Annotated in this window: 38 protein-coding genes and 1 pseudogene; 13 read left to right on the plus strand and 26 right to left on the minus strand. The window is 68.8% G+C overall.

What is annotated here, in order from left to right; genetic code table 11:
* Nucleotides 1-115: 115 nt before the first annotated feature.
* Nucleotides 116-3,316 (minus strand): efflux RND transporter permease BpeB, encoded by a 3,201-nt coding sequence (gene bpeB / locus WS91_RS06880; RefSeq protein ID WP_059669979.1) that lies wholly within the window; start codon nt 3,314-3,316, stop codon nt 116-118.
* 15 nt (nt 3,317-3,331) lie between these two features.
* Entirely contained in the window at nt 3,332-4,567 is a 1,236-nt protein-coding gene (locus tag WS91_RS06885; protein WP_059647208.1) for an efflux RND transporter periplasmic adaptor subunit, read from the minus strand.
* A 417-nt stretch (nt 4,568-4,984) separates the two neighbouring features.
* Between WS91_RS06885 and bpeR the strand changes: the two genes are divergently transcribed.
* Nucleotides 4,985-5,620, plus strand: coding sequence for a TetR family transcriptional regulator BpeR (gene bpeR / locus WS91_RS06890; RefSeq protein WP_038751633.1), 636 nt, complete (start codon nt 4,985-4,987; stop codon nt 5,618-5,620).
* Nucleotides 5,621-5,863: 243 nt separating this feature from the next.
* On the opposite strand, the gene WS91_RS06895 is transcribed toward bpeR, so the two are convergent.
* From WS91_RS06895 to WS91_RS06920, 6 genes are all read right to left on the minus strand, one after another.
* Complete coding sequence (locus WS91_RS06895; RefSeq protein ID WP_038751636.1) at nt 5,864-6,592, minus strand: CoxG family protein; 729 nt, start codon at nt 6,590-6,592, stop codon at nt 5,864-5,866.
* Between the two features lie 27 nt (nt 6,593-6,619).
* Nucleotides 6,620-6,979 carry a DUF427 domain-containing protein gene (locus WS91_RS06900; RefSeq protein WP_038751638.1) on the minus strand — a complete coding sequence of 120 codons (360 nt, stop codon included), beginning with the start codon at nt 6,977-6,979 and terminating at the stop codon, nt 6,620-6,622.
* A 128-nt stretch (nt 6,980-7,107) separates the two neighbouring features.
* The gene (locus WS91_RS06905; protein ID WP_038751641.1) at nt 7,108-7,530 is read right to left on the minus strand and encodes a carboxypeptidase-like regulatory domain-containing protein; all 423 of its coding nucleotides are present in this window, start codon (nt 7,528-7,530) and stop codon (nt 7,108-7,110) included.
* A 142-nt stretch (nt 7,531-7,672) separates the two neighbouring features.
* Complete coding sequence (locus tag WS91_RS06910) at nt 7,673-9,160, minus strand: DegQ family serine endoprotease (protein ID WP_038751643.1); 1,488 nt, start codon at nt 9,158-9,160, stop codon at nt 7,673-7,675.
* Between the two features lie 323 nt (nt 9,161-9,483).
* Nucleotides 9,484-10,800, minus strand: a complete 1,317-nt coding sequence (locus tag WS91_RS06915) for an ATP-binding protein (protein ID WP_038751646.1) — start codon at nt 10,798-10,800, stop codon at nt 9,484-9,486.
* Nucleotides 10,801-10,803: 3 nt separating this feature from the next.
* Nucleotides 10,804-11,466, minus strand: a complete 663-nt coding sequence (locus tag WS91_RS06920) for a response regulator (RefSeq protein ID WP_038751711.1) — start codon at nt 11,464-11,466, stop codon at nt 10,804-10,806.
* Between the two features lie 190 nt (nt 11,467-11,656).
* Between WS91_RS06920 and dacB the strand changes: the two genes are divergently transcribed.
* The 3 genes from dacB to WS91_RS06935 all read left to right on the plus strand — a co-directional run bounded on the left by dacB (nt 11,657) and on the right by WS91_RS06935 (nt 15,738).
* A complete protein-coding gene (dacB, locus tag WS91_RS06925; protein WP_059669991.1) occupies nt 11,657-13,189 on the plus strand; it encodes a D-alanyl-D-alanine carboxypeptidase/D-alanyl-D-alanine endopeptidase in 1,533 nt (510 codons plus the stop codon).
* 388 nt (nt 13,190-13,577) lie between these two features.
* Nucleotides 13,578-14,495 carry a sterol desaturase family protein gene (locus WS91_RS06930; protein WP_059575169.1) on the plus strand — a complete coding sequence of 306 codons (918 nt, stop codon included), beginning with the start codon at nt 13,578-13,580 and terminating at the stop codon, nt 14,493-14,495.
* 103 nt (nt 14,496-14,598) lie between these two features.
* Nucleotides 14,599-15,738, plus strand: coding sequence for an SGNH/GDSL hydrolase family protein (locus WS91_RS06935; RefSeq protein WP_038751650.1), 1,140 nt, complete (start codon nt 14,599-14,601; stop codon nt 15,736-15,738).
* Between the two features lie 237 nt (nt 15,739-15,975).
* On the opposite strand, the gene WS91_RS06940 is transcribed toward WS91_RS06935, so the two are convergent.
* From WS91_RS06940 to WS91_RS06980, 9 genes are all read right to left on the minus strand, one after another.
* A complete protein-coding gene (locus WS91_RS06940; RefSeq protein ID WP_059669980.1) occupies nt 15,976-17,001 on the minus strand; it encodes an L-threonylcarbamoyladenylate synthase in 1,026 nt (341 codons plus the stop codon).
* A gap of 11 nt (nt 17,002-17,012) precedes the next feature.
* Nucleotides 17,013-18,209, minus strand: coding sequence for a 5-(carboxyamino)imidazole ribonucleotide synthase (locus WS91_RS06945; RefSeq protein ID WP_059669981.1), 1,197 nt, complete (start codon nt 18,207-18,209; stop codon nt 17,013-17,015).
* Nucleotides 18,210-18,566: 357 nt separating this feature from the next.
* A complete protein-coding gene (gene purE / locus WS91_RS06950) occupies nt 18,567-19,085 on the minus strand; it encodes a 5-(carboxyamino)imidazole ribonucleotide mutase (RefSeq protein ID WP_038751659.1) in 519 nt (172 codons plus the stop codon).
* Nucleotides 19,086-19,120: 35 nt separating this feature from the next.
* The gene (locus WS91_RS06955) at nt 19,121-20,011 is read right to left on the minus strand and encodes a phosphoribosylaminoimidazolesuccinocarboxamide synthase (RefSeq protein ID WP_059669982.1); all 891 of its coding nucleotides are present in this window, start codon (nt 20,009-20,011) and stop codon (nt 19,121-19,123) included.
* Between the two features lie 189 nt (nt 20,012-20,200).
* Nucleotides 20,201-21,265, minus strand: a complete 1,065-nt coding sequence (gene fba, locus WS91_RS06960) for a class II fructose-bisphosphate aldolase (protein WP_038751664.1) — start codon at nt 21,263-21,265, stop codon at nt 20,201-20,203.
* A gap of 279 nt (nt 21,266-21,544) precedes the next feature.
* Nucleotides 21,545-22,981 (minus strand): pyruvate kinase, encoded by a 1,437-nt coding sequence (gene pyk / locus WS91_RS06965; RefSeq protein WP_059669983.1) that lies wholly within the window; start codon nt 22,979-22,981, stop codon nt 21,545-21,547.
* A 342-nt stretch (nt 22,982-23,323) separates the two neighbouring features.
* On the minus strand, nt 23,324-24,517 hold the full coding sequence (locus WS91_RS06970; protein WP_038751670.1) for a phosphoglycerate kinase: 1,194 nt from the start codon (nt 24,515-24,517) through the stop codon (nt 23,324-23,326).
* A gap of 251 nt (nt 24,518-24,768) precedes the next feature.
* Nucleotides 24,769-25,092 carry an AzlD domain-containing protein gene (locus WS91_RS06975; protein WP_038751672.1) on the minus strand — a complete coding sequence of 108 codons (324 nt, stop codon included), beginning with the start codon at nt 25,090-25,092 and terminating at the stop codon, nt 24,769-24,771.
* Complete coding sequence (locus WS91_RS06980) at nt 25,089-25,850, minus strand: AzlC family ABC transporter permease (protein ID WP_038751675.1); 762 nt, start codon at nt 25,848-25,850, stop codon at nt 25,089-25,091. Before WS91_RS06980 ends, WS91_RS06975 begins: the two co-directional genes overlap by 4 nt.
* Before the next feature lie 224 nt (nt 25,851-26,074).
* On the opposite strand from WS91_RS06980, the gene WS91_RS06985 reads away from it, so the two are divergent.
* From WS91_RS06985 to WS91_RS07010, 6 genes are all read left to right on the plus strand, one after another.
* The gene (locus WS91_RS06985) at nt 26,075-26,998 is read left to right on the plus strand and encodes a branched-chain amino acid transaminase (RefSeq protein WP_060821228.1); all 924 of its coding nucleotides are present in this window, start codon (nt 26,075-26,077) and stop codon (nt 26,996-26,998) included.
* Between the two features lie 61 nt (nt 26,999-27,059).
* Nucleotides 27,060-27,257, plus strand: a complete 198-nt coding sequence (locus WS91_RS06990; RefSeq protein WP_004197553.1) for a zinc-finger domain-containing protein — start codon at nt 27,060-27,062, stop codon at nt 27,255-27,257.
* 127 nt (nt 27,258-27,384) lie between these two features.
* Entirely contained in the window at nt 27,385-28,425 is a 1,041-nt protein-coding gene (gene waaF, locus WS91_RS06995) for a lipopolysaccharide heptosyltransferase II (RefSeq protein ID WP_038751679.1), read from the plus strand.
* A 131-nt stretch (nt 28,426-28,556) separates the two neighbouring features.
* Complete coding sequence (locus WS91_RS07000; RefSeq protein ID WP_038751681.1) at nt 28,557-29,003, plus strand: nuclear transport factor 2 family protein; 447 nt, start codon at nt 28,557-28,559, stop codon at nt 29,001-29,003.
* 19 nt (nt 29,004-29,022) lie between these two features.
* Nucleotides 29,023-30,057: a hydrolase gene (locus WS91_RS07005; protein ID WP_038751684.1), complete on the plus strand. Its 1,035-nt coding sequence runs from the start codon at nt 29,023-29,025 to the stop codon at nt 30,055-30,057.
* On the plus strand, nt 30,050-30,646 hold the full coding sequence (locus WS91_RS07010; RefSeq protein ID WP_059669984.1) for a DUF2946 family protein: 597 nt from the start codon (nt 30,050-30,052) through the stop codon (nt 30,644-30,646). The genes WS91_RS07005 and WS91_RS07010 overlap by 8 nt, the downstream gene beginning before the upstream one ends.
* 284 nt (nt 30,647-30,930) lie before the next feature.
* Here the strand turns inward: WS91_RS07010 and WS91_RS07020 are convergent, their stop codons facing one another.
* On the minus strand, nt 30,931-32,649 hold the full coding sequence (locus tag WS91_RS07020) for a M48 family metalloprotease (RefSeq protein ID WP_059669986.1): 1,719 nt from the start codon (nt 32,647-32,649) through the stop codon (nt 30,931-30,933).
* A gap of 230 nt (nt 32,650-32,879) precedes the next feature.
* Here WS91_RS07020 and moaC point away from each other — a divergent pair, with 230 nt between their 5' ends.
* Nucleotides 32,880-33,368, plus strand: a complete 489-nt coding sequence (gene moaC, locus WS91_RS07025) for a cyclic pyranopterin monophosphate synthase MoaC (protein WP_038751717.1) — start codon at nt 32,880-32,882, stop codon at nt 33,366-33,368.
* A gap of 157 nt (nt 33,369-33,525) precedes the next feature.
* Here moaC and WS91_RS07030 read toward each other — a convergent pair whose 3' ends face one another.
* Both WS91_RS07030 and WS91_RS07035 read right to left on the minus strand, forming a co-directional pair.
* On the minus strand, nt 33,526-33,891 hold the full coding sequence (locus tag WS91_RS07030; RefSeq protein ID WP_059669987.1) for a TonB family protein: 366 nt from the start codon (nt 33,889-33,891) through the stop codon (nt 33,526-33,528).
* Between the two features lie 265 nt (nt 33,892-34,156).
* The gene (locus tag WS91_RS07035) at nt 34,157-34,627 is read right to left on the minus strand and encodes a DUF2501 domain-containing protein (protein ID WP_038751692.1); all 471 of its coding nucleotides are present in this window, start codon (nt 34,625-34,627) and stop codon (nt 34,157-34,159) included.
* A gap of 105 nt (nt 34,628-34,732) precedes the next feature.
* Between WS91_RS07035 and WS91_RS07040 the strand changes: the two genes are divergently transcribed.
* On the plus strand, nt 34,733-34,963 hold the full coding sequence (locus WS91_RS07040) for a hypothetical protein (RefSeq protein WP_059669988.1): 231 nt from the start codon (nt 34,733-34,735) through the stop codon (nt 34,961-34,963).
* A gap of 168 nt (nt 34,964-35,131) precedes the next feature.
* Here the strand turns inward: WS91_RS07040 and WS91_RS07045 are convergent, their stop codons facing one another.
* The 6 genes from WS91_RS07045 to WS91_RS07070 form a co-directional block, all read right to left on the minus strand.
* Entirely contained in the window at nt 35,132-36,919 is a 1,788-nt protein-coding gene (locus WS91_RS07045) for a PglL family O-oligosaccharyltransferase (protein ID WP_059669989.1), read from the minus strand.
* A gap of 240 nt (nt 36,920-37,159) precedes the next feature.
* Nucleotides 37,160-37,705, minus strand: coding sequence for a type IV pilus assembly protein PilA (gene pilA, locus WS91_RS07050; RefSeq protein WP_081989928.1), 546 nt, complete (start codon nt 37,703-37,705; stop codon nt 37,160-37,162).
* Nucleotides 37,706-37,891: 186 nt separating this feature from the next.
* Nucleotides 37,892-38,605, minus strand: a complete 714-nt coding sequence (locus WS91_RS07055; RefSeq protein WP_038751703.1) for a TerC family protein — start codon at nt 38,603-38,605, stop codon at nt 37,892-37,894.
* Between the two features lie 140 nt (nt 38,606-38,745).
* The gene (gene sucD / locus WS91_RS07060; RefSeq protein WP_038713009.1) at nt 38,746-39,627 is read right to left on the minus strand and encodes a succinate--CoA ligase subunit alpha; all 882 of its coding nucleotides are present in this window, start codon (nt 39,625-39,627) and stop codon (nt 38,746-38,748) included.
* 144 nt (nt 39,628-39,771) lie between these two features.
* Nucleotides 39,772-40,953 (minus strand): ADP-forming succinate--CoA ligase subunit beta, encoded by a 1,182-nt coding sequence (sucC, locus tag WS91_RS07065; RefSeq protein WP_268811010.1) that lies wholly within the window; start codon nt 40,951-40,953, stop codon nt 39,772-39,774.
* A gap of 64 nt (nt 40,954-41,017) precedes the next feature.
* Nucleotides 41,018-41,629, minus strand: a complete 612-nt coding sequence (locus WS91_RS07070; RefSeq protein ID WP_059647230.1) for a DUF2889 domain-containing protein — start codon at nt 41,627-41,629, stop codon at nt 41,018-41,020.
* Here WS91_RS07070 and WS91_RS35585 point away from each other — a divergent pair.
* Nucleotides 41,628-41,860, plus strand: a pseudogene (locus WS91_RS35585) (hypothetical protein); the annotation flags it as partial. The gene WS91_RS07070 and the pseudogene WS91_RS35585 overlap by 2 nt on opposite strands.

Here is a 41,860-nt window from a genome sequence, read left to right on the forward strand (position 1 = left end):
TCGGGAACGCGCCCGACACGGGCGCGGCCGGACGCTCGTAGCGCGGCGCGAGCGTGCAGCCCGTCGCGAGCAGGGCGACTGCGAGCGCAGTCAAAGCATGTTTTCGCTTCATCACTTAATCCTTCTTGCCAGCGTCGTCGCCGTGCTCCGGCTTTTCGTCACGGTGCATGTGCTCGTGCGCGAGGCGCAGCGCTTCGTCGGCGTCTTCCTTCTCGCCGCTGAACACCGCCCGCACCTTCACGAAGAACATCGGGATCATGAAGATCGCGAGGAACGTCGCCGTGATCATCCCGCCGATCACGCCCGTGCCGATCGCGTGCTGGCTCGCCGAGCCGGCGCCGTTGCTGATCGCGAGCGGCAGCACGCCGAGAATGAACGCGAGCGACGTCATCAGAATCGGACGCAGCCGCAGCCGCGACGCCTCCAGCGCCGCCTCGATCGGCCCCATCTTCTCCATCTGCTGCAGCTCGCGCGCGAACTCGACGATCAGAATCGCGTTCTTCGCGGACAGGCCGACGGTCGTCAAGAGCCCCACCTGGAAGAACACGTCGTTCTCGAGCCCGCGCATCGTCGCGGCGAGCAGCGCCCCGATCACGCCGAGCGGCACCACCATGATCACCGAGAACGGAATCGACCAGCTTTCATACAGCGCGGCGAGACACAGGAACACGACGAGGATCGAGATCGCATACAGGATCGGCGCCTGCGAGCCCGACTGGATTTCCTGGAACGACAGCCCCGTCCACGAATAGCCGATACCCGTCGGCAGCTTCTTCGCGAGCGTTTCCATCGCCGCCATCGCCTGGCCGGTCGATTTGCCCGGCGCGGCCTGGCCCTGGATTTCCATCGCCGAGATGCCGTTGTAGCGCTCGAGCTTCGGCGAGCCGTACGTCCAGTGGCCGGTCGCGAACGCGCTGAACGGCACCATCCCGCCCGATCCGTTGCGCACGTACCAGATGTTCAGGTCTTCCGGCGACATCCGGAACGGCGCGTCGGCCTGCACGTACACCTTCTTGATCCGGCCGTCGGTATCGAGGAAGTTGTTCACGTAGCTCGATGCCCAGGCGATCGAGAACGTCTGGTCGATCGCCGACGCCGTGACGCCGAGCGCGTTCGCCTTCTCGCGGTCGATGTTCACCTTGTACTGCGGCGTGTCGTTCAGGCCGTTCGGGCGCACGCCTTGCAGCGTCGGGTCCTTCGCGGCCATTCCGAGCAGCTGATTGCGCGCGGCCATCAGCGCGTCGTGGCCGAGACCCGCGCTGTCGGTCAGCTCGAAGTCGAAGCCGGCCGCCGTGCCGAGTTCGGGAATCGACGGCGGGTTGAACGGAATCACGAGCGCGTCCTTGTAGCCCGCATAGCGCCCGAACATCCGGCCGATCAGCGCCTGCACCTTCTGGTTCGCGCTCTGCCGCTGCGAGTAGTCCTTCAGCTTGACGAACACGAGGCCCGAGTTCTGGCCGCGGCCCGCGAAGCTGAAGCCGTTCACCGTGAACGCGGATTCGACGATGTCCTTTTCCTGCGTGAGCAGGTAATCGGAAATGTTCGCGAGCGTGCGCGCGGTCGTCTCCTGCGTCGAGCCCGACGGCGTCTGGACGATCACGAACATGAGCCCCTGATCCTCGTCGGGCAGGAACGATTTCGGCAGACGCACGAACAGCAGGCCGACCGCGACGATCACCGCCAGATAGATGATGAGCCAGCGGCCCGAGCGCTTGATCACGTGGTGGACGCCGACGTGATACTTGTCGCGGCTCGCGTTGAAGGTTCGGTTGAACCAGCCGAAGAAGCCCTTCTTCTCCTCGTGGTGCCCCTGCGGGATCGGCTTGAGGATCGTCGCGCACAGCGCCGGCGTCAGAATCAACGCGACGAGCACGGACAGCACCATCGCCGACACGATCGTCAGCGAGAACTGGCGATAGATCGCGCCGACCGACCCGCCGGAGAACGCGACCGGCACGAACACCGCGGACAGCACGAGCGCGACGCCGACGAGCGCGCCCGTGATCTGGCCCATCGCCTTGCGCGTCGCTTCCTTGGGCGACAAGCCCTCTTCCGCCATCACCCGCTCGACGTTCTCGACGACGACGATCGCATCGTCGACGAGCAGGCCGATCGCGAGCACGAGGCCGAACATCGACAGCACGTTGATCGAGAAGCCGACCATCGACATGATCGCGAACGTGCCGAGCAGCACGACGGGCACGGCGATCGTCGGGATGATCGTCGCCCGCAGGTTCTGCAGGAACAGATACATCACGAGGAACACGAGGACGATACCCTCGAGCAGCGTCTTCACCACTTCCTCGATCGACAGGCGCACGAACGGCGTGGTGTCGTACGGATACTTGACGACGAGGCCATGCGGGAAGTACGACGACATCTCGTCGATCTTCGCGCGCACCGCCTTCGCCGTCGCGAGCGCGTTCGCGTTCGTCGCGAGCTGGATGCCGAGCGCCGCGGTCGGCTGGCCGTTGTACTTCGTGTCGAAGTTGTACGTTTCGCCGCCGAGGCCGATCTGCGCGACGTCCTTCAGGCGCACCTGCGAGCCGTCCTGGTTCACCTTCAGCAGGATGTTGCCGAACTGCTCGGGCGTCTGCAAAAGCGTCTGCTCGGTGATCGTCGCCTGCAGTACGGTGCCCGGCACGGCCGGCGTGCCGCCGAGCTGGCCGCCCGCGATCTGCACGTTCTGCGCGGAGATCGCGCTCGTCACGTCGACCGGCGTGAGCCCGTAGTTCGTGAGCTTCGTCGGATCGAGCCAGATCCGCATCGCGTACTGCGAGCCGAACAGCGTGACGGTGCCGACGCCGTTGATCCGGCTGATCGGGTCCTTCACGTGCGACGCGACGTAGTTCGCCAGGTCGTACTTGTTCATGCTGCCGTCTTCGGAGTTGAAGGCGAGCACGAGCAGGAAGCTGCTGCTCGACTTCGTCACCGACAGGCCGAGCTGCTGAACCACCTGCGGCAGGATCGGCGTCGCGAGCGACAGCTTGTTCTGCACCTGGACCTGCGCGATGTCCGGGTTCGTACCCGGCGCGAACGTGATCGTGATCGTCGCATTGCCCGAGTCGTCACTCGTCGACGACATGTACAGGAAGTTGTCGAGACCGCTCATCTGCTGCTCGATCACCTGCGTGACCGTGTCTTCGACAGTCTTCGCCGAAGCGCCCGGATAGTTCGCGGTGATCTGGATCGACGGAGGCGCGATCGTCGGATACTGGGCGATCGGCAGCGTGAAGATCGCCGCGACCCCGGCCAGCATCAGGATGATGGCGATCACCCACGCGAAGATCGGGCGATCGATAAAAAACTTTGCCATGAAACAGGCCCCCTGTTATTGCGCGCTCGACGCGGCGGCTACGCTCGACGGCGCGGCACCCGATGCGGCCGCGCTCGCCGCCGCGGCCTGGGCGGGCGAGGCGCCCGACGCGGCCTGCAACTGCGCGTCGGCGGTCTTCACGGACATGCCCGGACGCACCTTGTCGATGCCCTGCACGATCACGCGGTCGCCCGCCTGCAGGCCGCCCTCGACCACCCAGTTCTGGCCCTGCGTGCCGCTCGTCGTGAGCACGCGCGACGCGACCTTGCCCTTCTCGTCGACGATCATCGCGATCGCCTGGCCCTTCGGATCGTGCGTGACGCCGATCTGCGGAACGAGGAACGCGTTGTCGTTGACCCCCTCTTCGATGCGCGCGCGCACGAACATGCCCGGCAGCAGCACGCGCTGCTTGTTCGGGAAGATCGCGCGGATCGTGACCGACCCCGTCGTCTGGTCGACCGTGACGTCGCTGAACTGCAGCTTGCCCTGCTCCGAGTAAGGCTTGCCGTCCTCGAGGATCAGCGTGACCTTCGCCGCGCCCGGGCCTTCCGTCTTGATGCGCCCGCTCTGGATGTCCTGGCGCAGCTTCAGGCCGTCGAGGCTCGACTGCGTGAGATCCACGTACACCGGATCGAGCTGCTGGACGGTCGACATCAGCGTCGCCTGGCTCGCCTGCACGTAGGCGCCCGGCGTGACCTGCGAGATCCCGACGCGGCCCGTGATCGGCGAGACCACGTCCGTGTAGCCGAGGTTGATCTGCGCGGTGTCGACCGCCGCCTTGCCCGATCCGACGTCGGCGGCCGCCTGCCCTTGCGCGGCGACCGCATCGTCGTACTGCTGCTTGCTCACCGCGTTCGCGGCGACGAGCACCTTGTAGCGCGCGACGAGCGCGTTCTGCGTCGCGAGGTTCGCCTGCGCCTTCGCGAGCGTCGCCTTTGCGCTGTTCAGCTGCGCGACGTACGGCGCGGGATCGATCTTGTAAAGGCGCTGGCCGGCCTTGACGTCGCCGCCCTCGGTGAACTCACGCCGCAGCACGATGCCGTCGACCCGCGCGCGCACTTGCGCGACGAGATACGCGCTCGTGCGGCCCGGCAGCTCCGAGACCACCGGCACGGATTGCGGCTGCACGGTGACGACGCCGACCTCCGGCGTTTGAGGAGGCGGAGCCGATTCTTTTTTTCCGCACGCGGCCAGGAAGACGGCGGCTGTCGCGACAGTGATTAAGCGGTATGGAACCCGTTCGACGCGCATGGAGCGACCTCGTTTGTAACTGGATGAAATAAGTGCCGGCCCTCGGGGACGCAACACGAACGCGCCTTGCGGCGCGGATCGGACAACTGAATTGCTTGACTGCGAATACAACAGCGGCACGTGACTGCCGTGCCGGGATGCCGCCGCGCGGAGCAACCGCGGTACGCGCGGAACAACAATGAGGAGGGAAATCAGCAGAGACGGATATTAACTGATTGCCTCGAAAGCCATTCGGCCGTAAGCTGGCATTGTATATACATTCACGAATGTATGTAAAAGTCCTTCATGCGCCGCACAATTTCTTACAAATTACCAAGGTTTACAACTGCCGGACGGGAACGACCGGCATGCGGCGCCTGCGATGCAACCCTTATTATTAACGCAATGACCTCGACTTTGCACATGACGAGCTTCTGAATGGCCAGACGCACGAAGGAGGAGGCGCTCGCGACGCGCGACCGCATCCTCGACGCCGCCGAACACGTCTTCTTCGAAAAAGGCGTGTCGCACACGTCGCTCGCCGACATCGCCCAGCACGCGGGCGTCACGCGCGGCGCGATCTATTGGCACTTCGCGAGCAAGAGCGAGCTGTTCGACGCGATGTTCGACCGCGTGCTGCTGCCGATCGACGAGCTGAAGGCGGACACGGGCGCGCCGCACGCCGACCCGCTCGGCCGGATTCGCGAGATCCTGATCTGGTGCCTGCTTGGCGTCGCGCGCGATCCGCAGCTGCGGCGCGTGTTCAGCATCCTGTTCATGAAGTGCGAGTACGTCGCGGACATGGGGCCGCTCCTGCAGCGCAACCGCGAAGGAATGCGCGACGCGCTGCGCAACATCGAAGCGGATCTCGCGCAGGGCGTCGCGAACGGCCAGTTGCCGGCCGATCTCGACACGTGGCGCGCGACGCTGATGCTGCACACGCTCGTGAGCGGCTTCGTGCGCGACATGCTGATGCTGCCGGGCGAGATCGATGCGGAGCGGCACGCGGAAAAGCTCGTCGACGGCTGCTTCGACATGCTGCGCACGAGCCCCGCGATGCGCAAGGACGGCTGAGCGGGCGGCGCGGCGCGGCGTGACGAAGCGGCCGTGCGCCGGGCGTTCGCCGCGCTGGGCCGGAAAGGGAATCGGGCGAGAAATCGAGATGCGCGAAATGCGCGAGATGCTCGAAATGCGCGGCGCCGGACGAGCAGCGCGAAACGCCGTGTGCGCCCGATTGGGCGTCGCGGCGAAGCGCCGGCACGGCGCAGCGGCCGAAGCGGGGCCGAGGCGGGGCCGAAGCGTCAGAAACGGCGAGGCTCAGCCGCCGTTGAACCAGCGCGCCACATACAGCAGCAGCGCGACGAAGAAGATCATCGCGGCCCACGCCCACAGCGGCACCGGGTTCGATTCGCGATGGTGGAGCGCGCTCGCCGCGCGCCCCGTCAGCGCGCCGCCCAGATGCTGCGCATGCGCGCGGCGCGCGATGCCCGTGAACCCGGCTGGCCGCAGGAACACGTGCTGCCGCCGCGGCGCGCCGTCGCGCGCGCGGTTCGGCGCGAGCCCGTGCTTCGCCTGCACGACCTCGCAGAACTCGGTGAAGAAATCGTCGGCAAGCTCGTGCAGCGCATTCTGGATCTGGCGGCCCGGCAGCTCGGCGAGCGGGCCCGACGCCGTCGCCCACACCGCGTATTCGATCCGCGTCGCGGGCTCGCCGCGGATCGCGTCCGGCGCATCGTCGGCGGGCGCGAGCACGACGTCGATCTGGCCGCGCAGCGCGCCGATGCCGTCCGCACGCGCCCGGAAGTTCAGCGTGCGTCTCGTGTGCTCCGGCTCGTCGTGGCGCTCGCTGACGACGTGTGCACGCACGTCGTAGCGCGCGCGCAGCGGGCCGAGCGGCACGGTCAGCGCGAGCGCGTACTCGCCGCGCGCCAGCCGCGAAAACGACTCGCAATGATCGAGGCTCGCGCGCACGAGCGCGAGATCCTGCAGCGCGTCCCAGACGACGGACGGTGCGAGCGGAATGCACAACGCATCGTTCAGTTCCATGATCGCCTCCCCCGATGAGCCGCCGCGTCAGGACGTCACGTCGATGCGGTCGACGCACGCGGCATCGAACGCGACATAGTGCCGGATCGCATCCGCGATCTCCGGCGGCTCCTCGTAACTCCATGCGGCGTTCTCTATCACGCCGTCTTCGGTATGCAGATGGAAATAGGTTGCCGGCCCCTTGCGCTCGCAGCGCGTCACGCGATCGGACGGCGCGAGCCGCGACATGTTGACGTCGCCGCGCGGCAGATACTGGACGTCGGGCAGGCCCGATTCCCTCAGCGTGTAGGCGGCAAGCGAATCGGCATAGGTGATCCCCCGATGGATCACGCGAACGCGATGGCGGTTCGGCTCGATTTCGATGCGATGGCCTGCGGCGTCGGACATCGGTTTCCCCTACGGCCGCTGCGCGCACGCGCCGGCCGAAAATTAGCATGGCCGCGGCGAAACGCCGCTTGTAATCGCATTATCGGCCAAACCGCCGCAAATTGCGCGGCGTCATCGTCGCAGCGGGGTCACTGCGCCTTCCACGAGAATGCCGCCTTCACGCCGCCCTTCGCCGGCACCGTGACCGCATGGGTCTGCTCGTTGCCGTTGTAGCTCGCGTGCACGGTGTAGCGCCCCGGCGTCAGCCTGACGAGCATGTAGGGACCGCGCGCGTCGGTCTTCAGCACTTCGGCGCCCTTCGCGTCGACCACGGACACGTGGACGTCGGCGAGATACTCGCCGCCCGCGCCCGTGAAGCGCAGCGCGAGCGGCCAGTTGCTCTCGTTGCGCTGGAACGCGGTGGATTCGTCTTGCCCCACCCCGCCCGACACGAAGCCGACATCGCCCTGATGCTGCACGTCCGGCAAGCCGGGCTGCGCGCGCGCGACGCCCGCGACGCCGAAAGCCAGCGCCGCCGCGATCAGGTAGTGGGAAATGGTTTGCTGTCGCATGATTCGCTCCTTGAATCTGTCAGCCGGACGCCGGAGGCCCCGCAGGGACCACCGGCGGCGGCGACGAACAAAGACGGGCGGCGGGCGGCGGCCGCGTGGCCGTCGCGCCGGCCCGCCATGCCGGCCGGGACATCGGCCCGGCTCAGCCCAGATCGACCGGCACGAAAATCTGGGCGTCGTCGCGCTGGATCAGCAACGCAAGACTGTTGCCCGCGCGCTTGACCGCATCGCGCAATTGTTCCGCGCTCGTGACCGGCCGGCCGTTCACCGCGAGAATCACGTCGCCCGGCTGGATGCCCGCGCTCGCGGCAGGGCCCGCCGACTGCTGGACGACGAGGCCGTGCGTGAGCGACGAGCCGTTGCGCTCGCGCGGCGAAAGCGGCCGCACCGCGACGCCCAGGCGTCCCTGCTCGACGGGCTCGTCGACGCCCGCCTTCGCCTGGTCTTCGGTCAGCGACGCGAGCGTCACCGACACCGTCTTCTTCGACTTGTCGCGCCAGATCTGCAGATCGGCCTTCGTGCCGGGCTTCATGCTCGCGATCTGCGCGGGCAGCATCGTCGAGTCCTGCACCGGCACGCCGTCGACCGACAGGATCACGTCGCCCGGCTGCAGCCCCGCCTTCGCGGCCGGCCCCTTCGGATCGACCGAGCTGACGAGCGCGCCGTCGGGCTTCGTGAGGCCGAACGAGCTCGCGAGCGTCTGGTTGAGCCCCTGGACGGCGACGCCGAGCCGGCCGCGGCTCACGTGGCCCGTCTTCACGAGCTCGTCCTTCACCTTCATCGCCTCGTTGATCGGGATCGCGAACGACAGGCCCTGGAAGCCGCCCGTCTGCGAGTAGATCATCGAGTTGATGCCGATCACCTCGCCGTTCAGGTTGAAGAGCGGGCCGCCCGAGTTGCCGGGGTTCACCGGCACGTCGGTCTGGATGAACGGCGTGTAGTTCTCGTCGGGCAGCGCGCGCGACTTCGCGCTGATGATGCCCGACGTGACCGTGTTGTCGAACCCGTACGGCGAGCCGATCGCGACGACCCACTGGCCGACCTTGCTCTGCGCCGGATCGCCGATCTTCACGGTCGGCAGGCTCGACGCGTCGATCTTCAGCACCGCGACGTCGGACTGCTTGTCGGCGCCGACGACCTTCGCCTTGTACTCGCGCTTGTCGGTGAGCTTCACGGTGACGACGTTCGCACCGTCGATCACGTGCGCGTTGGTCAGGATATACCCATCCGGGCTAATGATGAACCCCGAGCCGAGGCTCGTGCTCGGCTGGTCGTCCGGCTGCGGCTGACCGCCGGGGCCCATCCCCGGAATCCGCCCGTAGAAATGTCGGAAGAATTGGTAGAACGGATCGTCCGGGTCGATCGGCAGTTGCGGCGCCGCGCGACGCTGCGCGGTGCGCTGCACGACGTGCTTCGCGCTGATGTTCACGACGGCAGGCCCGTAGGTCTCGACCAGCCCGGAAAAGTCGGGAATGCCGGTTTTCGCGGCCGCTTCGGCCGGCATCAGCGCGGCGACGGCCGGCGTGATGATCTGCGGCTCCGAGTGACGGGTGCCCGCCACGTACCCCGCCGCCAACGCCGCGGCGACGGCCGCGGCAACTGCGCCACGCGCAAGGATTCGGGTAGTCATCGATCGTTCTCCTCGTCTAATGGTTCGAAGCGTAGCGACCCTGTCTTAAAGCAGGCTTAATCGGTTTCGGGAACCCTTAAACGGACGAAAATTGTCGAGCAAGCTTGGGGCCCGGGCCGCGCCGGGCGCGGCGTATTGGCCGGACGACGGGCGCGGTCGGGGGCAAAACCGATGTGCGGTGGCGCGGCGCAACGAAACATGGTTCGCGATTGGCGATTGGCGGTTCGCGGTTCGCGGTTCGCGGTTCGCGGTTCGCGGTTCGCAACGAGCATCGGGCGTTTCGCCGCGCGCGGCCCGCGTCCGCCGCGTCCCGCGCAGGTCCGTCACGCGTCGGCCGCGCACGGCAGCACGACGCTCACGAGTAGCCCCCCCGCCGCCGCTTCGCCGAGCGTCACGGTCGCGCGCTGCTGCGCGGCCACCCGCTTGACGATCGCGAGGCCGAGGCCGCTGCCCGACACGTCGGTGCGCGCCCGCGCCGACGTGTCGCGGTAAAAGCGATCGAACACGCGCTCGCGCTCGGCGGCCGGAATGCCCGGGCCGCTGTCGCCGATCTGCACGCGCGCCCGCGCGCCGTCGCCGCGCGTGAGCGACACGTCGATGCGGCCGCCCTCCGGGGTGTACTTCACCGCGTTGTCGAGCAAATTGTTGAACATCACGCGCAGCGCGGCGGGATCGGCGTTCACGGCCGCGTCCTCGACTTCCTCGAAGCCGAGATCGATGTCGCGCCGCTGCGCGAGCGGCGCGTGCGCGGCGACGCACTCCTCGACGATCGAGCGCAGATCGACGCGCTCGCGCACCGTCGCGTCGCCTGGCTCCGCGCGCGCGAGCGCGAGCAGTTGCTCGGCGAGGCGCGTCGCGCGCGTGACGCCGCTTTGCAGATCGGCGATCGCCTCGCGGCGCGACGCGTCGTCCTGCGCGCGTGCGACGAGCTGCGCCTGAATCTGCACGGCGGCGAGCGGCGTGCGCAGCTCGTGCGCGGCATCCGCGACGAACGCCTTTTGCGTGTCGAGCGCGGCGGAGAGCCGCGCGAGCAGCCCGTTCAGCGCGTGCACGAGCGGGCGCACTTCGAGCGGCAGCGGCGAATCGGGCAGCGGATCGAGCGCCTCGGGCCGGCGCGCTTCGACCGCGCGGGTCACGCGCTGCAACGGCGCGAGCCCGCGCCCGACGATCATCCAGACGGCCGCGCCGAGGAACGGCAGCAGCACGATGAGCGGCCACAGCGTGCGCAGCGCGACGCTCGCGGCAAGCCGGTTGCGCACCGAAAGCGGCTGCGCGAGCTGCACGACGTTGTCGCCGACGATCGCGCCGTACACGCGCCATGCGCCGCGCTCGGTGCGCTCGGTCGAAAAGCCGAGCTCGGCGCGCGGCGCGATCGGCGCGCGCGGATGCGAGAAGTACATCAGCACCCCGTTGCGGTTCCAGATCTGGATCACGATCCCTTCGTCGCCGTTCGTCTGCGAGCCGAGCACCTGCGAGAACGGCTCGGACGGCAGCGCGGCCGCGATCTGCTGCAACTGGTAGTCGAACAGCTCGTTCGCGGCGGCGAGCGCCTGCCGGTAGATCATCCAGCCGGCGAGCCCCACTCCGGCCACGACGATCGCGAGCAGCCAGATCAGCAATTGATGGCGAATCGACCTCACGCGCTACGCTTCCTTCACGACCATGTAGCCGAGGCCGCGGACGTTGCGGATCAGGTCCGAGCCGAGCTTCTTGCGCAGCGCGTGGATATAGACTTCGACGGTGTTGCTGCCGATCTCCTCGCCCCAGCCGTACATCTTCTCTTCGAGCTGGCTCTTCGACAGCACCGCGCCCGGACGCGCGAGCAGCGCCTCGAGCAGCGCGAATTCGCGCGCCGACAGCGCGACGGGCGCGCCGTCGAGCGTCACCCGGTGCGACGCCGGATCGAGCGTCAGCGCGCCGTGGCGGATCACCGATTCGCTGCGCCCCGACTGGCGTCGGATCAGCGCACGCATGCGCGCCGCGAGCTCGTCGAGGTCGAACGGCTTGACGAGATAGTCGTCGGCGCCGGCGTCGAGGCCCTTCACGCGGTCGGCGACCGCGTCGCGCGCGGTCAGGATCAGCACGGGCAGCGCGAGCCCGCGCGCGCGCAGCGTGCGCAGCACGTCGATGCCGTCGCGCTTCGGCAGCCCGAGATCGAGCAGCAGCAGATCGTACGCCTCGCCGCCGAGCGCGGTGAGCGCCGCGTCGCCGTCCTGCACCCAGTCGACCGCGCAGCCGTCGGCCTTCAGCGCCTTGCGCACCCCTTCGGCGATCATCCGATCGTCTTCAACCAGCAATATCCGCATCCTGAAAAACGTCCGTCGCATGCGTTCGAGATGGCGGACATTGTAGCGCCGCCTCGTGCGCAAACGGACCATCTGCCGATTTCGACGCTGCTTGCGCGCCGTTTTCTCTACAATGGGCGGCTTGCGCCGCAGCGCGCACGCCTTTTGCACACGTCACATTCCGTTCCGCGCTTCCGTTCCGTATTCGTCGATGAATCCCAACGCCGCCCGCATCGCCGCTTCGCCCCGCCCGAGCCGCCCCGCCGCCCGCGCGCCGCGCGCCATTCTGCGCGGCGCGGCGCTCGTCGCCGCGTGCGCCGCGCTCGCGTTCGCCGCGCCCGCCGACGCCCGCAAGAAGCCCCCGCGGTATCCAGCCGCGGTCTCGACCGCGCGCAACGTGCTGCCGGCGTCGGTGCTCGTCGCGCTGCAGCGCGCGCGCGTGCCGGCGTCGAGCCTGAGCGTCGTCATCGAGCGGATCGGCGAGCGAACGCCCGTCGTCGCGTGGAACGCGAACCGGCCGATGCAGCCCGCGTCGACGATGAAGCTCGTCACCACCTACGCCGGGCTGTCGCTGCTCGGCGCCGACTATCGCTGGCGCACGAGCGCGTACGCGGACGGCGCGGTCGACGAGAACGGCACGCTGCACGGCACGCTGTACGTGAAGGGCACGGGCGATCCGAAGCTCGTGCCGGAAGAGCTGATCGACCTCGTCGACAAGATCCGCCGCGCGGGCATCGTCAACGTCGACGGCTCGCTCGTGCTCGACAAGACCTTCTTCGCGCCCGAGACGCGCGACCTGCCGCCGCTCGACGACGACGCGAGCGCGCCGTACAACGTCGGCCCCGATCCGCTCCTCTACGCGTTCAAGGCGCTGTCGTTCACGGTGACGCCGACCGACAACGGCGCGATCGCGATCGACGTCGTGCCGCCGCTCGCGAACCTGAACGTCGACAACCAGCTCGTCGAGGGCGAAGGCTCGTGCGGCGCCGCGCGCCCGACGCTCATGACCGACGCGAACGGCGAGCTCACCGCGTCGTTCGCGGGCGACTATCCGCCGCGCTGCGGCCCGACCACGACCAATCTCGCCGCGCTGAACCATTCCGCGTTCTTCGCGCGCGGCTTTCTCGCGCTGTGGCGGCAGACGGGCGGCGCGTTCTCGGGCACGATCGCCGAGGGCAAGGTGCCGGGCCGCGCGCGGCCCGTTGCGTCGCACCACGGCCCGGTGTTGTCGAGCGTCGTGCACGACATCAACAAGTTCAGCAACAACGTGATGGCGCGCAACCTGTTCCTCACGATCGGCGCGGTCGAGCACCGGCCGCCCGCGACGCCCGCGCAGTCGGCGGACACGATCCGCGCGTTCCTCGCGCACAGCGGGCTGCCGACCGACGGGCTCGCGCTCGAGAACGGCTCGGGGCTCTCGCGCGACGAGCGCGTGAGCGCGCTGTCGCTCGCCGACATGCTGCAGGCGGCGAACGCGAGCCCCATCGCGCAGGCGTTCGTCGATTCGCTGCCGATCGCGGGCGTCGACGGCACGATGAAAAACCGGCTGACGAACGCGCCCGTCGGCGGCAACGCGCACATCAAGACAGGCACGCTGCGCGACGTGCGCGCGATCGCGGGCTATGTCGCGTCGGCGGACGGGTCGAGCTACGTCGTCGTCAGCTTCATCAACGACGAGCGCGCGTCGGCCGCGCGCGCGGCGCACGACGCGCTGCTCGAATGGGTGTACGAAGGGCCGCGCTGAGCGGCGCGCGGCTCTCGGCGGCGCCCCGGCGCGCCGCCGAGAGCCGGCCGGAACCGATTCCGCCCTCGCCGTTTCCCTCGCCGTTTCCCTCGCCGTTTCCCTCGCCGTTTCCCTCGCCGTTTCCCTCGCCGTTTCCCTCGCCCTTGCCGTTTCTCGCCGGACTCCGCGCGGATCACCGGCCTTCGCGCGTCTTGCCCACGGCCGCCGCCGCGGCTCGGTGCGCCGCCCCATGCCGCGCGCCCGTCGAAGACTCCCTCTACGAAACACCCTCGCGCCCGGTACGCCGATTGCGTACCCTTTTGGCTGCAATTGACGTCGACGAGCCGCGCACGCGTTTCGCACGCCGCACGCACCGGGTCGCTCGAACCACAACAAGAGGGAGACACTCATGCAATTCAACGTCGAATTGCTTCTGCTCGCGCTCGCGCCTGTCTTCCTGCTCTGCATCGGCTGGGAAGCGTGGCACCTCGCGCGCACACGCCCCGGCGAGCACGTCTACAACCTGCGCGACACGCTCTGCAACGCGGCGCTCGCGCTGATGCACCAGGGCGCGGACAAGATCGCCTGGATCTTCGTGATCCCGCTCTATGCGTACTGCTACACGCACTACCGGCTCTTCACGTGGGACGCCACGTGGCTGTCGTTCGCCGTGCTGTTCGTCGCGCAGGACCTGCTCTACTACGTGTTCCACCGCTGCAGCCATCGCGTGCGCTGGCTGTGGGCCGCGCACGTCGTCCATCATTCGTCCGAGCGCCTGAACTTCTCGACCGCGATGCGGCAAAGCCTGATGTACCCGATCGCCGGCATGTGGGCGTTCTGGCTGCCGCTCGCGTTCCTCGGCTTCCCGCCGCAGCAGATCGTCGGCATCGTGCTCATCAACCTCGCGTTCCAGTTTTTCGTCCATACGCAGACGATCCCGAAACTCGGCTGGCTCGAGTACGTGCTGAACACGCCGTCGATCCACCGCGCGCACCATGCGCGCAACCCGCGCTACATCGACCGCAACTACGCCGGCGTGCTCGTGATCTGGGATCGCCTGTTCGGCAGCTACGTCGAAGAAGACCCGCAGGACCCGCCCGAATACGGGATCGTCGAGCCGCTTCGCTCGAACAATCCGCTCGTGGCGACGTTCCACGAATGGCGGTCGATGGCGCTCGACGCGCTCGGCGTCGAAGGCTGGCGCAACAAGCTCCGCGCGGTTTTCGGTCCGCCCGAATGGGCGAGCGCTTATCATGCACGGGTTGCGAGCGCGCACGCGCCGTCGCCCGAGCCGTCCGCGCTCGCCGCCGCGCCCCGCGAACGATAACGAAACACGGATTCCAAACCATTGCGCCGAGCCGCGTCGCCGCCGTGCGTCGCGGCACGGCGCAGGCCATGCAACACAAGCATATCTACGAGGAGAGACCCGCATGAATCAGCCGCAACGACAACAGCAACCCGCCCGCACCGCACGCCGCCGCCTCTGGCGCGGCGCGCAAGTCGCGCTCGCGAGCGCCGCGTTCGCCATCCTCGCCGCCTGCGGCGGGGGCGACGACAACGGCTCGTCGCAGCCGAGCGCCGGCGTGAACATGCAGGTCGTGTCCTTCGGCGACAGTCTGTCGGACACCGGCACCTATTCGCCGCAGATCCTGATCGGTTTCGGCGGCGGCCGCTTCACGACGAATCCGGGCCAGGTGTGGACGCAGGACGTCGCCGCCTACTACGGCGGCACGCTCACGCCCGCGTTCGAAGGCGGCTTCGGCGTGCCGCTGCAGGCGGCGGGCGGCCTCGGCTACGCGCAGGGCGGCTCGCGCGTCACGCAGCAGCCGGGCATCGGCCACGCGGACGCGAGCGTGGCGAACGCCGACTACGCGCAGGCGACCACCGTGCCGGTCGCGACGCAGGTGCAGCAATACCTGCAGCAGCACGGCAGCTTCAACCCGAACCAGATCGTGCTGATCAACGGCGGCGCGAACGACATCTTCTATCAGGTGCAGGTCGCGCAGGCGCAGGGCAACACGCCGGCCGCGCAGCTCGCCGCGGCGCAGCAGATCGGCCTCGCCGCTCAGCAGCTCGCGGGGATCGTCCAGCAGATCGTCGCGGCGGGCGCGACGCACGTGTTCGTGTCGAACGTGCCGGACATCGGCGGCACGCCGCTCGCGGTGTCGACGGACCAGCAGGCCGCACTCACGCAACTGTCGACGATCTTCAACAGCACGCTCGCCGCGGCACTGAAAGCGCTCAACGTCGATCCGACGAAGGCCGTGCTGATCGACGCGTTCACGTGGCAGGACGGCATCACCGCGAACTACCAGGCGAACGGCTTCTCCGTGTCGAACACGGGCACCGCGTGCAACCTGCAATCGATGATCGCCGCGGCGACGAAGTCGGGCGTGTCGAACCCGACCGCGTTCGGCTCGTCGCTGTTCTGCTCGCCGCAGATGTACACGGTCGCGAACGCCGACCAGACGTACATGTTCGCCGACACGGTCCATCCGACGACGCGCCTGCACGCGCTCTTCGCGCAGTACGTCGAGCAGCAGATCGCGAAGACGGGCGTCGGCAAGTAAGCAAGCCCGCGCCGCGACGCGGGGGGCGTCTCGCGCGCCCCGCCCCCGATCGCCACGCGGCGACGTTCCGCCGCTTCAAGTGAAAACGCCCGGTTCGCGTGATGCGAACCGGGCGTTTCTCGTTGTGCCGGGCGTTTTCAGGTGCTTTTTGCGCTTCGGCGCTTCGGCGCTTCGGCGACAGCAGCATGACGAAGCCGGCGCGGCTCCGCCCGCCTCAGCCGCCCGACCGCGCAACGCTCACGCCTGCGCTTCGAACGCAGCCGCCGCGCGGCCGAGCCGGTCGTTCACCGCGATCCATTCGACCGTATCCGGCAGCTTCTCGATGAGGATGCGCGCGACCTGCGCGCGATCGAGCGCGCGCAGCAGCCCGTAGAGCTCGCGCGCATAGACCTGCGGGTCCTCGGGCGCCGCGACGAAGTGCACGCCGTCCGAGTGCGCCCACGCGCCGGCGCGCGATGCGCGTGCGACGAGCGCGACCCGCTCGCCCGCGTCGCGCGCGGCCGCGAGCCGCCCCTCGAGCCGCTCGAACGGCGCGAGCGCGAGCGGCGTGCGCGGCGCGTAATGCGCCTTCAGCGTGCCGGATGCGCGCGGCGCGGTCGCATCGCTGCCGTCGGGCAGGCGCGGCGCGACGCCGAGCACGTCGGCGATCTGCTGCGGGCTCACGTGGCCCGGGCGCAGCAGCGCCGGAAAACCGCGCGACAGATCCACGATCGTCGACTCGATCCCGACGTCGGACGGGCCGCCGTCGAGCACATGGACGGCATCGCCGAACTCGTCGCGCACGTGCTGCGCGGTCGTCGGGCTCACGTGGCCGAAGCGGTTCGCGGACGGCGCGGCGACGCCGCCGTGCCCGCCGCGGCGCGCGTCGAACGCGCGCAGCAACGCCTGCGCGACCGGATGCGACGGACAGCGCAGCCCGACCGAGTCCTGCCCGCCGCTCACCGCGTCCGGAATGTGCGCGGCGCGCTTGAGAATCAGCGTGAGCGGGCCGGGCCAGAACGCGTCGATCAGCTTCTTCGCGTCGGCGGGCAGCGAGTCGACCCAATAGCCCGGATCGCTGCCGGGCGCGAGGTGGACGATCACCGGATGGTTCGCCGGCCGCCCTTTCGCCTCGTAGATGCGCGCGACGGCGACCGGGTTCTGCGCGTCGCCGCCCAAGCCATAGACGGTCTCGGTCGGAAATGCGACGAGCTCGCCCGCGTCGAGCAGCGCGGCGGCTTCGTCGATCTCTTCGGCGGTCGGAATCGGTCGATCGTTCGACATCGTGCGCCCCGTCAGTCGAGCGCAATGCGCAGCAGGCGCGCGCAGGCGGTCGCACCCGCGACCGCCTCGTCGAGCGTCGCCGCGGTGAAATTCACGTGGCCCATCTTGCGGCCGGCGCGCGCCTCCTCCTTGCCGTACAGATGCAGCCGCGCGGTCGGCATCGCGGCGACCTGGTCCCACGGCGGCGCGACGGACTCGCCCGACGCGCCGTTCGCGAACCACACGTCGCCGAGCACGTTGAGCATCGCGGCGGGCGAATGCTGGCGCGTGCTGCCGAGCGGCAGCCGCGTCATCGCGCGGACCTGCTGCTCGAACTGGCTCGTCTCGCATGCATCGACCGTGTAGTGGCCGGAATTGTGCGGCCGCGGCGCCATTTCGTTCGCGACGAGCGAGCCGTCTTCGAGCACGAAGAACTCGACGCACAGCACGCCAACATAGCCGAGCGAATCGGCGATCCGCACGGCCGCCTGCTGCGCCTCGCGCACGAGCGCCTCGCTCGCGGCGGGCGCGGGCACGACGCTCAGCGTCAGGATGCCGCCGTGATGCGTGTTCTGCGCGAGCGGGAACACGGCGGATTCACCGTTCGCGGCGCGCGCGATCAGCGCCGACACTTCGTATTTGAGCGGCAGGCGCTTCTCGAGCACGCACGGCACGCCGCCGAGCGACGCATACGCGTCGCGCGCCTGCCGCACGGTCGCGACGCGCACCTGCCCCTTGCCGTCGTAGCCGAGGCGCGCGGTCTTCAGGATGCCGGGCAGCACCGCGGCAAGCTCCGCGTCGGCAAGCGCCTCGAGCTGCGCGACCGACTCGATCACGACGTGCGGCGCGACGGGCGCGCCGGACGCCGCGATGAAGCGCTTCTCGGCGATCCGGTCCTGCGCGATCGCGACGCAGCGGCCCGCCGGCGCGACGAACGTCGATTGCGCGAGAAAGTCGAGGCTCGCGGCGGGCACGTTCTCGAATTCCGTGGAGACGGCGTCGCACAATTGCGCGAGCTCGGCGAGCGCGGCCTCGTCGTCGTACGCGGCGCGCAGATGCTTGTCGGCGACGGCGCCCGCGGGGCTCGTCGGATCGGGATCGAGCACGGCGACGCGGTAGCCCATCGCCTGCGCGGCGAAGCAGAACATGCGGCCGAGCTGGCCGCCGCCGACCATGCCGAGCCAGGCGCCCGGCAGGATCGGGGAATTCGGGGTGGGGAGTGCAGTCATGTCTAGGGTCAATTTACATACGGAACGCACAAGCGTTGCCACGAGAACGGCCGCTCACAAGGCGCGCGACGCTGCGAATGGACGTATTCGCAAGGCGCGCAACGCGGCGAGCGGCGGTTCTCGCGGCAACCCCGATACAAAAATACATTCTAGGGGAATGCCCGAAATCGCCCGCATGGCGGCGTCGCTCGTTGCTTGCTTGGCTCGGCCAAACGGCGCTCCTCGCTTCCTGCCCTACGAGCGATTTCGGGCATTCGCATGTGCGTTCCATATGTAAATGGCCCCTAGGATCGGTGGCGGCGGGCGGCTGCGCCCGCCGCGGGCGGGACGATCGATGCCGCCGGCGGCCGCGCGGCCTCACAGCGGCGGCAGCACCATCGCGTGCGCGGCCTCGTTCTGCCGCACGCGGAACGCGGCGAGCCGGTTCGCGTAGTCGGTCGACGTGCCGGACAGCATCGACACGGCGAAGAGCGCCGCGTTCGCCGCGCCGGCCTCGCCGATCGCGAAGGTCGCGACGGGCACGCCCTTCGGCATCTGCACGATCGAGTGCAGCGAATCGACACCCTTCAGGTACTTGCTCGCCACCGGCACGCCGAGCACGGGCACCGTCGTCTTCGCGGCGAGCATGCCGGGCAGGTGCGCCGCGCCGCCCGCGCCCGCGATGATCGCGCGCAGGCCGCGCTCGCGCGCCTTCTGCGCGTAGTCGAACATCTCGTCGGGCATCCGGTGCGCGGACACGACCTTCGCCTCGTACGGCACGTCGAACTCCTGCAGGATCGCGACGGCATGCTTCATCACGTCCCAGTCGGAGCTGGAACCCATCAGCACGCCGACGAGCGGCGCGCTGTGCGTGTGGGCGGTCGGGATTTCGCTCATCGTGCGCTTCCTCGTTTCGGTGAATCGGACGATGGTCAGTCGAGCGTCTTGCCCGTGATGCGCTCGAGCGCTTCCTGGTACTTCGCGCTCGTCCTCGCAACGACGTCGTCGGGCAGCTTCGGCGCGGGCGGCTCCTTGCTCCAGTCCTGCGCCTCGAGCCAGTCGCGGACGAACTGCTTGTCGAACGACGGCGGATTCGTGCCGACCCGGTACTCGTCGGCCGGCCAGAAGCGCGACGAATCGGCCGTCAGCGCCTCGTCCATCAGGAACAGCTTGCCGTGCTCGTCGAGGCCGAATTCGAACTTCGTGTCGGCGATGATGATGCCGCGCGTCGCCGCGTAATCGGCCGCTTCCTTGTACAGCTTGATCGAGATGTCGCGAATCGTCGCGGCGAGCTCGGTGCCGATGCGGCGCTCGGTTTCCTCGAACGAGATGTTCTCGTCGTGATGGCCCATCTCGGCCTTGGCCGCGGGCGTGAAGATCGGCTCGGGCAGCTTCTGCGCGTTTTGCAGGCCGGCCGGCAGCTCGACGCCGCACACCTGGCCCGTCGCCTGGTAGTCCTTCCAGCCGCTGCCCGCGAGATAGCCGCGCACGACCGCCTCGACGAGGATCGGCTCGAGGCGCTTGACGACGACCGCGCGCCCCTTCACCTGCTCGACTTCGTCGTCGGCGACGACCGTCTCGGGCGCGACGCCCGTCAGGTGGTTCGGGACGATGTGCGCGAGCTTGTCGAACCAGAAGTTCGCCATCTGGTTCAGCACGCGGCCCTTGTTCGGAATCGGCTCGCCCATGATGACGTCGAACGCCGACAGGCGATCGGTCGTGACGATCAGGAGCTTGTCGTTGCCGACCGCGTAGTTGTCGCGGACCTTGCCGCGACCGAGGAGCGGCAGCGAGCGCAGCGTGGATTCGTAAAGGGTAGACATCGTCTTTTCGCAGATAAGGAGCCAAACAAAAAGGGAAACGCCGTTCCCCGCGGCTGGCGGGAACGGCGGCCTTGCGATACTTCGGCGAACCGGCCGGACGGCTTGGCCCGGCGGGGCCGGCCGGCTTCGGAGCCGGACCGGGCTCATCCGGCCGCCCCGCTCGCGGGCCGGCCAGATCGTACTACAGACTCAACGCACCACTTGCGCGAGGTCGCCGGCCTTGTACTTCTCGGCGATCTTCTCGAGCGGCACCGGCTTGATCTTCGACGCCTGGCCTTCGCAGCCGAACGCCAGATAGCGCGCGACGCAGATCTTCTTCGCCGCTTCGCGCGCGGGCTTCAGGTAATCGCGCGGATCGAACTTGCCCGGATTCTCGAACATGTAGCGGCGGATCGCGCCCGTGATCGCGAGACGCAGGTCGGTGTCGATGTTGATCTTGCGCACGCCGTGCTTGATGCCTTCCTGGATTTCCTCGACGGGCACGCCGTAGGTTTCCTTCATGTCGCCGCCGAATTCGCGGATTTCCGCGAGCAGATCCTGCGGCACCGACGACGAGCCGTGCATCACGAGGTGCGTGTTCGGGATGCGCGCGTGGATTTCCTTGATCCGCTGGATCGACAGGATGTCGCCCGTCGGCTTCTTCGTGAACTTGTACGCGCCGTGCGAGGTGCCGATCGCGATCGCGAGCGCGTCGCACTGCGTGAGCTTGACGAAGTCCGCGGCCTGCTCCGGGTCCGTCAGCAGCTGCTCGCGGGTCATCGTGCCTTCCGCGCCGTGGCCGTCTTCCTTGTCGCCCTTCATCGTCTCGAGCGAGCCGAGCACGCCGAGCTCGGCCTCGACCGTCACGCCGATCGAGTGCGCCATCTCGACCACCTTCTTCGACACGTCGACGTTGTATTCGTACGATGCGACCGTCTTGCCGTCGGCTTCGAGCGAGCCGTCCATCATCACGCTCGTGAAGCCGCTCCTGATCGCCGCCATGCAGACGGCGGGCGATTGGCCGTGATCCTGGTGCATCACGACGGGGATGTGCGGGTACGACTCGACCGCCGCTTCGATCAGGTGGCGCAGGAACGCCTCGCCCGCGTACTTCCGGGCGCCGGCCGACGCCTGCATGATCACGGGCGCGCCGACTTCGTCGGCCGCCGCCATGATCGCCTGCACCTGCTCGAGGTTGTTCACGTTGAACGCGGGCAGGCCGTAGCCGTGCTCCGCTGCGTGATCCAGCAGTTGACGCATTGATACGAGAGGCATTGTGGTACTCCTTGAATGAAAACCTTGCGCCCTACGCGGCGTCTTACGGCCCCGTCCCGGCTGAAAGGCGGGCGGACCGGCGCGGCCGAGCGTCGAATAGCCGCATTTTATCGCGAAGCGCCCCCGAATCCGACCAAATGGCGGATTCGGGGGCAATTTGTTACGTCTTTCAGACCACCTTCAAGCAAAAAAGCCGCGGGGGCCGTCCGACCCCACGCGGCTTTCCGACAACGCAAGCGGCATGCCCGGCGGGCATCCCGCTCGCGCCGGATTGCGCCCTCAGTAGTGTTCGCCGACGCGCACGATCTTCAGCGTGTTCGTGCCGCCCGCCTGCCCCATCGGCTCGCCGACCGTCAGCACGACCATGTCGCCGTGCGCGACGTAGCCGCGCCGCACGATCAGCTCGAGCGCCTGCTGCAGCGCGGAATCGCGGTCGCTGTTGAAGTCGACGTGCAGCGGCGTCACGTTGCGGAACAGCGCCATCGCGCGCTCGCTGCCGACTCGCGGCGTCAGCGCGAAGATCGGCACGTGCGTGTAGTGGCGCGACATCCAGAGCGCCGTCGCACCCGATTCGGTCAGCGCGACGATCGCCTTCGCGCCGAGGTGGTATGCGGTGAAGAGTGCGCCCATCGCGATCGACTGGTCGATCCGCGTAAACGTGCGGTCGAGAAAGTCCTTGTCGAGCTCGACGTGCTCGGACTTCTCCGCCTCGACGCAGACGGCCGCCATCGCCTCGATCGTGACGGCCGGATACTTGCCCGTCGCCGTTTCGGCGGACAGCATCACCGCGTCGGTGCCGTCGAGCACCGCGTTCGCGACGTCCGACACCTCCGCGCGCGTCGGCACGGGCGCGTGGATCATCGATTCCATCATCTGCGTCGCGGTGATCACGAGCTTGTTCGATTCGCGCGCCATCCGGATCATCCGCTTCTGCAGCGCGGGCACGGCCGCGTTGCCGACCTCGACCGCCAGATCGCCGCGCGCGACCATGATGCCGTCCGACGCGTCGAGAATCTCCTGCAGCGCCGGAATCGCCTCCGCGCGCTCGATCTTCGCGATCATTTTCGGCTTGATGCCGTAAGGCGCGCCCGCGATGTTCGCGAGCTGGCGCGCCATCTCCATGTCGGTCGCGTTCTTCGGGAACGACACGGCGACGAGATCCGCGCCGAGCGACATCGCCGTGCGGATGTCCTCCATGTCCTTCGCGGTCAGCGCGGGCGCCGACAGCCCGCCGCCCTGCCGGTTGATGCCCTTGTTGTTCGACAGGTCGCCGCCCACCTTGACGGTCGTGTGGATCTCGTCGCCGAGCACGCGGTCGACCTTCAGCACGATGAGGCCGTCGTTCAGCAGCAGCACGTCGCCCGGCTTCAGGTCGCGCGGCAGATCCTTGTAGTCGAGGCCGACCCGCTCGTCGTTGCCGAGCTCGCACGTCGCGTCGAGGATGAACGGCTGGCCGGGCACGAGCGTCGTCTTGCCCCCCTCGAACTTGCCGACGCGAATCTTCGGCCCCTGCAAGTCCGCCATGATCGCGATTTCCCGGCCGACCCGGCGCGCGGCCTCGCGAACCATCTCGGCGCGCTCGCGGTGATCGTCGGCGGAGCCGTGCGAGAAATTGAGCCGCACGACGTCGAGACCCGCGTGCATCATCTGCAACAGGACCTCCGGCGAGCTGGATGCCGGACCGATCGTGGCGACTATCTTGGTGGCGCGATGCATGAATCTCCTCGTCTGACTGAGTGAAAGCGCTGGAAGTACCGCCGCGAGAGCCGGAGCCGCGCGGCCCAGCCGCCGCCGCTCCGGAACGCGCGCCGGTGCATGCGCCCGGCGTCGCTTTGTCCGCGATCGCCGGCGTTGACGGCCGGCGCCGCATCGTTGTTTCGGGTTCGGCGGGCCCGCGTCGGGCGGCCCGCCCGGCGGCCCGACCCGGGCCGCCGCGCCGACGGCGCGCAACGCGCGTGCCCGCCGGCGTGCGCGGGCGGCCGGCGCGGCCTGCCGCCCGTCAGCACTGCGCCCCGCGCGCGGCAAAGACACGCGCGCGCGGCGCGCCGGCTTGCGCGCTTACGCGCGCGTTTCCAGCACTTCGACGGCGGGCAGTTTCTTGCCCTCGAGGAATTCGAGGAACGCGCCGCCGCCCGTGGAGATGTAGCTGACCTTGTCGTGAATGCCGTACTTCGCGATCGCGGCGAGCGTGTCGCCGCCGCCCGCGATCGAGAACGCGGCCGAGTTCGCGATCGCGTCGGCGAGCGTCTTCGTGCCGTTGCCGAACTGGTCGAACTCGAACACGCCGACGGGGCCGTTCCAGACGATCGTGCCCGCCTTCTCGAGCTGACCGGCGAGCGCCTTCGCGGTATCCGGCCCGATGTCGAGGATCATGTCGTCCGCCTCGATGTCGGCCACCTTCTTCACCGTGGCCGCGGCCGTCGGCGAGAACTCCTTCGCGACGACGACGTCGGTCGGAATCGGCACCGATGCGCCGCGCTTCCTCGCTTCGTCGATGATCGCCTTCGCCTCGCCGACGAGATCGGCCTCCGCGAGCGACTTGCCGATCGGCAGGCCCGCCGCGAGCATGAACGTGTTCGCGATGCCGCCGCCGACGATCAGCTGATCGACCTTCTCCGCGAGCGATTTCAGGATCGTCAGCTTCGTCGACACCTTCGAGCCGGCGACGATCGCCACCAGCGGGCGCTTCGGGTTGCCGAGCGCCTTGCCGAGCGCGTCGAGCTCGGCCGCGAGCAGCGGGCCCGCGCACGCGACGCCCGCGTACTTCGCGATGCCGTGCGTGGTCGCTTCCGCGCGGTGCGCGGTGCCGAACGCGTCGTTCACGTAGACGTCGCAGAGCTTCGCCATCTTCTGCGCAAGCTCGTCCGAATTCTTCTTCTCGCCCTTGTTCACGCGGCAGTTCTCGAGCAGCACGACCTGGCCCGGCGCGACTTCGACGCCGTTCTCGACCCAGTTCGCGACGAGCGGCACGTCGCGGCCGAGCAGCTCGGCCAGGCGCTTCGCGACGGGCGCGAGCGAATCCTCGGGCTTGAACTCGCCTTCCGTCGGGCGGCCGAGGTGCGACGTGACCATCACGGCCGCGCCCGCGTCGAGCGCCGCCTGGATCGCGGGCACCGACGCGCGGATGCGCGTGTCTTCGGTGATGTTGCCGTGATCGTCCTGCGGCACGTTCAGATCGGCGCGGATGAACACGCGTTTGCCGGAGAGCTTGCCTTCGGCGATCAGGTCGGTAAGACGCTTTACTTGGCTCATGGGACTGATGAAGGTTGATGAAGGAAAGCGATTCGACGCGCGCGGGCTGCCTCGCCGGCGCCAGGCGCGGCCCGCCGGCTTCGCACGGCAAGGCCCGCGCGGCGCGCGCGCGAAAAAATTCCGGAAGGGGTCATTCTAGCCGATCCGCCCCGCGCGCTGCCCCGCGAGGCGGCGAATTGCTGCGATCCGGAGGCGACGTGCGCCGTTGGGTCGCGCCTTCGAGCCGGGCGCGGCGCGCGCGGCGGCGCACGTCAGAACAGGATGCGCAGCGCGGTGAACACGAGCATCCCGACGACGATCGTGCCGAGCATGCTGCGCCGCCACAGGAACCACGCGAGGCCGGCCGCCGCCGCATAGAAATCGTGGTTCGACAGCGCGAACGAGAGGCCCGCGGGCGTCTCCAGCACGTCGGGCAGGACAACCGCGACGAGCGCGGCGGCAGGCGCATAGCGCAGCGAGCGCTGCGCGCGCTCGGGCAGCACGGTGCGCTCGCCGCCGACGAGAAAGAGCGCGCGCGTGATCGCGGTGACGAGCGTCATCCCCGCGATCGCGAGCCAGATCTGCCAGTCGCTCATTCGGCGTCCTCCGTGTGCGTCGCGCGGCCGGCCGCGCGGATGCGCCGCCAGTCGGCGCGCTCGACGAACCAGTCGGCGACGCTGCCCGCCGCGAGCGCCGCGACCACCGCGAGCGGCAGCGCGAGCCGGTACGGCAGCTCGAACGCGACGAGCGACACGACGCCGGCGACCGCGACGGCCGCGAGCGTCGATCGGTTCGAGATCGCCGACACCATGATCGGGATCAGCGCGAGCGTGCCGGCGAGCGCGAGCCCCCAGCTGTCGGGAAACGCGCTCGCGAGCGCGATGCCGACGAGCGACGACGCCTGCCACGCAAGCCAGCTCGTGAGCGCCATGCCCCAGAAGTACGCTTCCTTGCCGGGCACCTGGCCCGTCGCGAAGCCCTGCTTCTGGAACAGCAGATAAATCACGTCGCCGTTGAAATAGCCGATCGCGAGGCGCCGCCACAGCGGCAGGTACGAGAAATGGGGCGCGAGCCCCGCGCTGAAGATCACGAACCGCATGTTGACCATCGCGGCCGTGAGGAGGATCGTCCAGACCGGCAGCTTCGCGGCGAAGAGCGGCAGCACCGCGAGCTGCGACGAGCCCGCGTAGACGAAAATCGACATGCCGACCGCCTGCCCCGTCGACAGCACCGATTTGCTCATCGCGATGCCGGTGACGAGCCCCCACGACAGGATCGCCATCAGCGTCGGGGAAAAATCGCGGAAACCCTGGGCGAGGGCGAAGCGGTCGGTGGCGGAAAGGCGAGCGAGCATCGGGGAGGCGCCGCGAAGGCGAAAAGCCGGGCAGCTCGCGCGCGTCGCGCCGCCGCCGCCCGTTATTTTTTCACGCAGGTTGCGCGTCGATTATAGCGCCGGACCCCGCCGTACCGACCGTTGCCCGCACAAAAACGCTAAAATGAGCGTCTTTGCGACGCGCCGCCGTTTCGAGCCGCCGCGCGCGCTTTCTGCGCATCCCCGCATCCACTAGGAGAAGACCTATGTCAATGGCCGATCGCGACGGCAAGATTTGGATGGACGGCAAGCTGATCGAATGGCGCGACGCCAAGATCCACGTGCTGACCCACACGCTGCACTACGGCATGGGCGTCTTCGAGGGCGTGCGCGCATACAAGACGGCCGACGGCGGCACGGCGATCTTCCGCCTGAAGGAGCACACGAAGCGCCTGCTGAACTCGGCGAAGATCTTCCAGATGGACGTGCCGTTCGACCAGGAAACGCTCGAGGCCGCGCAGCGCGACGTCGTCCGCGAGAACAAGCTCGAGTCGTGCTACCTGCGCCCGATCATCTGGATCGGCTCGGAGAAGCTCGGCGTGTCGGCGAAGGGCAACACGATCCACGTCGCGATCGCGGCCTGGCCGTGGGGCGCGTACCTCGGCGAGGAAGGCCTCGCGAAGGGCATCCGCGTGAAGACGTCGTCGTTCACCCGCCATCACGTGAACGTGGCGATGGTGCGCGCGAAGGCGTCGGGCTGGTACGTGAACTCGATCCTCGCGAACCAGGAAGCGACGGCCGACGGCTACGACGAGGCGCTCCTCCTCGACGTCGACGGCTACGTGTCCGAAGGCTCCGGCGAAAACTTCTTCCTCGTGAACCGCGGCAAGCTGTACACGCCCGATCTCGCGTCGTGCCTCGACGGCATCACGCGCGACACGGTCATCACGCTCGCGAAGGAAGCCGGCGTCGAAGTGATCGAGAAGCGCATCACGCGCGACGAAGTCTACACGGCCGACGAGGCGTTCTTCACCGGCACCGCGGCCGAAGTCACGCCGATCCGCGAGCTCGACAACCGCACGATCGGCAACGGCGCGCGCGGCCCGATCACCGAGAAGCTGCAAAGCGCGTTCTTCGACGTCGTGAACGGCAAGAGCGCGAAGCACGCGGACTGGCTCACCAAAATCTGAACGCGCGGCGCGCCCGTCGCCGGGCGCGCGCGCCTCGCCATCGCCATAACGAGAAAGCCCCATGAGTGAAATCAAGGAAATGCCGCTCATCGAACTGACGGCCAAGGATCTGCCCGCCTACTGCCCGAACCCGGCGATGCCGCGCTGGAGCGCGCATCCGCGCGTGTTCATCGACGTCTCGCACGGCGAGGCGCGCTGCCCGTACTGCGGCACACGCTACAAGCTGCGCGACGGCGAAGTCCTCCGCGGCCACCATTGAGCGCGCGGCGGTTTCACCGCCCGACGCGGCGCGCACCGGCCGACCGGCACGCGCCGCCGCCCCTCCCCAGCAACCCGAGCGCGGCGCATGAGCGTCGCGCTTTATTACGACATCGGAAATCCCCCTGATGCGTCGAGCGTTGGTTATCGCACCGAACTGGATCGGTGACGCATTGATGGCGCAGCCGCTTTTCGCGCTGCTGAGGAAGCTGCATCCCCGCATCGTCATCGACGCCGTGGCCCCGGCGTGGGTCGCGCCCGTGCTTGAGCGGATGCCCGAGATTCACGATGTCCATGCAACCGACCTCGCGCACGGCAAGCTGCAGATGCTGCGCCGCTGGCAGCTCGCGAGCGATCTGCGCGAGCTCGGCTACGACGCCGCGTACGTGCTGCCGAACTCGCTGAAGTCCGCGCTCATCCCGTGGCTCGCGGGCATCCCGCTGCGGGTCGGCTACACGGGCGAGCATCGCTACGCGCTCCTCAACGTGCGCCACGCAAACCCGAGCAAGGCGCGCGACGAGCGCCCGCCGATGGCCCAACATTACGCAACGCTTGCATATGCGCCCGGCGCGAAGCTGCCCGAGTCGTTCAACGCGCTGCCGCCGCCTAGGCTCGAAGCGGACTTGAACGAGACGGCGCGCGTATCCGCGCGCTTCAATCTCGACACGCGCAAGCCGCTCGTCGTGTTCTGCCCGGGCGCCGAATACGGCCCCGCGAAGCGCTGGCCGCCCGAGCATTTCGCCGCGCTCGCGCAAAGCGTGAGCCAGTCGTTTCCCTACACGCAGATCGTCGCGCTCGGCTCGCCGAAGGACGCCGCCGCCGCGCAGGCGATCGCCGAGCGCGCGCCGAACGTGCGCAATCTCTGCGGCCAGACGTCGCTCACCGAGGCGTGCGCGCTGATCGCGCGGGCGAACGCGGTCGTCACGAACGATTCCGGGCTGATGCACGTCGCGGCGGCGCTGCGCCGGCCGCTCGTCGCGCTCTACGGGTCGACCGATCCGCGTCATACCCCGCCGCTGTCGGAGCTGGCAAAGGTACAATGGCTGCATCTCGAATGCAGTCCCTGCTTCGAACGCGAATGCCCGCTCGGCCACCTGAAGTGCCTGCGCGAGCTGAGCCCGGAGCAGGTGTTCGGCGATTTGCGCGGGATGCTCGTCGGACAGCGCTGACGCCCGCGGCCGCAAGGCCGCCCGTCGCGCGGCGCGCACCCCGCACCCGACTCACCGCTAAGCGGGCGGCCCTGCCGATGCACGGGCCGCCTTGATGAAACGGCGCGCGCCGCGCGCGAGAGATAGACCCGATGCCACGTTTTGCCCGCCTCTTCGAAGCCGCCGCCGACACGCTGAACGCGTACTACCAGGCAGTCGCCGACGCCAACCTCGACGCGCTGATGGTCCTCTGGATCGACGAGGACTTCGCCAGCTGCATCTGGTCGGACGGCACGCACCTGCACGGCCTCGAGCAGATCCGAAGCGGGTTCGGCGAGCGCATGTCGACGCAGCCCGTGACGATCGAGCCGCTCGACATCCGCGTCTACGACAGCCTCGGCACCGTCGTCTACACGGTCGCGGAAGCGCACCAGCAGGCCGATCTCACGGCCGAGCCGCAGATGGTGTTCACGACCTACGTGATGATCCACGAGCGCGGCGAATGGCGGATCGCCCACATCCACGCGAGCCCGATCCCCGAGCAGACGGCGGCCCAGTTCGCCGCGAAGATCCGCCACGCGCAGGGGCCGCTCCACTGAGCGAGAGGCGTTCGCAGCGATGAGCACCGCGCTACCCCCCCTTCCCGCTGCCGACGAGACCGCCCGCCCGGCAGCCTCGTCCTTCTATCGCGCGCCGCTTTGGCTGCCGACGAGCCACGCGCAGACGATCGTCCCCGCGCTCCTCGCGCGCCGTCCCGATATTCCGTACCGGCGCGAGCGCTGGGACACGCCGGACGGCGACTTCATCGATGTCGACTGGCTCGCGCATCCGGCGGGCGCCGCGCCCGAGCCGAACGCGCCGCTCGTCGTGCTGTTCCACGGCCTCGAAGGCAGCTCCGATTCGCATTACGCGCGCGTGGTGATGGCGGCCGCCCGCGCGCGCGGCTGGCACGGCGTCGTCCCGCATTTCCGCAGCTGCAGCGGCGAGATGAACCGGATGCCGCGCTTCTATCACCTCGCCGACAGCGCCGAAGTCGACTGGATACTGGCACGGCTCGCGACAAGCCACCGCGGGCCGCTCGTCGCGGTCGGCGTGTCGCTTGGCGGCAACGTGCTGCTGCGCTGGCTCGGCGAGCGGCGCGGCGGCGCCTCGTTCGTCGCGGCGGCCGCGGCGATCTCGGCGCCGCTCGACGTCCACGCGGGCGGGCGCGCGCTGTCGCAAGGCTTCTCGATGGTCTACACGCGCAGCTTCCTGAAGACGCTGAAGCTCAAGGCGCTCCTGAAGCTCGAGCAATACCCCGGGCTCTTCGACAAGGACGCGATGCTCGCCGCGCGCACGATGCACGACTTCGACGACATCGTCACCGCGCCGCTGCACGGCTTCGTCGACGCGAACGACTACTGGACGCAGGCGACGACGCGCCCGCTCCTCGCGGCGATCGACGTGCCGACGCTGATCCTCAACGCGCGCAACGATCCGTTCCTGCCGGCGTCGGCGCTGCCCGGCCCGCGCGACGTGTCGCGCGCGGTCGTGCTCGACCAGCCCGAGCACGGCGGCCACGCGGGCTTCATGACGGGCCCGTTCCCCGGGCGCATCGACTGGCTCCCGGCGCGCGTCTTCGAATTCTGCTCACGGTTCACCGATCATGGATGACATCGTCAAACAGGCGCTCGCCAAGTGGCCGAACGTCCCGCACTGCACCGGATGGCTGCTGCTCGACCGTCGTGGCGGCTGGCGGATGCGCGACGACGCCGCGCAGGCGGCGGGCGCGCTCGGCTCGCCCGTCCGGCACCCGGCGCTCGTCGAGTTCATCGCCCGCAACTACGAGCGCGACGACGACGGGCAATGGTTCTTCCAGAACGGGCCGCAGCGCGTGTACGTCGAGCTCGCGTACACGCCGTGGATCGTCAGGCTCGCGGCGGATCGCGACGCTCCGCCGCGCGTCGCGCTCACCGACCACACGGGCCGCGCGTTCGAGCCGGCGCGCGCGTGGCTCGACGACGCGGGCGGCGTGCTGTTCGCCGACGCGTCGATGCCGCCGCGCGTCGCCGCGCTGCACGATCACGATCTGGGGCTCTTCGCCGATCACGCCGACCTCGACGACGACGGCGCGCACGGCGTGTTGCATCTCGGCGGCGGCGTCGACCTGCCGCTCGAGCCGATCCGGCGCGACGACGTCGCCCAGCGGTTCCGGTTCGTCGCGAGTCCGGCCGCGCGCGCGGCCGAACGACCGGAGGGCTGACGCGGGCGGGCTGATGCGGGCGGCTGACGCGGACGGTGGACGGCGGATGGCTGACGCGGGCCGCGGACAGCCGCACGCTGCATGTGCGTCAGCGGCAGGCGAACCGCGCGCGGCGCTTGGCCGCTTCGTTCGCGACGTTCGCGCCGCGCATGCCGTTCGCGCCGCATATGCCGTTCATGCCGTTCGATTCGTCCGGATTCCATCAGGACATTCGTCGGCCGGCAGCGTGACGAGCCGCGCCGGCCGGCACGTCGCCCGCGACGATCGCGGCGTCGCGCCGCGCGTCACCCGCGACGGTTGTCCTTGTCGTCTTCCCGCTCTTCCTTGTAGCGCGCCTCGAGCTCGTGCAGCCGCGCGCTGATGATCGACTGCTCATAGAAGCTCGCCGACTTGAGGTCGCGCGCCTCGCGCAGCTGCCGGATCGCCGACGGCCATGCGCCTTCGAGCGCGAACTTCTCCGCGAGCGCGCGTCGCTGCGCGACCGCGTCGCCGTTGCCCAGGCTCGCCTGCGCGAGAAAGCTCCACCAGTCCGGCTGGCCGGGATCGGTGCTCGCCTCGGACTGCGCGAGCGTTTGCGCCTGCGCGTAGCGGCGCGCGGCGAGCAGCGCCTGCAGGTGCGCGGCGATCGCCGCGTGCGAGCCCGGCCAGCGCTCGCGCGCGGCGGCGGCGAGCCGCACCGCGTCGTCGGTGCGGCCCGCTCGGCGCGCGATCTCGGCCGCGAGCACGTCGAGGCTCGGCGAATTGCGCGCCGAATCGCCCTCGCTGGCCGCCGTGCGCGCGAACACGTCGCGCGCCGCGGCGAGCGCGCGGTCCGCGTCGTCGTAGCGGCCGCCGAGCATCTCGCCGAGCGCGATCCCGTACCAGTTCGCCGCGACGTTCGGCGCGATCCTGTCGTCGAGCTCCACGCGCATCCGCCGCGCCTCGTTCGCGTAATCGGTCGGCGAGCGGTTCTGCAGCATCCGCAGGCGCGCGCGCACGAAGCCGTATTCCGGCGATTGACGCGGCTGCTTGTATGGCGCGCGTCGCGCGCGATCGTCCATGTCGGCGATCCGCTCGCCCGTCAGCGGGTGCGTGCGCGCGTACGCCGGCACGCCCGCGTCGCCCAACGACGCGCGCTCGAGCCGCTCGAAGAAGCCAGGCATCCCGTACGGATCGTAGCCGGCGCCCGCGAGCAATTGAAAGCCGACGCGGTCCGCCTCGCGCTCGGCCGAGCGCGAAAAGCGCAGTTGGCTGTCGACGGCGAACGCCTGGCCGCCCAACGCGATCGCACTGCCGAGATCGCCGCTGCGCGCGAGAATGCCCGCGAGCACGCCGAACAGCATCGTCGCGAGCGCCGCGTAGCCGCTCTTCTCGCTTGCGCCGATCATCCGCGCGATGTGCCGCTGCAGCACGTGCCCCATCTCGTGGCCGATCACCGACGCGAGCTCGGATTCGGTCTGCGTCGTCGCGACGAGCCCGCTGTTGATGCCGATGAAGCCGCCCGGCAGCGAGAACGCGTTGATCTGCGGATCGCGCATCGCGAACAGATCGAAATCGGGCATGTAGCCGCCGATGAACTGCGCGGCGGCGGCCGCCGACAGCTTCGCCGCGACCGAATTCAGGTAGTCGCGCACGAGCCAGTCGTCGAGATAGTCGGGATCGCGCCGCACTTCGCGCATCACGCGCTCGCCGAGACGGCGCTCCGCCTGCGGCGTCAGCGAGCCGCCCGAGCCGTCGCCGAGATCCGGCAGTTGCAACGAGCGAAGCGGCGCGCGCAAACTGGGCGTGCCCGACGCCGGATCGGCGAGCCGGCTTTGCGCGCCGCCATAAGTGCCGAACACGCCGGGCGCGATGCCCGACGGCACGGTCGAGATCGCGTCACGCGCGAGCGGCGCGGCGTCGACGATGCCGGCGGCAGGCGCGGATTCGAGCGGCGGCGCATCGGCCCGTGGCTGCGCGTGGCCGCCGGGCGGCAGGGCGAGCGCCGCGGACAGCAAGACGGCAAACGACGATTTGACGCGCATGGGCAAGGATCTGAGCGGCCGTGGCGTAATTGTTCGATGGAGCTGCGTCATTGTAACGGCGCGCGGGCGCCATGCTCGCGACGCCGGCGCCTGTCGAAGCGGTTGAATCGGTGGAAGCGGTTGGATCGATCGGTTCGATCGGTTCGATCGGGGCGGTCGGGGCGGTCGGATTGGCCGGGCCGGCCGACAGGCCGCGCTGCTATGATAGGCGCCCTCTAACGGAGCAAGACATGTCTGGATTCACACACTTCGACGCCGCCGGCCACGCGCACATGGTCGATGTCGGCGACAAGCAGGAGACCAAGCGCATCGCGGTGGCGCGCGGCGCGATCCGGATGCTGCCCGACACGCTCGCGCTGATCCGCGAAGGACGCGCGAAGAAAGGCGACGTGCTCGGCGTCGCGCGGATCGCGGCGATCCAGGGCGCGAAGCGCACGGCCGATCTGATTCCGCTCTGCCACCCGCTCGCGCTGACGCGCGTCGCGGTCGACTTCGAATTCGACGACGCGCTGCCCGGCGTGCGCTGCACCGCGCAAGTCGAGACGCTCGGACGCACCGGCGTCGAGATGGAAGCGCTGACCGCGGTGCAGGTCGGGCTCCTGACGGTCTACGACATGTGCAAGGCCGTCGACCGGGGAATGACGATCACCGACGTGAGCGTGACGGAAAAGCGCGGCGGGAAGTCGGGGGATTGGAAGGCCGGCGAAGCGGGTGCGTGACGCCATCGATCTCGTCCGCGCAAGCACATGAGCAACGCACCGTCGAATCCCGGCGTGGGTCATGCAACTTCGTTGAGCGCGTCGCGGCCGACAGCGGCTTCGAGTTGGAACGATATCGCGCGCTCGCCGCCTTTCCCACAGACGTTTGCGATCCGCATCACCGAGCCGTCTTCGCCGCCGGCTCGAAGACGAACGGCCGCGTCAGCGTAAACGGATACCGTTCGCCGCCGCGCGCGGGCGTCTGCGTGCATTCGACCTTCGACATCGCGTCGACGGCCGCGCGATCCGCCGCCGCGTTCCGGCTGCTCGTCGTCACCGCGACGTTCTCCGCATTGCCCGATGCCGTGATCATCGCGCGCACGAGCACGGTCGCCCGGCGCTCGAGCGGCTTCGCGCTGTCCGGATACACCGCGACGGGCATCGTGCATTCGAGCTTCGCCGCATCGCGCGGCGCGAGCGCTGCGCAGCCGGCGAACAGCGATGCGGCAAGAGGAAGCGTCAGGTACGTCGTCTTGGTCTTCATGTTCGTTCTGGTCAATCTGCAGCGTCCGTCGCGCGAACCGACGGCGCCCGCATGGCGACCGCCGTGCGATTGCGCACCCCGATTCTTGTTCTGGCTTTCCGTTCTTCTTGCGCACCGGCGCCCGACTTCGGGCGACGCGCGCCATGCCGCACGCCGGCGCGACGCGCATCGCATGCGCAGCGCGCTTCGATTGCGCTTGGTCCGCGCATCAGCCGCACGCCGATCGCCCGTCGTCCGCACCGGCGGCGCGGCGCCGGCGTCCCGCTTACAACAGCGACTTCGCCTGCGACAGCACCTTGTCGCAAACCTGCTTCGTCAACTGCTGCTTGAAGTTCTGTCCGCCGCTCAGGTCGAGCGTGCGGCCGTTGCCGGCGTCGAGAATGCCGTTCGCGCCGCTCGCGTAGCTGCTGTCCGACGTGACGCCGCCGCCGAGTTTGCCCATCAGCGCGTCCTTCACCGACGAAGCGCCGCCGTCGCCGAGATAGTTGTTCTTGATGCAGAACTGCAACAGGCCCGCGACGTTGCCGGTACTGCCGGGCGTGAGCAGCGAGCCTGCCGATGCCGCTCCGCCCGCGCCGCCGAGATTGCCGAGCGCGCCGGCGATGCCGCCCGCGCCGTTACCGGCGTCGCCGCCTTGCTTGAGTAGATCGCCGAGCTGCGCGTGCGCGGTCGGCAATGACACGATGCTGGCAACCAGGATGCCGGCAGCGGCAATACGATGAGTACGCGTTTTCATGGGCTTCCTCTCAGGGCAAGAAATCGTTCCAGTCGGTGAACACCGCGCCAAAGGATACCCGAACGACGCGGCGCGCATCCGTTCATCCCGGTTCGTCGCGAACGAATGCGGCGCGATTTGACACTGCTTGACGTCATCGCCCGCACGCGGCGGATGACTGGCGTGTTGCGCGCGGTCTCTCGGGGTGCCCGCCGCGCCGATTTCTCGTCGTCGCGAATTCTCGCGGCGGCGGCCAACCCCAACGATGCACGTCGGCAAAGCGATGCCGGCTCATGCGTCGCGCGCGATGCGATTCGCTGCATCGGCGCCGCGGCGCTCACCGTTTCGCGCGCGTGACGAGCCGGCGGAGCGCGCCGCCGCGCATCGCGCGTCACGCGTTGCCCGTGCCGCATCACGCAATCGCGCCCCTCTGTCTTCGCGCCGTCCAATAAAAAACCGCCACAAGAAGCGGCGGTTTCACGGCCTGCGGCGGGTTCCGGCCCCGAAGCGCCGAGCGCTTCGATATCAATCGTCGCTGTCGTCTTCCTCGTCGTCTGCCGATACGGTCGAAGCAGGCGTGCCGTACGTCGCGACGAGCGCCGCCTTGAACGACTTCAGCGACGGCTGATCGTCGAGCAGCTTGTACAGCGCGGCGAGCTGCACCGGCCAGTCGTGCAGTTCTTCCGCGAACACGCGCAGCCGCTCGACCGTGTCGAGCGCGTCGGCCTCACGGCCGTCGAGCGCCTGCAACACCGCGTAGCGGCGCAGCACGGTTTCGCCCGGCAGCAGCGCGATCGCGCGTTCGTGCGCGGCGAGCTTCGCCGGTAGGTTGTCGCGCGAGATCGCGAGCAGCGTCGCCGCGCCGTAATCGCCCCATGCGCCGAACAGGAACGACGGATTTTCGCGGTACTGCTCGGCCGGATTCGTGCCGTAGTACAGCACTTCCGCGCGCTGGTAATCGCGCAGCACCGGATACAGCGATACGAGGCCCGCCACGGACAGCGCCGCGAACAACGCGAACGCGGCGCGGCCCGGCAGCACGCGCAGCGGCTTCGTCTCGAGCAGGCCGATCACGAACATCACGGGCAGCAGGAAGAACGTGTACTGCTGCGGATATTCGACCAGCGCGTGCATCAGCAGAATGCCGACGAGCGCGAAGCCGAACACGCGGCTCTCCGTGTGCGGCACGCGCAGCGCGCGTACGAACCACGCGACGAGCGCGACCACCAGCACGCCGATGCCGAGCAAGCCGGACTTCGCGAGCAGATCGATGAAGATGTCGTGCGAGTTGTTCGCGATCTCGACGCCGCCCAGCTTGCGCACGAGCTCGAACTGGTGAATCGGGAACTCGCCCCAGCCGACGCCGAGCAGCGGATGCTCGCGGAACATCGTGAGGCCGTATTTCCAGAGCGCGAGGCGCGGCGCGATCTGGCCGGCGTCGCGCATGCGGTCGGCGGCCGATTCGGCAAGGCCGAGGTGGTAGTGCACGTTCACCCAGCGCACCGCGACGTTGACCGCGACGAACAACGCACCGAGCACGATCGGCATCGCCCACGCGCGCGCCCGGCTTGCTGCCGGATCGCGCCGGCCCTGCGCGAATGCCATCCAGAAGCCGGCGACGACCATCACGCCCACCTGCAGCCACGGCCCGCGCGACACGGTGAGCGCGAGCCCGACGGACAGGAACACCGACAGCGCCGCCCACGCGAGCGCTGGCATCCGGCGCGTCTGCACGAGATAGAGTGCCCCTGCGAGCGCGAACGCGATGTAGGTCGCGAGGTGATTCGCCTGCGCCATGTTGCCGTACGGCCTGCGGTCGACGCTCACGCCGTACGACACGACGAACGGCGAGAACGTCGGCTCCAGATGGAACAGCTGCACGAGCTGGCTGGCGACGGCGAAGATGCCGCCGACGATGGTCGCGCCCGCGATCATCCGCGCGACCATATCGGCCATGTTCGCGCGCGCGAGCGCGTAGCCCGACTGCATCGCGACGAGCGCGCCGAGCAAATAGCCCACCGCGAGCCAGTTCATCGACGGTTGACGCAGCGGCAGCAGCGCGACCTGCGCGAGCAGCACCGCGCCGAACCCGAGCGGCGCGACGAGCGCCAACGGCGCCGCGAAAGGCTGCGCGGTGCGCTCGGCTTTCACGAGCAGGACGACGGTCGCGCCGAGCACCCAATACAGCGCGAACGCGGCGAATTCGGAATAGAAGGTCGGGATCGGATACGTGTGGTTCGTGACCGCATACGGCAGGATCAGGGCGACTGCAAGCGCGATCAGCGACAAAGAACGCAGAAAAGAGGAAGGCATGAGCGAACCGGGTGTCAGCAACCGGCGCACTATACAAAAAAAACCTCCCGCTGTGCGGGCCCGGAGCACCGGTCGCACCTCGTCATCGCGTCACGCACCAATGCGGTGCCGCGGCAATGGCCCGTTTGTCGGCCAATGCCCGCGACGTCCGGCGCGGCCCCCGCCCATCGCTCGCCCCGTCCCCTCGCTACGCACCCCGCCGTGCCCTTCCGGCGCTTCGCCGCCGCCCGCCGCCGCCCTTCACGCGCGACATTCCGGCGGCGCGAGCTTGCCGGCCAGGGTCGGCGCGTCGGTCGGCATCGGCCCGGCGCCCGGCGCGGGAAGCGACGACGACGCCTTGCCGTCGACAAAGCACTCCCACGTGATCGCGCCCGCCTGGACGACGCCCTTCGACAACGCGACGCGCGCCGTCGGCGTGTCCGCCCGGTCCGGCGCCGACGGCACGAGCACGAGCGTATTCGCGCCCGCCGCCGCGACGCGCGTCGTGAATGCGACCACGATCTGCCCGGTGTCGTCGTCGACGCGAATCGATTCGACGTTGCGCGTGCCCGGCGGCGACACGTAGCCGCCCGCGAAACCGCCGCCGCTCGCTGCATTCTCCGCGACCGCGAGCCGCGCGGACGCCGCGAGCGCGAGCCCCTCGCCGACCCGGCTGCGCGCGAGGTAATCCTGATACGCGGGAATCGCGTACGCCGCGACGACACCGACGATCGCAAGCACGATCATCAATTCGATCAACGTGAAGCCGCGGCCACGCCCCGCCGCGAGCCTCGATGCGCGCCACATCCGGCGCAGCGCGCGCACGCCGCCCACGCGCGCCGAAAACGACGATAAAACGGAAAGAACTTCGCTCATGACAGGCTCCGAAAACGAAACACGCCTGCCGGATGAGGCAGGCGTGTCGATCGTAGCCAGCGGCCGGCGACGCGGGCAGTCGGCCGGACGGCCGACGCCGCGAAACGCGTGCGTCGGTCAGCGGGAGCCCGCCGCGCCCGATGCCGCGCGCCGCTTCTTCAGCGCGTAGCCGGCGATCACGACGAAGAGCGCGCCCGCGACGCTCGCGCCGTAGATCGCGGCGGGCGTGTCGAGGAGCGGCCAGCGGTCGCCCGCCGGATCGTTGACCATCAGGCCGCCGGCGATCCAGCCGAGCAGCGCCGCGCCGAGCGTGATGAAGATCGGGAACCGATCGAGCAGCTTGAGGACGAGCGTGCTGCCCCAGACGATGATCGGAATGCTCACGAGCAGGCCGAAGATCACGAGCGCGATCCGGTGGCCCGGGTCCGCCTGTTCGGCCGCGCCGGCGATCGCGATCACGTTGTCGAGGCTCATCACCGCGTCGGCGATCACGATTGTCTTCACCGCGTCCCACAGCCTGTCGGCGGGCTTGATGCTGTCGTGCGCGTCGTCGGCGGGCGCCATCAGCCGCACGCCGATCCACAGCAGCAGCACGCCGCCCGCGAACTTCAGGAGCGGCACGTCGAGCAGCAGCACCGCGAACGCGATCAGCACCACGCGCAGCACGATCGCGCCCGCCGTCCCCCACAGCACGCCGCGCACGCGCTGTTGCGCGGGCAGGTTGCGGCAGGCGAGCGCGATCACGACCGCGTTGTCGCCGCCGAGCAGGATGTCGATGACGACGATTTGCGCGACGGCGCCCCAATGGAGCGAGGCGAAGAATTCGAACATGAGAGCGAAGCGAAGGAAGTGGGGCCGGCATGCGTTCCGCCCGCGCCGGGCGGCCCGGCGCAAGGCTTACGGAACGATTGCGCGAGCATAACAAAAAACGCCGGCTAAGCCGGCGTTTTTCGTGGCGATGAAACCGATGCTTACAGCGCTGCCTTCAGCAGGCGGCCCATCTCCGACGGATTGCGCGTAACCGTGATGCCGCACGCTTCCATGATTTCCAGCTTCGCTTCGGCCGTATCCGCGCCGCCCGAGATCAGCGCGCCGGCGTGGCCCATGCGCTTGCCCGGAGGCGCCGTGACGCCCGCGATGAAGCCGACGACCGGCTTCTTCATGTTGTCCTTGATCCACTGCGCGGCGTTCGCTTCGTCCGGACCGCCGATTTCGCCGATCATCACGACCGCGTCCGTATCCGGATCGTCGTTGAACATCTTCATCACGTCGATGTGCTTCAGGCCGTTGATCGGATCGCCGCCGATACCGACCGCCGACGACTGGCCGAGGCCGAGCGCGGTGAGCTGCGCCACGGCTTCATACGTCAGCGTGCCCGAACGCGACACGACGCCGATGCGGCCCTTACGGTGGATGTGACCCGGCATGATGCCGATCTTCAGTTCGTCCGGCGTGATCGTGCCCGGGCAGTTCGGCCCGAGCAGCAGCGTCTTGCGGCCTTCGCGGCGCATGCGGTCCTTCACTTCGATCATGTCGCGCACTGGGATGCCTTCCGTGATGCAGATCGCGAGATCGAGATCGGCTTCGACCGCTTCCCAGATCGCAGCCGCGGCGCCCGCCGGCGGAACGTAAATGACCGACACGGTCGCGCCGGTTTCTTCCTTCGCTTCCTTGACGCTCGCGTAGATCGGAATGCCTTCGAAATCCTCGCCGGCCTTCTTCGGGTTCACGCCCGCGACGAACGCTTCGCGGCCGTTTGCGTATTCACGGCAGGCGCGCGTGTGGAACTGGCCGGTCTTGCCGGTGATGCCCTGCGTGATGACCTTCGTGTCTTTGTTGATCAGAATCGACATGTAATGACCTCTGTTCGATCGGCGTCGCGAGAAAACCGCGCCGCCATGCGTGTTCAATGTTGCGCTCGGGAAAACGCCGGGCTGCCCCGAATCCTCCCGCCCCGCTTGGGGGCCTGGCGCGCAGCGCCAGGTGCGGGCGGCTCGTTACTTGCCCGCAGCCGCGGCGACGACCTTCTGCGCCGCTTCTTCCATGCTGTCCGCCGAGATGATCGGCAGGCCGGATTCCGCGAGCATCTTCTTGCCGAGGTCTTCGTTCGTGCCCTTCATGCGCACGACGAGCGGCACGTTCAGGTTCACGGCCTTCGAGCCCGCGATCACGCCTTCCGCGATCACGTCGCAGCGCATGATGCCGCCGAAGATGTTCACGAGGATCGCCTTCAGGCCCGGGTTCTTCAGCATCAGCTTGAACGCTTCGGTGACCTTCTCGGTCGTCGCGCCGCCGCCCACGTCGAGGAAGTTAGCCGGCTCGCCGCCGAACAGCTTGATCGTGTCCATCGTCGCCATCGCGAGGCCCGCGCCGTTCACGAGGCAGCCGATGTTGCCGTCGAGCGAGATGTACGCGAGATCGAACTTCGACGCCTCGATTTCAGCCGGATCTTCCTCGTCCAGATCGCGGTACGCGACGATTTCCGGATGACGGAACAGCGCGTTCGAATCGAAGTTGAACTTCGCGTCGAGCGCGATCACCTTGCCGTCGCCCGTCAGCACGAGCGGGTTGATTTCGGCGAGCGACGCGTCCGTTTCCCAGAACGACTTGTACAGGCCCTTCAGGATTTCGCGCGCTTGCGCAAGCGACGCGTCCGGCACGCCGATCTTCTTCGCGAGATCGTCGGCTTCGGCGTCCTGCAGGCCCAGCGACGGCTCGACGGCGACCTTGTGGATCGCTTCCGGCGTCTTTTCCGCGACTTCCTCGATGTCCATGCCGCCTTCGCTCGACGCCATCACGACGACCTTCTGCGACACGCGGTCGATCACGATGCCGACATACAGTTCCTTCTTGATGTCCGCGCCTTCTTCGATCAGCAGACGGTTGACCTTCTGGCCTTCCGGACCGGTCTGGTGCGTCTTCAGCTGCATGCCGAGGATCTGGTTCGCGTACTCGCGCACTTGCTCGAGCGACTTCGCGACCTTCACGCCGCCGCCCTTGCCGCGGCCGCCCGCATGAATCTGGGCCTTGACGACCCAGACCGGGCCGCCCAGCTCTTCCGCCACCTTGACGGCCTCGTCCACCGAGAACGCCGGCTTGCCGCGCGGTACCGCGACTCCGAATTTCCGCAGGATTTCCTTACCCTGGTACTCGTGAATCTTCATGCGTGATTCCTTCAGTCTGTGAGTTGGCTAAAAAAAGTCGATTGACGATCGCTTCTTCTGACGATTCAAGCGTTCGCCCTCATTCCTTCGCACCGTCCAAGCCCTCGCGCGCGGGGCGGCTCGCGCCGTACCAACGCGGATAGAACTGCCGAACCGCTTCTCCGTCGAACCGCAGCGCGTGACAACGGCCGAGCTGGAACGGCGGCTCCGCGGCCGGCTGGCCTCGCCCGTCCGTCTGGCCGCCCAATTGCTCGCGCACGTCCCATACGTCGCCCGCGAACGCCTGGATCGCGGCCGTCGGCAACACCGCGCACAGCTCGGTCAGGTGCGAGCAGCCGGCGACGCCCGACAGCAGCCGGGAGACGTCGCGACGGAAATGGCGGAAGAGGTTGAGCCCGATGAGGACGCGGTAGGCGGATTGGGCGGATTCGCATTGACCGGGATAGGGTACCCAGTCGGACGACGCGTCGACGTCGACGATATTGAGTTCGCGATCGATCGTGACGCGCAGCCAGAGCTCGTGAATCGGCAGGCCGTTCGGCCTGGCGCCAGACGCGAGCGCGACGTCGCGCGGCTTGTGATCGGTCAGGCAGGCTTCGATGTCCCACAAGCCGTCGGCACGCTCGTAGGCTTCCGCTCGAATTGCGCGGCGATGGCGCAACTGACGGGATACGGGCTCGGATAGCGGCATGCGGGAAGGTGAAGCCGAAGAGGGAAACTCGGCGATTTTAGCATATCGCCCGCCCGTGCCCGGTCTGGCCCCGTGCGAGGTTTCGAGGGTTTCGGGGCGCGATGCGGTCGGTGGTCGGCGGTCGGCGGTCGGCGGTCGGCGGTCGGCGGTCGGCGGTCGATGGTCGATGGTCGATGGTCGATGGTCGATGGTCGATGGTCGATGGTCGATGGTCGATGGTCGATGGTCGAT

Origin of the sequence: Burkholderia sp. MSMB1498 (genome assembly GCF_001526245.1) — a bacterium.
Classification (GTDB): Bacteria; Pseudomonadota; Gammaproteobacteria; order Burkholderiales; family Burkholderiaceae; genus Burkholderia; species Burkholderia savannae.

Excerpts from the sequence above, each read along its gene's own strand:
- sucD (WP_038713009.1), bottom strand. The coding sequence starts at position 39,627 with ATGTCGATTCTGATCAACAAAGACACGAAGGTCATCACGCAGGGCATC.
- WS91_RS07000 (WP_038751681.1), top strand. The coding sequence starts at position 28,557 with ATGCCACGTTTTGCCCGCCTCTTCGAAGCCGCCGCCGACACGCTGAAC.
- bpeB (WP_059669979.1), bottom strand. The coding sequence starts at position 3,316 with ATGGCAAAGTTTTTTATCGATCGCCCGATCTTCGCGTGGGTGATCGCC.
- WS91_RS06900 (WP_038751638.1), bottom strand. The coding sequence starts at position 6,979 with ATGTCCGACGCCGCAGGCCATCGCATCGAAATCGAGCCGAACCGCCAT.
- waaF (WP_038751679.1), top strand. The coding sequence starts at position 27,385 with ATGCGTCGAGCGTTGGTTATCGCACCGAACTGGATCGGTGACGCATTG.
- WS91_RS07020 (WP_059669986.1), bottom strand. The coding sequence starts at position 32,649 with ATGCGCGTCAAATCGTCGTTTGCCGTCTTGCTGTCCGCGGCGCTCGCC.
- fba (WP_038751664.1), bottom strand. The coding sequence starts at position 21,265 with ATGCCTCTCGTATCAATGCGTCAACTGCTGGATCACGCAGCGGAGCAC.
- WS91_RS07055 (WP_038751703.1), bottom strand. The coding sequence starts at position 38,605 with ATGTTCGAATTCTTCGCCTCGCTCCATTGGGGCGCCGTCGCGCAAATC.
- WS91_RS06975 (WP_038751672.1), bottom strand. The coding sequence starts at position 25,092 with ATGAGCGACTGGCAGATCTGGCTCGCGATCGCGGGGATGACGCTCGTC.
- WS91_RS06955 (WP_059669982.1), bottom strand. The coding sequence starts at position 20,011 with ATGTCTACCCTTTACGAATCCACGCTGCGCTCGCTGCCGCTCCTCGGT.
- dacB (WP_059669991.1), top strand. The coding sequence starts at position 11,657 with ATGAATCCCAACGCCGCCCGCATCGCCGCTTCGCCCCGCCCGAGCCGC.
- WS91_RS06945 (WP_059669981.1), bottom strand. The coding sequence starts at position 18,209 with ATGACTGCACTCCCCACCCCGAATTCCCCGATCCTGCCGGGCGCCTGG.
- WS91_RS06895 (WP_038751636.1), bottom strand. The coding sequence starts at position 6,592 with ATGGAACTGAACGATGCGTTGTGCATTCCGCTCGCACCGTCCGTCGTC.
- WS91_RS07035 (WP_038751692.1), bottom strand. The coding sequence starts at position 34,627 with ATGAAAACGCGTACTCATCGTATTGCCGCTGCCGGCATCCTGGTTGCC.
- pyk (WP_059669983.1), bottom strand. The coding sequence starts at position 22,981 with ATGCATCGCGCCACCAAGATAGTCGCCACGATCGGTCCGGCATCCAGC.
- purE (WP_038751659.1), bottom strand. The coding sequence starts at position 19,085 with ATGAGCGAAATCCCGACCGCCCACACGCACAGCGCGCCGCTCGTCGGC.
- WS91_RS06935 (WP_038751650.1), top strand. The coding sequence starts at position 14,599 with ATGAATCAGCCGCAACGACAACAGCAACCCGCCCGCACCGCACGCCGC.
- WS91_RS06970 (WP_038751670.1), bottom strand. The coding sequence starts at position 24,517 with ATGAGCCAAGTAAAGCGTCTTACCGACCTGATCGCCGAAGGCAAGCTC.
- WS91_RS07030 (WP_059669987.1), bottom strand. The coding sequence starts at position 33,891 with ATGAAGACCAAGACGACGTACCTGACGCTTCCTCTTGCCGCATCGCTG.
- WS91_RS07010 (WP_059669984.1), top strand. The coding sequence starts at position 30,050 with ATGGATGACATCGTCAAACAGGCGCTCGCCAAGTGGCCGAACGTCCCG.
- bpeR (WP_038751633.1), top strand. The coding sequence starts at position 4,985 with ATGGCCAGACGCACGAAGGAGGAGGCGCTCGCGACGCGCGACCGCATC.
- WS91_RS07070 (WP_059647230.1), bottom strand. The coding sequence starts at position 41,629 with ATGCCGCTATCCGAGCCCGTATCCCGTCAGTTGCGCCATCGCCGCGCA.
- WS91_RS06910 (WP_038751643.1), bottom strand. The coding sequence starts at position 9,160 with ATGACTACCCGAATCCTTGCGCGTGGCGCAGTTGCCGCGGCCGTCGCC.
- moaC (WP_038751717.1), top strand. The coding sequence starts at position 32,880 with ATGTCTGGATTCACACACTTCGACGCCGCCGGCCACGCGCACATGGTC.
- WS91_RS06885 (WP_059647208.1), bottom strand. The coding sequence starts at position 4,567 with ATGCGCGTCGAACGGGTTCCATACCGCTTAATCACTGTCGCGACAGCC.
- WS91_RS06940 (WP_059669980.1), bottom strand. The coding sequence starts at position 17,001 with ATGTCGAACGATCGACCGATTCCGACCGCCGAAGAGATCGACGAAGCC.
- WS91_RS06930 (WP_059575169.1), top strand. The coding sequence starts at position 13,578 with ATGCAATTCAACGTCGAATTGCTTCTGCTCGCGCTCGCGCCTGTCTTC.
- WS91_RS07040 (WP_059669988.1), top strand. The coding sequence starts at position 34,733 with ATGCGGCGCGATTTGACACTGCTTGACGTCATCGCCCGCACGCGGCGG.
- WS91_RS07005 (WP_038751684.1), top strand. The coding sequence starts at position 29,023 with ATGAGCACCGCGCTACCCCCCCTTCCCGCTGCCGACGAGACCGCCCGC.
- pilA (WP_081989928.1), bottom strand. The coding sequence starts at position 37,705 with ATGTGGCGCGCATCGAGGCTCGCGGCGGGGCGTGGCCGCGGCTTCACG.
- WS91_RS07045 (WP_059669989.1), bottom strand. The coding sequence starts at position 36,919 with ATGCCTTCCTCTTTTCTGCGTTCTTTGTCGCTGATCGCGCTTGCAGTC.
- WS91_RS06985 (WP_060821228.1), top strand. The coding sequence starts at position 26,075 with ATGTCAATGGCCGATCGCGACGGCAAGATTTGGATGGACGGCAAGCTG.
- WS91_RS06905 (WP_038751641.1), bottom strand. The coding sequence starts at position 7,530 with ATGCGACAGCAAACCATTTCCCACTACCTGATCGCGGCGGCGCTGGCT.
- WS91_RS06980 (WP_038751675.1), bottom strand. The coding sequence starts at position 25,850 with ATGCTCGCTCGCCTTTCCGCCACCGACCGCTTCGCCCTCGCCCAGGGT.
- WS91_RS06920 (WP_038751711.1), bottom strand. The coding sequence starts at position 11,466 with ATGCGGATATTGCTGGTTGAAGACGATCGGATGATCGCCGAAGGGGTG.
- WS91_RS06990 (WP_004197553.1), top strand. The coding sequence starts at position 27,060 with ATGAGTGAAATCAAGGAAATGCCGCTCATCGAACTGACGGCCAAGGAT.